The organism is Pseudoalteromonas sp. Isolate3 (assembly GCF_022398505.1).
Lineage (GTDB): Bacteria > Pseudomonadota > Gammaproteobacteria > Enterobacterales > Alteromonadaceae > Pseudoalteromonas > Pseudoalteromonas apostichopi.
Genome location: NZ_JAKEVN010000019.1, coordinates 1 through 47,827, shown reverse-complemented (window position 1 = coordinate 47,827; position 47,827 = coordinate 1). Strand labels below are relative to the sequence as shown.

The 47,827-nt window shown below is 42.2% G+C and carries 41 protein-coding genes; 23 read left to right on the top strand and 18 right to left on the bottom strand.

Going from position 1 to position 47,827, the window contains the following annotated elements:
• Positions 1-111: 111 nt before the first annotated feature.
• Together L1D46_RS06465 and L1D46_RS06460 are read left to right on the top strand one after the other, a co-directional pair.
• Complete coding sequence (locus tag L1D46_RS06465; protein WP_130049979.1) at positions 112-744, top strand: 2OG-Fe dioxygenase family protein; 633 nt, start codon at positions 112-114, stop codon at positions 742-744.
• A 9-nt stretch (positions 745-753) separates the two neighbouring features.
• The gene (locus tag L1D46_RS06460) at positions 754-1,992 is read left to right on the top strand and encodes a cysteine desulfurase-like protein (RefSeq protein WP_239977118.1); all 1,239 of its coding nucleotides are present in this window, start codon (positions 754-756) and stop codon (positions 1,990-1,992) included.
• A 114-nt stretch (positions 1,993-2,106) separates the two neighbouring features.
• Here the strand turns inward: L1D46_RS06460 and L1D46_RS06455 are convergent, their stop codons facing one another.
• On the bottom strand, positions 2,107-4,149 hold the full coding sequence (locus L1D46_RS06455) for a glycoside hydrolase family 97 protein (protein ID WP_167659061.1): 2,043 nt from the start codon (positions 4,147-4,149) through the stop codon (positions 2,107-2,109).
• Between the two features lie 161 nt (positions 4,150-4,310).
• Here L1D46_RS06455 and L1D46_RS06450 point away from each other — a divergent pair, with 161 nt between their 5' ends.
• From L1D46_RS06450 to L1D46_RS06440, 3 genes are all read left to right on the top strand, one after another.
• The gene (locus L1D46_RS06450; RefSeq protein ID WP_239977116.1) at positions 4,311-4,925 is read left to right on the top strand and encodes a methylamine utilization protein; all 615 of its coding nucleotides are present in this window, start codon (positions 4,311-4,313) and stop codon (positions 4,923-4,925) included.
• Positions 4,915-6,144 (top strand): hypothetical protein, encoded by a 1,230-nt coding sequence (locus L1D46_RS06445; RefSeq protein WP_178926499.1) that lies wholly within the window; start codon positions 4,915-4,917, stop codon positions 6,142-6,144. Before L1D46_RS06450 ends, L1D46_RS06445 begins: the two co-directional genes overlap by 11 nt.
• A 74-nt stretch (positions 6,145-6,218) precedes the next feature.
• Positions 6,219-7,820, top strand: a complete 1,602-nt coding sequence (locus tag L1D46_RS06440) for a methyl-accepting chemotaxis protein (RefSeq protein ID WP_130049973.1) — start codon at positions 6,219-6,221, stop codon at positions 7,818-7,820.
• A 55-nt stretch (positions 7,821-7,875) separates the two neighbouring features.
• On the opposite strand, the gene speE is transcribed toward L1D46_RS06440, so the two are convergent.
• A complete protein-coding gene (speE, locus tag L1D46_RS06435) occupies positions 7,876-8,739 on the bottom strand; it encodes a polyamine aminopropyltransferase (protein WP_178926500.1) in 864 nt (287 codons plus the stop codon).
• A 198-nt stretch (positions 8,740-8,937) separates the two neighbouring features.
• Between speE and speA the strand changes: the two genes are divergently transcribed.
• Genes speA through L1D46_RS06415 form a run of 4 tightly spaced genes read left to right on the top strand, consistent with a single transcriptional unit; the run spans position 8,938 to position 13,917 of the window.
• Positions 8,938-10,818 (top strand): biosynthetic arginine decarboxylase, encoded by a 1,881-nt coding sequence (speA, locus tag L1D46_RS06430; RefSeq protein WP_239977115.1) that lies wholly within the window; start codon positions 8,938-8,940, stop codon positions 10,816-10,818.
• A 21-nt stretch (positions 10,819-10,839) separates the two neighbouring features.
• A complete protein-coding gene (locus L1D46_RS06425) occupies positions 10,840-11,718 on the top strand; it encodes an acyltransferase (protein WP_130049970.1) in 879 nt (292 codons plus the stop codon).
• A gap of 28 nt (positions 11,719-11,746) precedes the next feature.
• Positions 11,747-12,670 carry an acetyltransferase gene (locus tag L1D46_RS06420; protein ID WP_130049969.1) on the top strand — a complete coding sequence of 308 codons (924 nt, stop codon included), beginning with the start codon at positions 11,747-11,749 and terminating at the stop codon, positions 12,668-12,670.
• The gene (locus L1D46_RS06415; RefSeq protein ID WP_130049968.1) at positions 12,667-13,917 is read left to right on the top strand and encodes a mechanosensitive ion channel domain-containing protein; all 1,251 of its coding nucleotides are present in this window, start codon (positions 12,667-12,669) and stop codon (positions 13,915-13,917) included. Before L1D46_RS06420 ends, L1D46_RS06415 begins: the two co-directional genes overlap by 4 nt.
• On the opposite strand, the gene chrA is transcribed toward L1D46_RS06415, so the two are convergent.
• Positions 13,914-15,050 carry a chromate efflux transporter gene (gene chrA / locus L1D46_RS06410; RefSeq protein ID WP_239977112.1) on the bottom strand — a complete coding sequence of 379 codons (1,137 nt, stop codon included), beginning with the start codon at positions 15,048-15,050 and terminating at the stop codon, positions 13,914-13,916. The genes L1D46_RS06415 and chrA overlap by 4 nt on opposite strands.
• 33 nt (positions 15,051-15,083) lie before the next feature.
• Here chrA and L1D46_RS06405 point away from each other — a divergent pair, with 33 nt between their 5' ends.
• Together L1D46_RS06405 and L1D46_RS06400 are read left to right on the top strand one after the other, a co-directional pair.
• Complete coding sequence (locus L1D46_RS06405; protein ID WP_130049966.1) at positions 15,084-15,953, top strand: transporter substrate-binding domain-containing protein; 870 nt, start codon at positions 15,084-15,086, stop codon at positions 15,951-15,953.
• Positions 15,954-16,033: 80 nt separating this feature from the next.
• The gene (locus L1D46_RS06400) at positions 16,034-16,666 is read left to right on the top strand and encodes an OmpA family protein (RefSeq protein WP_130049965.1); all 633 of its coding nucleotides are present in this window, start codon (positions 16,034-16,036) and stop codon (positions 16,664-16,666) included.
• A 225-nt stretch (positions 16,667-16,891) separates the two neighbouring features.
• Here L1D46_RS06400 and L1D46_RS06395 read toward each other — a convergent pair whose 3' ends face one another.
• Positions 16,892-18,664, bottom strand: a complete 1,773-nt coding sequence (locus L1D46_RS06395) for an ABC transporter transmembrane domain-containing protein (protein WP_239977110.1) — start codon at positions 18,662-18,664, stop codon at positions 16,892-16,894.
• Positions 18,665-18,741: 77 nt separating this feature from the next.
• On the opposite strand from L1D46_RS06395, the gene L1D46_RS06390 reads away from it, so the two are divergent.
• From L1D46_RS06390 to L1D46_RS06370, 5 genes are all read left to right on the top strand, one after another.
• Positions 18,742-19,146: a DUF3224 domain-containing protein gene (locus L1D46_RS06390; RefSeq protein ID WP_130049963.1), complete on the top strand. Its 405-nt coding sequence runs from the start codon at positions 18,742-18,744 to the stop codon at positions 19,144-19,146.
• Between the two features lie 39 nt (positions 19,147-19,185).
• The gene (locus L1D46_RS06385; RefSeq protein ID WP_130049962.1) at positions 19,186-19,803 is read left to right on the top strand and encodes a LysE family translocator; all 618 of its coding nucleotides are present in this window, start codon (positions 19,186-19,188) and stop codon (positions 19,801-19,803) included.
• A gap of 186 nt (positions 19,804-19,989) precedes the next feature.
• Complete coding sequence (locus L1D46_RS06380; protein ID WP_239977108.1) at positions 19,990-22,884, top strand: TonB-dependent receptor; 2,895 nt, start codon at positions 19,990-19,992, stop codon at positions 22,882-22,884.
• A 22-nt stretch (positions 22,885-22,906) separates the two neighbouring features.
• On the top strand, positions 22,907-27,223 hold the full coding sequence (locus L1D46_RS06375) for an alpha-1,6-glucosidase domain-containing protein (protein ID WP_239977106.1): 4,317 nt from the start codon (positions 22,907-22,909) through the stop codon (positions 27,221-27,223).
• Between the two features lie 97 nt (positions 27,224-27,320).
• On the top strand, positions 27,321-27,863 hold the full coding sequence (locus L1D46_RS06370) for a PH domain-containing protein (RefSeq protein WP_130052212.1): 543 nt from the start codon (positions 27,321-27,323) through the stop codon (positions 27,861-27,863).
• On the opposite strand, the gene L1D46_RS06365 is transcribed toward L1D46_RS06370, so the two are convergent.
• The 3 genes from L1D46_RS06365 to L1D46_RS06355 all read right to left on the bottom strand — a co-directional run bounded on the left by L1D46_RS06365 (position 27,860) and on the right by L1D46_RS06355 (position 30,247).
• Positions 27,860-29,650 carry an alkaline phosphatase D family protein gene (locus L1D46_RS06365; RefSeq protein WP_239977104.1) on the bottom strand — a complete coding sequence of 597 codons (1,791 nt, stop codon included), beginning with the start codon at positions 29,648-29,650 and terminating at the stop codon, positions 27,860-27,862. The genes L1D46_RS06370 and L1D46_RS06365 overlap by 4 nt on opposite strands.
• 62 nt (positions 29,651-29,712) lie before the next feature.
• The gene (locus L1D46_RS06360) at positions 29,713-30,057 is read right to left on the bottom strand and encodes a rhodanese-like domain-containing protein (protein ID WP_130049958.1); all 345 of its coding nucleotides are present in this window, start codon (positions 30,055-30,057) and stop codon (positions 29,713-29,715) included.
• A gap of 1 nt (position 30,058) precedes the next feature.
• Positions 30,059-30,247 carry a DUF2892 domain-containing protein gene (locus L1D46_RS06355; RefSeq protein WP_054562832.1) on the bottom strand — a complete coding sequence of 63 codons (189 nt, stop codon included), beginning with the start codon at positions 30,245-30,247 and terminating at the stop codon, positions 30,059-30,061.
• 132 nt (positions 30,248-30,379) lie between these two features.
• On the opposite strand from L1D46_RS06355, the gene L1D46_RS06350 reads away from it, so the two are divergent.
• From L1D46_RS06350 to L1D46_RS06340, 3 genes are read left to right on the top strand one after another with little or no spacing between them, the layout of a single operon-like run.
• Positions 30,380-30,685: a metalloregulator ArsR/SmtB family transcription factor gene (locus tag L1D46_RS06350; protein WP_130049957.1), complete on the top strand. Its 306-nt coding sequence runs from the start codon at positions 30,380-30,382 to the stop codon at positions 30,683-30,685.
• A gap of 3 nt (positions 30,686-30,688) precedes the next feature.
• Positions 30,689-33,976, top strand: a complete 3,288-nt coding sequence (locus L1D46_RS06345; RefSeq protein ID WP_239977102.1) for an efflux RND transporter permease subunit — start codon at positions 30,689-30,691, stop codon at positions 33,974-33,976.
• The gene (locus L1D46_RS06340) at positions 33,966-35,027 is read left to right on the top strand and encodes an efflux RND transporter periplasmic adaptor subunit (protein WP_239977100.1); all 1,062 of its coding nucleotides are present in this window, start codon (positions 33,966-33,968) and stop codon (positions 35,025-35,027) included. Before L1D46_RS06345 ends, L1D46_RS06340 begins: the two co-directional genes overlap by 11 nt.
• Here L1D46_RS06340 and L1D46_RS06335 read toward each other — a convergent pair.
• The 3 genes from L1D46_RS06335 to L1D46_RS06325 are packed head-to-tail and all read right to left on the bottom strand — an operon-like array spanning position 35,020 to position 36,951.
• Entirely contained in the window at positions 35,020-35,697 is a 678-nt protein-coding gene (locus L1D46_RS06335; RefSeq protein ID WP_130049954.1) for a nitroreductase family protein, read from the bottom strand. The genes L1D46_RS06340 and L1D46_RS06335 overlap by 8 nt on opposite strands.
• A 28-nt stretch (positions 35,698-35,725) precedes the next feature.
• Positions 35,726-36,088: a DUF5329 domain-containing protein gene (locus L1D46_RS06330; protein ID WP_130049953.1), complete on the bottom strand. Its 363-nt coding sequence runs from the start codon at positions 36,086-36,088 to the stop codon at positions 35,726-35,728.
• 8 nt (positions 36,089-36,096) lie between these two features.
• Positions 36,097-36,951 (bottom strand): endonuclease/exonuclease/phosphatase family protein, encoded by an 855-nt coding sequence (locus L1D46_RS06325; protein WP_167659172.1) that lies wholly within the window; start codon positions 36,949-36,951, stop codon positions 36,097-36,099.
• 174 nt (positions 36,952-37,125) lie between these two features.
• Between L1D46_RS06325 and L1D46_RS06320 the strand changes: the two genes are divergently transcribed.
• Both L1D46_RS06320 and L1D46_RS06315 read left to right on the top strand, forming a co-directional pair.
• Positions 37,126-37,440 carry a Bor family protein gene (locus L1D46_RS06320; protein WP_054554401.1) on the top strand — a complete coding sequence of 105 codons (315 nt, stop codon included), beginning with the start codon at positions 37,126-37,128 and terminating at the stop codon, positions 37,438-37,440.
• A complete protein-coding gene (locus L1D46_RS06315; protein ID WP_130049950.1) occupies positions 37,437-37,760 on the top strand; it encodes a hypothetical protein in 324 nt (107 codons plus the stop codon). Before L1D46_RS06320 ends, L1D46_RS06315 begins: the two co-directional genes overlap by 4 nt.
• Here L1D46_RS06315 and L1D46_RS06310 read toward each other — a convergent pair whose 3' ends face one another.
• The 4 genes from L1D46_RS06310 to L1D46_RS06295 are packed head-to-tail and all read right to left on the bottom strand — an operon-like array spanning position 37,761 to position 41,624.
• On the bottom strand, positions 37,761-38,999 hold the full coding sequence (locus L1D46_RS06310) for an ABC transporter permease (RefSeq protein WP_130049949.1): 1,239 nt from the start codon (positions 38,997-38,999) through the stop codon (positions 37,761-37,763).
• Complete coding sequence (locus L1D46_RS06305) at positions 38,992-39,699, bottom strand: ABC transporter ATP-binding protein (RefSeq protein WP_063702351.1); 708 nt, start codon at positions 39,697-39,699, stop codon at positions 38,992-38,994. The genes L1D46_RS06310 and L1D46_RS06305 overlap by 8 nt, the downstream gene beginning before the upstream one ends.
• Positions 39,699-40,865: an efflux RND transporter periplasmic adaptor subunit gene (locus L1D46_RS06300; RefSeq protein ID WP_239977099.1), complete on the bottom strand. Its 1,167-nt coding sequence runs from the start codon at positions 40,863-40,865 to the stop codon at positions 39,699-39,701. The genes L1D46_RS06305 and L1D46_RS06300 overlap by 1 nt, the downstream gene beginning before the upstream one ends.
• Before the next feature lie 48 nt (positions 40,866-40,913).
• A complete protein-coding gene (locus tag L1D46_RS06295; protein ID WP_058586182.1) occupies positions 40,914-41,624 on the bottom strand; it encodes a YIP1 family protein in 711 nt (236 codons plus the stop codon).
• A gap of 167 nt (positions 41,625-41,791) precedes the next feature.
• On the opposite strand from L1D46_RS06295, the gene L1D46_RS06290 reads away from it, so the two are divergent.
• Positions 41,792-42,688, top strand: a complete 897-nt coding sequence (locus tag L1D46_RS06290; RefSeq protein ID WP_239977098.1) for an aldo/keto reductase — start codon at positions 41,792-41,794, stop codon at positions 42,686-42,688.
• A gap of 63 nt (positions 42,689-42,751) precedes the next feature.
• On the opposite strand, the gene L1D46_RS06285 is transcribed toward L1D46_RS06290, so the two are convergent.
• The 4 genes from L1D46_RS06285 to L1D46_RS06270 all read right to left on the bottom strand — a co-directional run bounded on the left by L1D46_RS06285 (position 42,752) and on the right by L1D46_RS06270 (position 45,657).
• Positions 42,752-43,429 carry a TorF family putative porin gene (locus tag L1D46_RS06285; protein WP_239977097.1) on the bottom strand — a complete coding sequence of 226 codons (678 nt, stop codon included), beginning with the start codon at positions 43,427-43,429 and terminating at the stop codon, positions 42,752-42,754.
• A gap of 287 nt (positions 43,430-43,716) precedes the next feature.
• Positions 43,717-44,883 (bottom strand): hypothetical protein, encoded by a 1,167-nt coding sequence (locus L1D46_RS06280; RefSeq protein ID WP_130049945.1) that lies wholly within the window; start codon positions 44,881-44,883, stop codon positions 43,717-43,719.
• Between the two features lie 145 nt (positions 44,884-45,028).
• Positions 45,029-45,229 carry a helix-turn-helix transcriptional regulator gene (locus tag L1D46_RS06275; protein WP_130049944.1) on the bottom strand — a complete coding sequence of 67 codons (201 nt, stop codon included), beginning with the start codon at positions 45,227-45,229 and terminating at the stop codon, positions 45,029-45,031.
• Between the two features lie 8 nt (positions 45,230-45,237).
• Positions 45,238-45,657: a hypothetical protein gene (locus L1D46_RS06270; protein ID WP_130049943.1), complete on the bottom strand. Its 420-nt coding sequence runs from the start codon at positions 45,655-45,657 to the stop codon at positions 45,238-45,240.
• A gap of 225 nt (positions 45,658-45,882) precedes the next feature.
• Here L1D46_RS06270 and L1D46_RS06265 point away from each other — a divergent pair, with 225 nt between their 5' ends.
• Positions 45,883-47,826 (top strand): AsmA family protein, encoded by a 1,944-nt coding sequence (locus tag L1D46_RS06265; protein WP_239977096.1) that lies wholly within the window; start codon positions 45,883-45,885, stop codon positions 47,824-47,826.
• Position 47,827 lies beyond the last annotated feature (1 nt).

The window sequence follows — 47,827 nt, the reverse complement described above, 5'->3', positions numbered from 1 at the left end:
ATCTTAAAACTACATAAACAATCATTGCTGTTTACATAATAACGCAAAAATTTCCTATCAATTGCATTAAAATCCTCGCCAATATTCTCAACGTATTAAGGCGAGATCTAAATGACTACATTAAACAACCAGAACCTTCTACAACTTCGTTTTGTAAGCCAAGCGCATATTGACGCAGTAAAACCTTCTTTTGCTAACCTACCTGCGAATCCATACGCAGATGGTGAGTTTCGTAAGCGTCGTTATTCAGTAATTAAAGTTGTTGATGGAGAATTAAAATTACAACCAACAAAAGCATTCGTGCAAGATGACTCAATTAATACCTTTCAAGGTAATGTTGAGCGTACTTATGAAAACCTAGAAGATAGCTTATTAGCGACTGATGGCATGAAGCAAATCGTTAATCAGTTTCGTGATATGACAGGTATTAGCGATGACCGCAATATTGAAATTCACCAATTTAGAATGCTTGCTATCGACAGCGACACACCTGCTGCGCCTGAAGGTGTTCACCAAGATGGTTTTGATCACGTTTGTGTATGTGGTGTATCACATGAAAACCTAGAAGGTGGTGAGCTACTTGTTTATGAGCACCAACAAGCTGAGCCATGTTTCAAAATGGAAATTAAGGACGGCATGTTTGCGCTTATTAATGACCGTGAAGTATGGCATAACGCAACCCCAATGAATAAATTAGACGCAAGCAAAGAAGGTTACCTTGATTGCTTCGTACTAACTGCGTAAGGGTATATCATGAACTTAACGCAATTACGTCGCCAATTCCCTGCGCTTATGCAACAAGTTGCCGGTCAGTCACCGATTTTCCTTGATGGCCCGGGTGGCTCTCAAGTGCCACAGTCAGTTTTAAGTGCCATGACTGCTTATTTGGGTTACTACAACTCAAACTTAGGCGGTGCATTTTTCTCAAGTGACAAAACAGTAGAGTTAATGGCAAACGCTCGCCAAGCTGCAGCCGACTTATTAAATGCGCCATCTAAAGAGCAAATCGTGTTTGGTGCAAACATGACAAGCTTAACGTTTAGCTTTAGCCGTGCAATCTCGCGTGATTGGACTGCAGGTGATGAAATTATCGTCACCAATGCTGATCACTTCTCAAATGTATCATCTTGGCAGCAAGCTGCTGAAGATAAAGGTGCTACTGTAAAAACTACCCTTATCAACGAAGCTGATTGCAGCTTAGATATGGCACACTTGGAAAGCCTTTTATCTAACAAAACAAAGCTTGTTGCAGTGACATATGCATCGAACACTACTGGCTCAATTAATGATATTAAACGTATCGTTGAACTTGCACATGCTGTTGGTGCGCTAGTATATGTTGATGCCGTTCATTATGCACCTCATGAGCTGGTTGATGTACAAGCGCTTGATTGTGACTTCTTAGCCTGCTCTGCATACAAGTTCTTTGGCCCTCACCTTGGTATTGTATATGGTAAACGTGAGCACCTAGAAGGTTTCACGCCATATAAAGTTGAGCCTGCAAAAGATGTTGCGCCAGGTCGCTGGGAAACTGGAACACAAAGCTTTGAAGCATTGGCTGGCTTAATTGCTGCTGTGGACTACATTGCTGCAATTAGTGAGCTTGATGATAGTCACTCACGCCGAGATAAATTAGCTGCTGCATTTGCTATCACTAAACAACACGAAATGGCATTAAGTAAGCATTTCTTAACGCGTTTGGCTGATTATCCGCGTATCAAGTTGTTCGGTATTGATGCTTTAGATCGTTTATCTGAGCGTACACCGACTTTTGCACTAACTTTTGCAGGCATTGAGCCACGTATTGTTTCTGAGTTTTTAGGTAAGCAGCACATTTGTGTGTGGGATGGTAACTTCTATGCCCAAGGCTTATGTAAGCAGCTAGGGGTATTAGAAACCGGCGGCGTAGTTCGCATTGGTTGTATGCACTACAACACTATAGAAGAGCTCGATAAAGTTTTTGATTTATTTGATCAATTACTAGCAGAGTAAGTTGCTAGCTTTAAGCCCTAAATGATAAGTTTTAAGCAGCCTGACAGGGCTGCTTTTTTATGCCAATAAAAAAGCGCGACATCAAATGCCGCGCTTTTCATAATTTTTAGCAACTTACATCGCTTTAAATCGAATCGCTGTGCCGCCACTGGTAGCAAGCTTTAACGTCAACTTATCATCAGCAGTAACAATGCGTTTTTCTACTTTTAAGTCGTAAGGGTTATTAACCCACTGTGCTTTATCACCGTCACGGTAGATTTGCGCTTCAAACTTTTTGCCTTTATCTAAGAAGTCTAATTTCACTTCTAAAGTGCGGGCTTTTTCGTCTGTGACAGCGCCTAGATACCAGTCGTTACCTGAGTATTGCTCACGCTTGCGCTCTTTACGTGCAAATACAACGTAATCGCCAACTTCGCCTTGTAGTGCAATACTTTGTTGCCAATCAGTTGGTACGTCCTGAATAAACTGAAATGCATCTGGCTTGGCCAAGTAATTACGTGGTAAATCAGCGGCCATTTGAATTGGGCTGTACATTACAACATATAGCGCTAATTGCTTCGCTAGAGTTGTTTGTGGGCGATTGGTATCGGCACCTAGACCGTTAAAGCCCATATCAAAAATACCTGGTGTGAAGTCCATTGGGCCGGCAAGCATACGGGTGAAAGCAAGCATTGGAATGTGCTCAGGTGGGTTCGGCGGTGTACCCCATGCGTTAAACTCTTGGCCACGAGCACCTTCACGAGCAATCCAGTTCGGGTATGTACGACGTAGGCCAGTATCTTTTACTGGCTCATGCGTATTGATACTAATCTTATGCTTAGCAGCAAGTTTCACGTTGTATAGGTACTCGTTTACCATGAACTGACCATCGTGCCATTCTTTACGCACAATGCCGTTTTCATCGATACGCTTGATGTTACCACCGTCAGCTACATAACCTGTTTTAACTTGGCTTACATTTGATTTTTCATATAACGCAAATGCAGCTTCCATTTGGTTACGGTAGTTAGTCACGTTACCTGAAGTTTCGTGGTGACCAATTAATTGCACGCCTTTTTCTTTGCCGTAACGTGTTAGCTCTTCAATATCAAAGTCGTCATAAGGTTGAGTAAAGCTAAATACATCACCGTTATAAAACCAGTCGCCATCCCAGCCAATATTCCAGCCTTCGACTAGCACGCCATCAAAGCCATATTTAGCAGCGAAATCCATATAATATTTAGTGTTTGCAGTGGTTGCACCATGAATTTTACCGCTACCCCAAGTATTTTCATTGATGTGCATACCCCACCAAATACCTACGTATTTACCCGGTTTAACCCAAGATACATCACCGAGTTTATTCGGCTCGTTTAGGTTTAAGATGATATCAGAATTGATTAAATCAACGGCTTCATCACCAATTTGAATTGTACGCCAAGGTGTATTGAATGCGCCGTGCTTTTTAACTGCTACACCGTCTGACCAAGGTGTTAAATCTGCTTGGAAAGTACCATCACGACGTTGATTTAAAACCATGCCTGCATAATCAACAAGGGCAGCTTCGTGAATACTGATATGCACACCATCTTTATTTTTTAAAGTAAATGGTGTGTGCACAAGTGCGGCTTTATGAAGTGGGGTAGTGTTATAAACATACTCATAACGGTTCCAACCTCGGGCGGGGATCCACCAAGCTGTTGCATCTGATGAATCTGTAATAGCAAACTCTGTAAGCTCTTTAGTGATTTCTACATCATCATAGCCAGCTTGTTTTGGTAATTCGTATCGAAAACCTACACCATCATTAAAAGCGCGAAAACGTACTGTAAACGTGCCACCTTGTGGTTGTGGCTTTTTAAAGGTAACAGCGACTTCGTTATGGTTATCAACTACCGTTTGGCGTTCACCCCAAGGTTGCTCCCAGCTGCTTTTTACCGAATCAGTGGTTTGGCTGCTAATTTTGTAACCTTCGCTCATTGCTGGTTGTTGTTTAAAAACAAGGCCTAACGAAGAGTTAGCAATGACTTGTTTACCTGCAAAGCTGATTTCGTAGCTAGGTGTGTGTTGCTCATCTGAGATAGTTACTTTGATCTGCCCATCAGGTGAACTGACGGTTGTGGTTTGTGCTAGGCAAGTACCTGAAAAGGCTGCTAACATTAAGGCAGTTAATCGCATTGTTGTTCCTTGGCGGCTTATGGTTATGGATTGTTGTCACGTATTCACATACATCCTTAAAGCATAAAGTGACTTGCCGGTTAATACGAGAGATCTGCATACGTATTCAACAAAGTGAACGTTGCGATACCAAGTCCAGCACCTAAAAAGGTTTAGCAAAAATGACAAGAATAACCCTGTTGCTACTACTATTGTTTAGTCAATGTTTATTGGCACAGCAAATACAGATAGTTGATAAGCAGAATCAACCTCTCAAAAATGCCGTGGTTTGGCTTAAAGGTTCAAAACAAGTTACAGCTCTTGATAGTCATTACACTATGAGTCAAAAAAAACGTGCCTTTGTGCCTCATGTGCTGGCAGTGCCACAAGGGGCTAATGTTGAGTTTCCTAACCTTGATTCAATTATGCACCACGTTTATTCATTTTCTAAAACAAAGCAATTTGAGTTAAAGCTTTACCACGATAAACCAGAAAAACCGATTAACTTTGCACAAACAGGCGTTGTCGAGCTTGGCTGTAACATTCATGACTGGATGCTGGGTTATATTGTAGTCGTTGATGGCGGTATTTATGGGCAAACCGATGAGCAAGGTATGGTTGAACTAAGCTTACCTAAAGGTAAGTTTACTTTGGCTGTTTGGCATGACCGATTTAATGATATCAGCACACCAGAAACCATCGAGATCAAAAACACGGCTAAGCAATTAAGTTATCAGTTAAAACAAACTTTATTACCAAAATTAGAACTAAGCAGCGACGAATTTGATGATTATTAATAAATGGCACGCCTTGGCATTATTTAGTGTTGTGGGGTTACCTATACAGGCCTTTGCCGAGCATGATGGGCAGCTAACCGTAACGGCTGTGCGTGGCGACCAACTGTCGAGCTATCAGCGTAAGGGAATCGGCTTATACCGTTATGACCAAGAGCATGATGGTGTCGTAATATCACAAGCTATGCTAAGTAGTCGTTTTGAATTAAATAGCGATTGGTCTGCGCATACTGTGCTTAACGCTCATCCAGATCCTGAACTGACAGTAGGCTTTACTCAGGCTTATTTACAATATCAGCCTCTCACTGCAAGTCGCTACAAATGGGCTGTTAAAGCTGGTGGCTTTTATCCAAAAATGTCACTAGAGAATCCACAAAGTGGCTGGATGTCACCTTATAACTATACTAATTCTGCGATTAATACATGGATTGGTGAAGAGGTACGTGCTTTTGGTTTAGAGGCAAGCATTAAGCGCCCAGGTCGACAGTTTAGAAGTAACCACAGCTTTGAAGGGGTTGCCTCGGTGTTTAAAGGCAATGATCCCGCCGGTACTTTATTGTCATGGCGGGGCTTTGCTATGCATGATAGGCAAACTACCTTTAATGAACGTATTGATTTTGCAACCCCTAATTCATTTAATTGGTATCAGTTAAGTAAGCAAGCTGAGCATGTTGAGCCTTTCGAAGAAGTTGATGGCCGCTTTGGTTATTACGTTGGCGCGCATTGGGATTATCAGAAGCGATCGCAATTACGTGTTTATTATTATGATAACAATGGCGATCCAGGTGCTTTGAATACCGATACTGGTCAATACGCATGGGATACTCGCTTTTTAAGCGTTGCTTGGCTATATAAAGTTAATAAGCAAACACGCATTATTGCGCAATTGTTAGATGGTAAAACTTCAATGGGCCCTCACCGTGGGGTAGATAATGATTTTTATAGTCATTTTGTTTTATTAAGCCACAAGTTAGACCAGCATCGTCTCACAATTAGGTATGATTATTTCAAGGTTAGCGATCATGATGATTGGCAATTTGATCCTAACCAAAGTCGTGGAGAAGCTTTAACCGCAAGTTGGCGTTATCAACTGTCAACTCAGTGGCAAGTAGGTGCTGAATATTCAGTGCTGAGCAGTGACGCTCAAAATAGACCCGGTATGGGATTTAATGAGCATAACTCGCAGCAGCAATTGCAATTTTCAGCGAGTTGGTTTTTTTAATTTCATACACTTTTTTAGTTTTTCTACTAACATTCTAATGAACGTGCTGATTAGAATTTGAATTGGGATAATGTATGAAGTTACAAAGCATTCGCGTCAAAAGCTCTTTACCAATTGTGCTACTTGGCATTGCTGTCGTCATTTTAATTGCCGGCTATACCTATCTAATTAACCTTCAAAAAGAAGCGATTGATGCACAGTCAGAACGTTTCTTAAATGCGGTTTCTGTGGTTGTTAATGCTGACCGAGACCTGTACCAAGCTAAAGTGGCAGAGTTGCATCTTGTTACTCAAATGAAAGGTGATAAAGAGCAACTAACAGATCACCAAGAAAATGCCGAGCAAGTTAAAGAACGATTTAAGCAATATCTATCTTATATGTCGCCATACTCTGAGATTACGAGTCAATTCCGTAACTTTGATAGCGCATTTGATGCATGGTACACAGCATCAACAAGTTACATAAATAACCCTGCTGATGCTTCGCAAAGACAAGCTGCAGAGCAATCCTTTTCGGCACTACGTGATATTTTAGATAAAGCCGGTGAAGCGGCAGATAAAACCTCTCAAGCAGAAACAGAAAAGCTGATGGATAAAGTAATGGGCTTTAAAGTGATGCTTATGCTGATGATTGCAGTTGTTCTGGCAGTTGCTGGTTGGTTTAGTTATTTTGTGCCACGCCAGCTTACAAAACAAATTAACTTTGTCACAGAACGAATTAACGAAATTGCCTCTGGAGATGGAGATTTAACAGGTCGTATTAATGTTAAAACGCAAGATGAATTTGCTGAGTTGGCTACTGCATTCAACCGCTTTTTAGATAACTTACAACAGTTAATCAAAGATATTTTAGAACAAGCGAAAGAGCTACATAATCTTGGTAATGATTTAGACAACTTTGCTAATCAAAACCACCAAGTAAATCAAAAGCTCAGCCAAGCGTCTGAGTCGATAGTCAGTGCTGTACACGAAATGAGTGTAGCAAGTCGCGAAGTGGCCAATGTGGCGCAAAACTCATCTCATGAAGCCGATAATTCACAACAGCTAGCTAAACAAGGCTTAGCTGCGGTTGATAATTCAAGCCGTAAAATTATTGCGCTGTCAGACAACATGGAGCATGCCAGCCAGCGTTCAACAGAATTGCAGCAAAGCTCAGACAACATCGCCAAAGTGCTTGAAGTAATTCGGGCAATAGCTGAACAAACAAATTTGCTTGCTCTGAATGCTGCAATTGAAGCCGCGCGCGCCGGTGAGCAAGGTCGCGGTTTTGCGGTCGTTGCTGATGAGGTTCGTACCCTAGCAACTCGCACACAAGAAAGTACTAATGACATTCAAACTATGGTTGAACAGTTTGCTACAAGCGTTGAGCAGTCACTGCAAGCTATTAACAGTGGTAAGCGCTATGCCGATGAAGCGGTTGAGTCATTTACACAAACCAATGATGTGCTTAACTCAATGCAAGAGTCATCAGTTAAGGTAAATGATATGGCAATGCAGACAGCGCAAGCGACGGAAGAGCAAACTGCTGTGGCAGATGAAATTAGCCAAAATTTATCAGACTTAAACGATCAAACCCAACAAGGGGGCGGCTTAGCTAGTTCAACACAAGAAGTAGCTAATCGTATGAACCAACTCACTGATGAGCTCAATCATTTAGTAAATCGATTTAAAGTCTAATCATAAGCCAACAAAAAAGGGCTCAATGAGCCCTTTTTACATCTAACTAAAACGCTTACTTTTTCTCAAAAGCACGTTTCATATAATTTGGTGTTGCTAATGCGCCGTGGTGAATACCTGCATTATAGTATTCTGTGCTTTGCGCGAGTGTATTTGCATCATCTTCACGAAAACCTGCAAACGATTCAGATTTACGAGCAAGGGTCACTGACCATAAGCCACTTGGGTAAATTGGCTGTGGGAAAGGCAGAGTTTGTAGATCAACAAAGCCCACTTCTGTCATCGCATCGCGCATTTCTACTAATAGTGGCATATGCATAAGTGGTGATTCACTTTGCTGAATTAAGATACCGCCAGGGCGAAGTGCAGTTAAACAGCTCGTATAGAAAGCATGGTTGAATAAACCTTCGCCTGGACCAACAGGATCTGTACCATCGACAATCACTACATCGATTGATTCAGGGGCTGCTTCACGCATGTACTTGATGCCGTCGTCAAACATCACTGTAGCGCGAGGATCTTGATTTGATTCACACAGCTCAGGGAAGTATTTAAGTGACATTTGTGTCACGACTTCATCGATATCAATTTGTGTTACGCTTTCAACACCTGGGTGCTTTAATACTTCGCGCAATGTACCGCAGTCACCACCACCAATGATCACAACATTTTTTGGATTTGGGTGTGCAAGCAATGCCGGATGGCTGATCATCTCGTGATAAAAAAAGTTTTCACGGCTACTTACCATAGTACAACCGTCAATAATCATCAGATTACCGAAGTCAGTTGTTTCGTACATTTCTACTTTTTGAAATGGCGACTGTTGTTCATCAAGCTTTTTAGTAATGCGTAGTGAAAAGGCACTACCATCACGGTCACTAATTTCAGTGAACCAGTTGTTTTGATCTAAATTAGCCATCTTGCTCATACACTTTTGGTTAATGGTAAAAAAGGGGGGCAATTTTGCCAGTGCTTGACCAATTGCTCAATCAAATTTTAATCAGTATAGCGAATATTTTTTATCACTTTGGCATATAGCGCAATTTTTGTTAGCGTGGTCAGCCCTAGCGTATTAAAATGTGCGTTTATATTTAATGAAATTACAGAAGATATTGCCATGACTTGGGGTTTAGACAAAGCACGCGATACATACAATGTTGCTCACTGGAGTGACGGTTACTTTGACATTAACGCGCAAGGTGAGCTGGTGGCTTACCCTGATGGTGATCAAACTAAAGCTGCGGTGTCTTTATCTGAACTGACCGAGCAATTCAAAAAGCAAGGTCTTACTTTACCTGTACTAGTGCGCTTTACTGACATTCTACAAAATCGTGTTGATACTCTGACGAGTGCTTTTACCAAAGCGTGTAACGCCCGTGAATATCAAGGTAGTTATACTTGTGTTTATCCAATTAAGGTTAATCAACAGCGCTCTGTTGTGAGTAAACTACTCGCTCATCCAAGTGGTTTAGTGGGCCTTGAGGCCGGCTCAAAGCCTGAGCTTATGGCGATTTTAGGTGTAGCGAAAGAGCCAATTACCATTGTATGTAATGGCTACAAAGACAGTGAATTTTTGCGCTTGGCCTGTATTGGTCAAGGCATGGGGCACAAGGTTCACATTGTTGTTGAAAAACTCTCTGAACTGACTACCTTGTTAGCTGAAATTGATGACTTAGGAATTGAGCCATCAATCGGTATCCGTATTCGCTTAAACTCGGTAGGTAAAGGTAAATGGCAAAATACCGGTGGTGAAAAAGGCAAGTTTGGTTTAACTGCAGGCCAAGTACTTTCTGCGGTTGAGCTACTTAAGTCGCGTAATAAACTTCATTTAATGCAACTAGTGCATTTCCATATTGGCTCTCAGATTGCCAATATCCGTGATATTCATCGGGCACTGCGTGAATGTGCTCGCCATTTTGCTGAGTTAACTCAGTTAGGCGTGCCACTTAATACAGTTGATGTAGGTGGCGGTTTAGGTGTTGATTATGAAGGGTCTGGTTCACGTAGTTCGTGTTCAATGAACTACAGTGTTGATGAATATGCACGTAATGTAGTGAATGCGTTTGCTGAAGTGTGCCAACAACATGACCTTAAACACCCAGCCATTATTACCGAATCAGGTCGTGCGTTAACAGCGCATCATGCGGTATTAATTACTGATGTTATCGATGTTGAGCGTGCGCCAAATCATGAAAACCCAACAGCGCCTGAGGCCGGTAGCGTATTGGTACTAGATGAAATGTGGCAGTGTTTAAAGCGTTTAACACCGCGTATGGCGCTGGAAATTTATCATGATGCAATGCATCTATTTAGTGAAGCTCATGATCAGTATGTGCATGGCTTACTCACTATGCTTGAATGGGCGAAGCTTGAGCAGCTGTATTTCACCATTTTACACCGCGTTCGAGCATCCCTCAGCGAAAATGCCCGTGCCCACCGTGAAGTGTTAGACGATTTAAACGAAAAACTGGCCGACAAGCTATTCGTTAATTTCTCATTATTCCAATCACTGCCTGATGTTTGGGGTATTCAGCAATTATTCCCTGTGATGCCTGTTGAAAACCTACATCAGCCGTTAACGCAACGCGCTATTATTCAAGACATTACCTGTGACTCTGATGGACAAATTCGTAACTATGTTGAAGGTACCGGCATTGAGAGCAGCTTACCTATACCTGAGTACAAGCAAGGCCAGCAATATCACATTGCGATGTTCTTAGTGGGCGCGTATCAAGAAATTTTAGGTGATTTACATAACCTATTCGGCGACACAGATTCAGTGCATGTTGAGCTTACTGAAGCCGGTTATCAGCTGACTAACGCGATTAAAGGTGACAGCGTTAAGGACGTATTAAAGTTTGTTGATTATGATAGTGACATTCTTGCTGAAAACTTTGCAAAACGGGTTAAGTCACTGGCAATTGATGAGCAATCTAAGGCACAATATTTGTCAGAACTAAATGCTGGCCTTTCTGGCTACACGTATTTTGAAGATTAAGCATTAAAGGAATAAGTAGTAATGTCCATGATCCGTTGTGTGTTCAGTTTTTTATTCTACACCCTCAATACACTTTTTTGGTTCGTGCCCATCTTTATTTGTGGCGTGATTAAACTGATCCCAATTAAACCTCTGCAAAAATTAATGAGTTGGGTTGCTAAGCAATGCGCCACTATGTGGGTCAGTTGTAACAGTATTAACCAAAACTTATTTGCTTCTTATAAGCTAAACGTAACCGGACTTGAGCAGCTCAAAGCAAAAGATTGGTACTTGGTGATCGCTAATCATCAAAGCTGGGTAGATATTGTTGTAATGCAACGCGTGTTTAATCGCCGCATTCCTTTTTTAAACTTTTTCTTAAAAAAAGAACTAATTTACGTGCCTTTCTTAGGTCTTGCGTGGTGGGCATTAGATTTTCCCTTTATGACTCGCACTAGCAAATCACAATTAAAGAAAAACCCTAAATTACGTGGCAAGGACTTAGAAACAACGCGCAAAGCTTGCGAAAAGTTCAAAGAAATGCCGGTAAGTATCGTTAACTTTGTTGAAGGTACACGTTTTACTGCCGAAAAACATTCACGCCAAAACAGCCCTTTTGAACACTTGTTAAAGCCAAAAGCGGGCGGGGTTGCGTTTGTTATGCAAGCTATGGGTGAACAAATTTCAAAAGTGGTCAATGTAACCATTCATTATCCTGATGGTATTCCGAGCTTTGTTGATTTTGCCAGTGGTCGTGTTACGCAAGTTGATTTGCGAGTAGAAGTGATGGAAGTGAGCCCTAATTTAATCGGTGATTACACCGGTGATGCTGACTTTAGAGTTAACTTTCAAGCTGAGTTAAATCGCATTTGGGATGAAAAAAATCAGCAGCTAGCCGAGTTAGAAGCAAAAACGCAGTAGTATTGCTAACGTAGTCGAGAGCACATATATGTTAAAGAAATTTTTACCAAATTGGTTAACAGGCATCCTAGTCAGCATTGTTTTGTTTGCTAATGTGATTATTTGGGGCACGCTAGTGCTGCTGTTCGGTGTGCTTAAATTATTACTACCGTTTAAAGTGGTTAGCGATATTCTCCATGTAGCTTATCGTGGTTGGTGCAAAGGTAACCGTTTCGCTTTGTGGTTAGGTTGCCCAACGATTGATATCGATATTAAAGGCAATATCAGTAAAGATGGTTGGTACTTACTTATTTCTAATCATATGAGTTGGCTCGACATTGTTGTGTTAAGTGCGATTGATGTGTTACCTGCGCCAAAATTCTTCTTAAAAGACGAGCTGAAGTATGTGCCGTTCATTGGCACCGGCGCTTGGGCTATGGGTATGCCTTTTATGAAGCGCGTTAGCAAAGCGCAGCTGGCAAAAAATCCCAAGCTGAAAGGACTTGATGTAGAGCGTACCAAACGCAGTTGCCGCGATTTTCGTAATCACCCAACGACTATAATTAACTTTGTTGAAGGCACTCGCTTTACTTGTCAAAAACACAGTAAACAGAATAGCCCGTTTACTTATCTCTTAAAGCCAAAAGCGGGTGGTACTGCATTTGCCCTTGAGGTATTAGGTGAGCAGTTTGATGCATTATTAAATACCTCGATTATTTACCAGGGGGAAGGCGAGCATATTTGCCGAAATCTGATGCGTGGTCGTCTTAATGTCATAAAAGTTGAGATGCATGTGCAAGCAATTAGCGCAGATATGATTGGTGATTATCAGCATGACAGAGCTTTTAGAACAGCTTTTCAACAACATATTAATGAGTTATGGTTGCAAAAAGACGCTCAGCTACTAACTTATCATCAAGCCCAGCAAGCTGAGTACCTTGCCAACATCAATAAAGAGGTTGAAGCGCCATGAAGCAAACTCACCTGCAAGAATTGGTGATGCCTTGGTTTGAATCAATGCCAGACGCGACGCTGTTAAGCGCATTAACGGCGACAGCTATCGGCGTTGGCTCATTACTAATAATCTATACGTTTACCCGCCGCCTGCTACTGCCGGGCATCCAAAAGGTTGTTACTCGTCTTTCACCAGAGCGCATTGGCGCGCTGACACCTATGCTCAATAAGCTCAATCGTCGCTTTGCTGGAGCATTGTGTTGCGTTCTTTATTTGGCAACTTTTGATTACGTATATCCTGTCCATGATGTTGCCTCGTTGGTCCTTAAAACCGTGGGGCAAGTTGCCCTGATCATTTATGGTGGTTTCATTTTAAGTAGTGTGGTGAGTATTGCAGGTGGTATTTATAACCAACTTGACTTTGCTCGTGATATTCCGATTCAGGGTTTGATACAGGTAGTAAAACTTATCACTTTTATGGTTTGTGCCATCCTTATTGTGAGCATTTTACTAGAGAAGTCACCGACATATATTCTCTCAGGTTTTGGTGCGATAGCTGCGGTCACCTTACTGGTGTTCAAAGATACTATTTTGGGTTTTGTAGCCAGTATACAAATTGCAGCTAATCGTTTAGTGACCTATGGTGATTGGATCCAAGTGGATAGCTATGGCGCAGACGGTGAGGTTATCGACCTTGGCTTAAATACCGTAAAAGTACGAAACTGGGATAACACCATTACAACTATCCCAACTTATATGCTGGTTGCTGGATCATTTAAAAACTGGCGAGGTATGCAAGAGTCAGGTGGTCGTCGTATCAAGCGTGCTTTAAATATTGATATGAATAGTATACGTTTAGTCGATGATGCGTTTCGTGAACAAATTGATGCTGCTATCCCACTTAACGATTATATTCGTGTTTCAAGCTTGCCTGATCCGGTGACAAACCTTGGTTTATTCCGTCGTTATGCTGAAGGTTACTTAAAACAGCACGAAAAAATTAATCGTGATTTAACCTTAATGGTGCGTGAGTTACAACCGATGAATCATGGTTTACCCATTGAGTTTTACTGCTTTAGTGAAGATAAGCGCTGGATTTCGTATGAGCACTTGCAAGCAGAGATTATGGATCATCTACTTGCTGTGTTGCCTATATTTGGACTTAGACCTTATCAAAGTGTTACTGGGCAGTTAAGTACAAGCGAATCCCAAACAGGGCTAAAACCAAGTATCAAGGTTGCTAACACTGTGCGTGAAAAAGCTTAAAACTGACTAATCAGTACGCTGATAGCAATAAATCCTAACAATAGCCACCAAATTGGTGGCTTTGCTATTCTTAGCCAAGTAAATGCCGCAATAACTAAAGCTACTTGCCACAGATTTTGCACGGCCGATTGCCAAATAGGTGAATAAAGGGCGGCAGCTAAAAAGCCTACCACGGCGGCATTTAATGCTGAAATACTGCCTGCAAAGCGAGGCTTATCAGCCAGTTGTAGCCAGCTTTTCATAAAAGCTAACATCAATAAAAATCCCGGCAAGAAAATCATGATGGTCGCGACAATTGCACCTATAAGTGGCGTATTTGGAGACACTTGTGCGCCTAGGTATGTTGCTATGGTAAACATTGGTCCTGGAATGGCCTGAGCACTGGCATAAGCAGATAAAAACTGCTCGGTTTCAAGACTCGGCACACCAGCTTGTAAAATGGGTAATACAACATGGCCGCCGCCAAAGACCATAGCGCCTGTTTGGTAAAATGGGGCAAACAAAGAGAACCACTCGCCTAAAGGTAAAAAGCTCATCAGTAACAAGGCGGTAAACAAACCAAGCGGTAACCAAGCAATTTTCACAGGTTTATGTTCTTGGTTCTCTGGCAGTTTAAGCTGAGGATAAAACCAACCTATGGCTGCAGCCGCAATAAGTACTAAAATTTGACTTGATAACTGTGAAAATACAATCAGCGCAACAGTACTCAGTACTGCTATGAGTTTATGTAAGTGGCTTTTGCAAAAGCTCATTGCCATGCTGTAGGTTGCATCGGCAACGATCACTACAGCAAATAGTTTAAGTCCAGCAATGACTGCAAAGTAAATATCACCAAATTGGTGAGCACTGAGAGCCAGAAAAAACATGATTAAAAATGAGGGCAGGGTAAAGCCTACAAAAGCACAAAGACCTCCCAGTAGCCCACCTTTTTCAACCCCCATTGCAAAGCTAACTTGGCTCGACCCCGGGCCTGGTAACGCTTGGCTCAGGCTAATTAGTTGAGCATAACGTTCTGCTGAAAGCCATTTTAAATTATCAACAAAGTGGCGCTTAAAATAACCAAGGTGTGCTGCAGGACCACCAAAGCTCATACAGCCTAATAAAAAGAATTGTTTAAAGATGATAAATAACATTACTTTTGCCGTTCCAGGGTGAATGTTTCTATTATGACAAAATTGTATGACATTTTTGTGGTTTTTATGACACAAGGCCGTCTACAATATAGAGAACGAGTGAACGTAGTTATGAGTATCACTATGAAACGCTATATTACCTGTTTATTGTTATCGCTATGCAGCAGCTTTGCACTTGCAACTTCTTTTGAGAAGGTTGTGGTGGCTGTTGATCATGCGCCTCCTTATGGCATGGTCACTGAAGATGGTAAAGTGAGCGGCGCGATTGTTGATATTATGCGTGAGGTGCGGCGTACTTTACCAATCAAACTTGAGTATGTTGCTTGCCCGTTTTCTCGTTGTCTGAAAATGCTCGAACAAAATGAACTAGATGTGATGGGCGGACTCATTCGCACCAAAGCACGTGAACAAAAAATGCAGTTTCTCACCCCTCCATACATGATGTTGTCGTCTTCTTTTGTGTTTTATGCAAGAACTGATAGCGAGCTTGAAATAAATAGCTATCAAGATTTAGCCGGTAAACGTATTGCTGTAATGCGAGGTGCAGCACACTTTCCTCGTTTCGATAACGATAAAACACTTATAAAAGTTGAGGCTTTAAGTGAAAATAATGCATTTGAAATGCTATTAAAAAATCGTGTTGAGCTAGTGATTGCTGTTGAGAGCACAGCTGATCATGCCTCTGTATTTCTGCAGCGACCTTCACAAGAAATCGTAAAAATGCCGTATCGCCATAAAGATGTCATATATGGTCACATTGCGTTAAGTAAACAATTCGCACGCTCAGATTTGGCCGAAAAAATTCAAGAGCGCCTCAATACGTTAGTCCTCAATGGCCGCTTAACAGAATTGGTCAAAAGATATAACTTACCTCCGATTACTACTGTAACACTTGATAAGTAACCCACTCTTCATCGTTTGTTCATAGAAACTCATTCATAATTGTTAACAATTCAATTTGAATAATTGCCATGGAGAGACACATGACTTTTACAAAATCAGTTTTAACAGTGGGCGTTTTAGCCGTTCTTTTAACAGGTTGTGAGACAACTAATACAGGTAAAGGCGCTGCGATTGGCGCCGCAACAGGTGCAGTTCTAGGTAAAGCAACAGGTGATCACGACGATAAACGTATCTTCATTGGTGCAGCTATTGGTGCATTAGCTGGTGCAGCCGTTGGCGATTATATGGATAAGCAAGAAGAAGCATTTCGCGATGAGCTAGCGGGCTCTGGTGTTGAAGTGGTTCGTGAAGGCGATAATATCCGTCTGGTCATGCCATCAAACATTACTTTTGCGACAGATCAGTCATATATTTCATCAGGTTTCCACAGCACGCTAGACGCGATTGCTAACGTGATGAATAAGTACGAAAAAACGTATTTAAGTGTTGAAGGTCATACAGATAGCACAGGTAAAGATAGCTACAATATGACGTTGTCTCAGCAGCGTGCACAAAGCGTAAAAGATTACCTAGTTAATCATCAGATCATGTCTGCGCGCATTAGCACAAAAGGTTATGGTGAAACGCGTCCTGTAGCGAGCAATGACTCAGCAAATGGTCGTGCTTTAAACCGTCGCGTAGAAATTCAGATCGTACCAAATACACAAGGTTAGATTTTATACCAATCCGCAATAATACTTAGTCATTTTGAGGGATTAAACCTGTCGCTAACTGCGTTAAAAATTTCTGATTTAGAACAACTAAATAACGAAATTTTTGCCTTGTTATCAACGAGGTTTTATTGCCTCAAAATAGACTACTTAATTAAGCTAATTGGTATTACATCTAAAGTTGTGGTCAGGTTTGATATGCCCTTTCAAACCTGACATTCCTCTTTTTTAATCTCGATTAAACTGTAATTCGCACAATTGTTTATACAATGGGTTAGTCTCAAACAATTGCTGATGTGTACCAGTTGCAATTATTTCCCCTTTATCCATTACAACAATTACATCGGCATGTTTAACCGTTGCTAAACGATGGGCAATAATGAGTGTTGTTCTGTCTTTCATTAGATGCTTTAACGCAGCTTGTACATGAAACTCACTTTGTGCATCGAGTGCACTGGTTGCTTCATCAAGCAATAAGATAGCTGGGTCTTTTAATATTGCTCGCGCGAGGACTATGCGTTGTTTTTGCCCACCAGAAAGCCTGACACCTTGCTCCCCTAAAAAGCTGTGATAGCCATCAGGTAGTTGATTAATAAACTCATCGGCATGGGCATATTTAGCCGCAGCATATACTTGTTCGTCGGTGGCGCTTGGGTTGCCATAGCGTATGTTATGCATTACGTCCGAGCTAAATAAAATAGGGTTTTGTGCCACCATACCCATTTGCTGGCGTAAGCAATCAAGGGAAAGCGCTTTTATGTCAATGCCTGCCAGCGAAATACTTCCTGAACTTGGGTCGTAAAAACGTTGCAGTAATTCAAACAGTGTGGTTTTACCAGCGCCTGACGGGCCAACTATAGCGACAGTTTGCCCCCGCTTTACCTGTAAATTCAGTGTATTTAAAGCGGCTTTATCAGGCCTTGAAGGGTAATGGAAAGACACATCATTAAATTGGATAGCAGGGTGGGTGAGCTTGTTTGCTTCAAATTGTGCATCGTTATTCGTATCCGGATTTTGGATCATGCTTTCAACGGCTAGTAGCTCTAACAATCGTGCTGCTGCCCCTGCGGCTCTTTGTAGTTCCCCATATACTTCTGCAACTGTTGCTACAGACATGGCCACCATAATTGCGTAAAACACGAAAGCGCCTAGTTCACCACCTGTCATGGTGCCAGCTAATACGTCACTGCCGCCAACCCAAAGCATCACACTAATGGCACTAAAGGTTAGGAATATAACCGCAGCAATTAAAAACGAGCGCTGTTTGATGCGGCTCTTCGCTACTTGAAACGCTTTGTTTGTCTCTTCGCTAAATGCCGCTTTTTCACGCTCTTCATGGCTATAACTTTGCACGACTTTGATATTTTGAATGATCTCACCTGCATAGGTGCTGATATCGGCAATAGCATCTTGGCTGTAACTTGCGAGCTTTCGTACTTTGCGACCAAAAATCATCATCGGTAGTAATACCACAGGCACGCAGGCAACAACCACAAGGGTTAGCTTTAAGTTGGTGATAAGTAGCATAGCTAGACCACCAATGAGCATTAAGCTACTGCGTAGTGCCATTGAAAAAGATGAGCCGATGATAGATTGCAACAAGGTGGTATCGGTGGTGAGACGCGACATTAGCTCGCCGCTGCGGTTTTCTTCAAAGTAGCTGGGGTGCAACGTAACAATACGATCAAACACAGCTTTACGCATATCGTTACTGACTCGCTCGCCAATCCACGACATTAAATAAAAGCGACAGAAAGTACCTACCGCTAATAAGCTAATCAAACCAATCAGTGCCATTACTGCTTGTTGGAGCTGAGCTTGTGAGCCAGCAATAAAGCCATGATCAATAACAAATTTAACGCCTTGCCCAAGTGATAAGTTCACACCAGCGGTGAGCAACAAGGCGCCAAGCGCTGCAAACACCACCCATTTATAGGGTTTTATAAAAGCTAAAATTGGTAACAGGCTGCTAAATGCCGCCTTTTCTTTATTGTTAGGCATGCTAGATTCTTATTGGTGAATAGGGTATAGATATGGTTATCAACGCTCTAAAAATCAACAGTTATTAAGGGATTAGTATGGAATCTACAACGATCAGTGGTCAATTCAGCGTAAAATTAAACCCAATTGGCGGATATGCCACAGGCCAAGATGGCGTTAATTTAGGACGCATGTCGATTGATAAACAGTTCTCAGGCCCATTAGAGGCAACAAGCCAAGGCGAAATGCTCAGTGCCATGACTGCAACTCAAGGCAGTGCAGGCTATGTAGCAATTGAGCAAGTTGTTGGTAGCTTAGAAGGTAAGCAAGGTAGTTTTGTACTGCAACATTTTGGCACTATGGATAAAGGGACTGACCGATTAACTTTAGAAGTGGTGCCTGACTCCGGTGCTGGAGAGCTTGAAGGTATTTCAGGTAAAATGGCAATTCGAATTGAATCGGGTATTCATTATTATGACTTTGAATACCAACTGATGGACTAACATTACATCAGTTTTATTGTTAATAGAGAATAAAGAATAATGACACTAACTGAGTGGTTGAGTTTAGTTTTAATTTGCGTGATGGGTGCTATGTCTCCGGGGCCAAGTTTAGCTGTGGTTTTAAAGCACAGTCTACATGGAGGTGTGAAGAACGGCATGTTAGCGGCGTTAAGCCATGGTATTGGGGTTGGTTTTTATGCGTGTGCCTCGTTACTTGGCTTAGGCGCGCTGATGACTCAGTTACCAACGCTTTATCAAGTGCTGGTCTATGGCGGTGCAGCATATCTCGCCTATTTGGGGATTCGTATTCTGTTAGCTAAACCTAGCCCGCAAACACTGAATGTTGAGCAGACTAAGCCAAGTCCTCGCATCGCTTTGCAAGATGGTTTTGCCATTGCTTTTTTAAATCCAAAGCTTGCGGTATTCTTTCTAGCCCTATTTTCGCAGTTTATTGACCCAGAGAATCTGACTTTGCAAGTCGGGTTGATCATGTGTTTAACCGTGTTTGTACTCGATACAGGCTGGTATCTACTTGTTGCACTGTTAACCGAAATATCAAAAAAGCGTTTTGGTTTTACTAAGGCGAATCCATGGTTTGAAAAATTGCTAGGGGTAATTTTTATTACCTTAGCAGTTCGCGTCGTTATTACCCTATAAATCTCTCTTTGTTGCGATTACACCACTAATAAAAAGGGAGGTGATCGCAGCTCTCCCCAGTAAGCTCCTATTGCATACGTATTCATCACACAATATTCACCTTTTGGTTACACTTTATTGGTTGTTTTTTGACAACAACAATAACCACAAATACAACACCTCCAACGACAACAGGGTGGGAATCCAATGGGGAAATTCAAGCTAAGTGCGCTTATGCTGGCCTTGGTGGCAGCAAATAGTGCAATGGCGGCGACGGAAGAAGAACGCACATCGGCAAAGGAAGTAGATCCTGAGCTTGAAGTAATTGAAGTGCGCGGCTTCAGTCGCAGCTTAATTCAATCATTAAATCAAAAACGTTTTAGCGACACAGTCTCTGAGCAACTATCAGCTGATGACTTAGGAGCATTACCTGATGTGTCGATGGCTGATGCATTAACACGGCTACCGGGGATCTCAGCGGTACGTACCGGTGGCCAAGCTGCCGAAATAAACATCCGCGGTTTATCCGGTGGATTTGTTTTTTCGACATTAAATGGTCGTGAGCAAGTATCTACCAGTGGTAGCCGTAGTATTGAGTTTGACCAATATCCGTCTGAGTTAATCAGTTCGGCGGCGGTGTATAAGTCACCCAAAGCATCACTTATAGAAGGGGGCGTAGCGGGTACAGTAGAGTTACAAACAGCCAGCCCATTGGATAATGACCAGCAACACAAATTTACCGCTAATGTGCGGGGTATGTATAACGACCGTGCTTCAGAGGTATTCGATGCTACCGAATACGGCGATCGTATTAGCTTCTCTTACCAAGGTAAGTTTCTTGACGATACATTAGGTGTCGCATTGGGTTACGCACGTTTATTCCAGCCAAGTGTGGCGACTCAGTTTATCGGCTTTGCATATAACGGCAATAAAGATGTTGATGGGTTAGCAAATGATACCGATGGCCCTGCAGATAACCCTGCTAATGAATACATCAGCGAGGGTTTTGAGCTTCAGCATTTAGGCGGTGAAGAAACCCGTAATGGCTATTTAACCTCGATTGAATGGGCGCCAACCGATAGCTTTAAATTAAAAGGTGATGCGTTTTTATCTCGTTTTGATAGCGAGTCATTTGCCCGTGGTTTCCGGGTTAAGTTCGGTGGCCCATCTGCTGTATATGCTAACCCAGTACTTGATGGTAATGCGGTTATTGGTGGTGCGATTAACCGCACATCAAATAGCTTTACTCGCGTTGAAATCGTTAATGATGATAACCAAGACTTCGATGAAGTAGATAGCTACGGTATTAATGCAGATTGGCAAATTACCGAGCGTTTAAACATGAACGCTGACGTGTCGCTATCACGTGCTAAGAGTAACTTCCGAAATGGTTTACTTTGGGCATTGGTTGCAGAAGATGCTACCGTTGAAAACCCTGTGTTTGATACCAATGTATCACTTAACTATCAATTGAACGGCTTAAACTTACCTGATATTGGCTTTAATCAAGCCGACGCATTTAGCGATATCGACCGAGTTATGGTGAGTAAATACGGTATTTATCCGTATGAAAATGAAGATGAAGTAAAAGCATTTCGACTCGATTTTAAATATGAGTTAGAGAACAATTGGTTTAGCTCAATTGAATTTGGCGCTCGTTATTCAGACCGTGAGTACAGTAATAATCGCTCTGTATTTGAATACGGTAACGATGGCGCATTCTCTTCGACACAGCCGCCACTTCGTCTAACTGGCGATATGACTACAGTAGTTGATTGGCAAGGTGAATTTAGTTATTTCCCATCATACTTAGCGATAGATTTAGATAAAGCGCTCAATGCGTGGTTCCCTGATGGTATTCCACAGCCAGTACAAACTTGGGGTAATGCTGATGGTGTTGTTGATTTAGATGGTGATGGTGAGCCAAATGCACAAGGCTATACTACTAACTATTCATGGACCATGCTACAAAGCGGATCAGTTTACGAAGAAGTGGTATCAGCGTATCTTATGCTTAATATTGATACCGAAATTGGTACTCTACCAGTCACAGGTAACCTTGGTATTCGCAGAGTTGATACAGACCAGTCAGCGACAGTACTTGAAAATGTCGGTGGCGATCCGCAGCTTGGTGCGCAATATATTGTCGATGACAATGGCATTGTTAATGACCTTTATGCGCCTAGCGTGTTAGGTATTAAATACACTGATTACTTACCATCGTTAAACCTGAATTTTAAAGTAAGTGACGCGACACAAATTCGTTTTGCTGCGGCAAAAGTGATGGCGCGTGCTCCAATTAACCGTTTAGCAGGTGATGCTAGTGCATCGGTTAACAATGACGGCGAAATTAACGGTTCAAGTACCAATAATCCATTCTTAAAACCTTTCTATGCGGACCAGTACGATATCTCATACGAGCAATACTTTGAAGACACAGATGGTGCTCTGGTTGTTGCTGCGTTTTATAAGAATATTGACTCATTCATAGATACGGTAGCCATAGAGAACTTTGACTTCAAAGGTAATGGTTTTAACGTACCAGAATACATTGTGGACCCTGTCAGCGGTGAGCAAATCGAAACTACTAATGGTGTGTACACTACTGCGGTTAATAATGCCAAAGGTGGTTATATTCGTGGGATTGAGCTTGCCTATACGCAAGTTTTCTCTTTCTTACCATCACCGTTTGAAGGTCTAGGCATTAACGCTAGTTACTCATATACCGAGAGCGAAGTGCAATCTATTACTGATTTAGGTGGCGATTCTGTGTCGCAAGATTTGCCTGGCCTTTCAAACAATGTCTTTAACGGCACACTTTTTTACAGCTATGAAAACTTTGAAACACGTTTGAATGTGCGTTATCGCGATGACTTTGTTTCAGAGCAAGTTGCTGTCAATGAGCAAGTGGTGAATTTTGATGCGGAAACGGTTGTCGATTTCCAAACATCGTATCAGTTCACAGATTCATTCGGCATGTTATTACAAGTGAATAACCTGACTGATGAACCAACACAAAGCTACTTTGGAACAACCAGTAAAACAGGGACCACGCAATTCTTTGGTCGCCAGTTTTATCTAGGTTTTACCTATAACCATTGATCAGTAAGCTGGAGATAAAAACATGAAAATAATAGCTAATTTTAGCCGCTTACTGATTGCATGCAGCATGGTATTGCTAGCTGCATGTGGTGGTGGCGCAAGTAACGATATAGATTCAGGGCAAGTTTTATTGACCTGTAGTGTCCCGCAAGTCCCCAATGAAGCGGGTACTGAGTGTGTTGATCCACCGCCGATTAGTTGTCCGGCACCAACGGTACCTGATGAGAATAATGAGAGCTGTGTAGTTGGTGCTGATCCAACTCTTCCTGACCCTGTGGTTTTCCCCGCAGATGACGAAGCCATCTTATTTTATAACCGCACCAGTGATGATGCCTATGAAGGTTACCGTCTTCACTCATGGAATAATGATGACTGTGATGCGTACGCAGCGCCGTTTGATGCCACTGATTGGGCCAATGGGCATGAATACGATGGTATTGATCCTAACTATGGTGCGTACTGGATTGTAAAACTAAAAGAAGGTTATAACGAGTGTGCTAACTTCATCGTGCATATTGGTACCGAAGGATCTGGCAAAGCGTTTGGTGATGTCGATTTAAAAATGCCATTGATGCAGGACGATGAAAAGTTCCAACGAATGAACTTTACTATTCATGGTGAACCATCAGTATTTGAATACCCAATTGTTAGCTTAGGTGAGCGCCCGGTGAGTATTTCTGGTGCATCAGCGCATTGGATTGATTTATCTACTGTGATTTACCAGCCAAGTAATGAGCTGACAAGCATCATTAAATTACACTCATCAAACAATGCAGATTTAGCTGTCGATGAAGATACTGGTGAGTTAAATGGTCAAGTGGTTGAGCTTACATCGACATCTTTGAGCGATGAACAAATCGCTAAAGTGCCACACCTTGCTGGATGGAATGCATACCAAGGTAGCTGGGATGCAACTGCAGCAAAAGAGCTTATTAAACAACAGTTGGTTGTGGCAGGCTATGATGCTGATGGCAAGCTAATTGAAGCAACCTATGTGCAAACAGCTAAAGCCCTAGATGATTTATATACCAGTGGCGAAAGTGACGCTAATGAAGCACAACTAGGTGTGCATTACACCAATAATGGCATTGATGTGTCGGTATGGGCGCCGACTGCCAGCAATATGAAATTAGCGCTTTATGATGCTGATAAAACAGAGCTTGAACAACTTGCTATGACCTTTGATAGCGCAACGGGTATTTGGTCAAGCAATCTCGATATCAGTCACGATCGTCATTACTACCGCTTTATGTTTGATGTTTATCATCCTACGACTAAGAAAATTGAAAGCTTATGGAGCACAGATCCCTATTCATTGAACGTTTCAACCAATGGTTTATACAGCCAACTGGTTAACCTTGATGATGAGGATACTAAACCGACCGGTTGGGATGAGCGTATGGTGCCAACGGTTGATTACCCTGAGCAAGCGGTCATTTACGAAGGTCATGTGCTTGATTTTAGTGTGCGTGATGAAACGGTCAGCGAAGCAAACCGGGGCAAGTATCTAGCGTTTACTGAGCTTGATAGCGCACCAATGCAACATCTTAAAAAGCTAGCAGATAATGGTTTAACACATTTTCATTTACTGCCACTAACAGATATTGGCACCATTGATGAAGATGCCAGTCAGCGTGTTGATATTACCGCAACCTTAGGTGATTTATGTAGCCGCATTGACGACAATGCAGATGCATGTAAAACCGAAGACAAAAACGCATTAATTGTTGACCTTATGGCGTCATACCTACCTGGCTCTGATGATGCACAAGCGCTTGCCAATGCAATGCGTGGTGTTGATAGCTTTAACTGGGGTTATGATCCGCACCACTTTATTGCTCCAGAAGGTTCTTACGCTTCATCGCCAGAAGGTATAGCGCGAGTTAAAGAGACGCGTGCGATGATCCAGTCTTTACAAGAAATTGGTTTGCGTGTTGTGCTTGATGTTGTTTACAACCACACTACATCATCAGGTGTCTGGGACAAATCAGTCTTCGATAAACTGGTACCAGGTTATTACCATAGATATAACGAAACATCGGGTGATATTGAGCGCTCAACGTGTTGTGAAAATACTGCAACAGAACATGTCATGATGGATAAGTTTGTTGCTGACTCTATGGTGATTCTAGCTCGTGATTTTGGTTACGATAGCTTCCGCTTTGACGTGATGGGGCATATGCCAAAAGCGTCAATTATGACTGCGCTTAGTGCGGTGCAAGCGGTTGACCCTGATACCTATTTCTACGGTGAAGGGTGGAACTTTGGTGAAGTGGCAGATAACCGTTTATTTGTGCAAGCGAAACAAATGGATATGGCTGGCACTGAGGTAGGTACCTTTAATGACCGTATCCGTGAAGCAATTCGCGGTGGTGCGTTCTTTAGCAATAATGCCACAGATGGCAACTTATCTGAGCAAGATACGTTGCGTTTATCACTGGCAGGTAACTTACAAAACTACATTCTTAAAGACTTTAAAGGTAATTCAGCAAAAGGCAGCAGCTTTAGCTGGAGTGGTCAGCCAGCGGCTTACGCCCTTGACCCGGCTGACAGCATTAACTATGTCTCTAAGCATGATAACGAAACACTATGGGATCAGCTGCAATACAAGCACGGCACTAACTTAAGTATTGAAGAGCGTGTACGTGTTCACAATATGGCTCTAGCTATGCCACTGATGAGCCAAGGTATTCCATTTATGCAAATGGGTGCGGATATGTTGCGCTCTAAATCAATGGATCGTAACAGCTATGATTCTGGTGATTGGTTCAACTTTGTTGATTTTAGTATGGATACCAATAACTGGAATGTAGGCCTACCGCCTGCGCAAGATAACCAAGCGAAGTGGGGCGAAATTGCGCCTATTTCAGCAAATCCTAACGCACAAGCGATGGCAAGTGACATTGAGTACGCAAGTAATGTATTTACTGAATTCTTGGCAATTCGTAGTGCCAGCCCACTCTTTAGTTTAACCACAGAGCAAGACATTTTAGACCGTGTTGGCTTTCACAATATTGGTAAGCGTCAACAGCAAGGTTTAGTAGTGATGAGTATCGATGATGGCGTTGGGTTGACTGACCTAGATAGCCAATACGATGCCATTGTAGTGGTTATGAACGGTACTGAGCAAAGCTTATCGCATACGGTATCAACGGCTGCGGGTTTTGAGCTACATCCAGTTTTAAAAGCCAGTGTTGACTCAAGTATGTCAGCGGCAAGCTTTATAGCTGGTGAGGGTGAAGGTACCTTTAATGTTCCGCCATATACTGTTGCAGTGTTTGTGAAACCACAAGGTGATGCACAAGGCGAAGGCCTAAGTGCGGATGCTACTGTAGGTGCGCCAGATATCGTGCCATTTGGTAGCACAACGGTTTATGTTCGTGGCTCATTAAACGACTGGGGCACGGCAAATAGCTTTGAATATGTGGGTAATGGCGAGTACAAAATTGCGATTCCTCTAACAGCGGGTAGCTATGAGTTTAAAGTCGCTTCTGAAGATTGGTCTACCGTTGATTTTGGTGCGCTTTCTGCTGATGTCGCTGAAGTGATCGAAGGCGAAGATGAGCCGCTAACACGCAGTGGCGCCAATATGATCTTTAAGGCGGCAATGGATGCTGTTTATGTGTTCTCATTCGATGCCACAGACACCGAAAACCCAGTACTTAAGATTTATAATGAAGAGCCATTTGTTGGTACGCCAATTTATGTACGCGGTAGCTTAAACGATTGGGGTACCAGTGACGAGTTGATGTATCAAGGTAAAGGTATTTACACCTTCACTAAACAATTATCTGCAGGTAGCTATGAATTCAAAGTGGCCTCTGAGGATTGGAGCACGGTGGATTATGGCTCAGGTGAGAGTAGTGCGGCTGTGACTTTAGGCACAGAAAAACAGCTTGCAGTAAAAGGTGCAAACATGACAATTGATATTACAACCGATGGTCAATATCAGTTTGTATTTGACGCCAGTAATCTCGAAGAGCCTCTTATGGCCGTGTTCAACGCAGAAATGTTTGGGGAAACTCAAGTATACTTACGCGGCAGCGTCAATGGCTGGGGAACGGATAACCCTCTAATTTATGCAGGTGATGCGATGTACAGTACAACCATGACATTAGAAGCTGGTGACTATGAGTTCAAAGTTGCTTCTGAAGATTGGAGTACAGTCGATTATGGCGGCAGTGGTGATGCACCTGTCGCTGTGATTGGTGAAGCGGCCTTACTAGAAGCCGTTGGTGCTAATATCGCCTTGAATATCCCGACAGCGGGAGATTACCGTTTTACCGTGCAAGGACCCGATCTGAGTAAACTAACAGTGACGGTTGAAGCAGTGGAATAGCTTTCCCTGCAGTACCTTTAAGCCGGGCTTAGCTCGGCTTTTTTTGTATTTAATGAAAAGTTTGTATATTGTCATAACTCTTATCAAGGAGTCTATGATGACAGAAACCAGTTTATTGAGTGCCAGTTTTGATCCCAAAGTAAAACGGTATTGGTTATTACTGGGTATTTTTACCTGTATGATTAGTATGGTAGGTATCCCTTTCATTCCCATTGTTGCGTTAATAATCTGGCTGGTGGCAGGGCGTATTTTAGCGGCGATGTCAGCTACTTTGTTAACTCGTAAATTAGTGGTGAAGCGTGGTGTCTTTTTTAAAGAAGAAAAGTCGATCCCACTTGAAAAAATAACCGATGTAGCACTAAGTCAAGGTCCCTTAATGCGTCAATTTGGTCTCTATCGACTGAGCTTTGAAACGGCAGGTCAGTCGGGGCAAGGTGCATTGGTATCATTACTCGGAGTGATTGATGCTGAGAAGTTTCGCGAAGCAATCTTGAAACAAAAAGATGAGATGACTCAAACTAGCAGCGCTAAACCAGAGCATCAACCTGAAGACAGTCAGTTAGAACTGCTACGTTCACTTACTTATAGCGTAAAAAACATTGAGCAAATGTTAGTTACGCTATTAGATGAAAAGCGTTAGGCCATTTGTAAAGTAGGGCTACCAGCTTGTACGCTGAGCGCTTTTTGACGCTCGTTAAGCATAGTGTAATCGGCTGTTTTGACACTACTTACATAATGCCACTGGGCAACTGCTTGTTGCTGAGTAAAGGTGACAGTTAAGTAGCCGCGTTCAACTAAGTTGTTATAAGCTAAGTCGTTAACCAGCAATGCAATGACTTGCTCAATTTGTGCGACAGCTTCGCTCGATTGTGTATTTAACGCTAAGTAGTTCTCAAGTCCTGGTGAAGAAACCGAAGATGTCGCAAACTCAACACCGGCAGCGGCTTGAGCAGAAACAGGATTGCTGGCATCAGTGACTAATTGTCCTGCCCAGCTGTTATGTGTATCACCCGCTAAAACGACAAGGTTCTTTTGCGCTGCAATTGCTGTCCCAAGTATTACCTCACGTTCATAAGCATAGCCATCCCATGCATCAAGATTATAGGGCGCTGTCGTTTCTACGCGTGCTCGCTCTTGTGCTGTAACACTTTGATCTCCAGCTAAAATGCGTCCTTTAATTTGCGCAAGCTCACTAAATAACGTGTTTGCTTGAGCAAGTAATGCCGATGGATCAGCACCGCTAGCTTGAATTACTTGAATATTCATTAGTAATTGCAGAATCTCAAATGGCAAATGCATTTTAGTCATCAGCACTTGTTGTCCAAGTACTTGCCATTGTGTTGTTGCTGTCGTTAAACCATCGGTAAGCCAAGTGAGTTGCTCGTTACCTAATAAAGCACGAGTAGGTGAGCTGATTGCTGCAACAAAGTCAGTTTGCCCTTGGCTAGTGGCCAAATCGAAATCAGCATAGTTAATTTGTTCATCGCGAGCTAAAACACGGGTATCGAGCATGTGTAATGACACTAAATTGCCAAACTCAAAGCGTCGATAAATACGTTCTTTATCGGCGACATTGCGTATTGGCATCCATTCGAAATAAGCTTGTAGCGCATGCATTTTTCGCTCGCTAAATTCACCTTCGCCGTCGTTGTGATTTTCTGCGCCACTGTGCCATGTATCATTTGCTATTTCGTGGTCGTCCCAAACAGTAATAAATGCACAATGACTATGGGCAGCTTGTAGGTTCTCGTCTTTACGATAATGGCCGTAACGTTTGCGGTAATCAGCTAAAGAAATGATTTCATCGCTATTGTCATCAGGTAATAAACGGCCTAGCTCGGCGGCATCTTCAGTGGCATAACCTGTATTACCATATTCATAGATGTAGTCACCTAAGTGCAGTACTGCATCTAAATCGGTTTGTTTTGCAATTTCACCATACACATGGAAGTAGCCTGCAGGGTAGTTAGCGCAAGAGATAACGGCAAATTTTACTTGTTCTATATTGTCAACTGGCAGCGTTTTACCTGCTCCTGTGGGTGAGGTTTTACCATTACTTATGAAGCGGTAGTAATAAGTGGTGTTTGCATCGAGACCTTGCAGATCAACTTTCAAGGTATAGTCGGTTGCATCACTTACTTGAGTTTCGCCATCATGGCTTATAGTTGTGAAGTTAGCATCCGTTGAGGCTTGCCAAACTACGTTAACACTTTTGACGTTTTCAAGTGGGGTTATGCGAGTCCAAATGATGAGGCTATCAGCTAGCGGGTCGCCACTAGCAACACCGTGATCAAAGCTGACAGGGGTCTGCTTTGTGGTTTCCTCATCATCGTCATTAAGACTACAGCCAGTTAAACCGAAAGATAAAACGGCGGCTCCAAAACCAGCCGCCGATGCTTTTAAAAAGCGTCTGCGTGTAAAAGTCATTGCTCTGTACCTACAAATAGAAAAGTACGAGCTTATCCGACCAGTGTTACTATTCTATGAAGCTAAAACACTTGGCAAATTTGTTCTGCATTACAGGTGATTACAGTGACATTTTCGTAGCCAACACGAGTAAGTGCTTCGGCACTAAGTGTGGCACGGGCACTACTTGCACAGTGTAAGTAAATTGGCCTTGCAGGATCTTTTTCAATTTCCATTAATTTCATTTCAAGTACACCGCGCGGGATATTAATAGCACCTGTCGCTGCTTTTGTGGCGTGTTCAGCCGGCTCACGTACGTCTATTAATAAACCGTGATTTTCGCTTAATTCTTGTTTTGCTTGGTCAGCGTTAATGCGGCGCTGGTTTGGGGCAATAATTTTCATTAAGTCAGGAATTGGTGTCAGCATACTAATCCTCCATGCCAAGTTTGCGTAAAATAGTGATCATTGGGCACCACTTAGTGAATGCCGATTGAATTAAGTTTAGAGCAATAAATACCGTAAACCAAATCCACAACGGACTGTGAAACTGTTGTAGCAACAATGAAATACAGATCATTACACCAGCAATTAGGCGAAGCGCGTCATTTAGTTTCATAATAAGACCTCAATAACAGAGTGATGCATTTAATATATTAGAAAAACCTACATTAGTAAATTCTAATATTAGACTTTTCTAATATATCAATCTATACTTTAGCGGTATTTAAGAATATAGAGTAGTGTGATTATGAACATCGATTTTGCGGCTATGGCCGACAATGTGGAACAAGCAGAGCAAATGCTAAAGATATTGGCGAATAAAAATCGCTTGATGATCTTATGTTCGCTGCAAGATGGTGAAATGAGCGTGAGCGAATTAAACGAAGCTGTGCCGTTGGCACAGTCAGCATTATCGCAACACTTAGCGGCGCTGAGAAAAGCGCAGATAGTCTCGACTCGACGTGAAAGCCAAACTATCTATTATCGCGTGGTTGATAAAAACGTGGTATCGATCTTAGCGACCCTACATGGCTTATTTTGCAAAGGTAATTAAGCAATGAATGCTATCGATAATGCAGTAAAAAACAGCTTGAGCGGTCGCCTCCCCGTCATTATTTTTATTATGTCGGTGCTGCTTGGCTTAATGGCATTAAAGCAAACCCCTCGTGAAGAAGAGCCGCAAATTGTGGTTCCTATGCTTGATATATATGTGGCAGCGCCAAACGTTGAAGCGCCAGAAGTAGCCAGGCTGGTAACTGAACCATTGGAGAAGTTATTGGCGCAGTTAACGGGCGTTGAGCATATTTACTCGACTACACAAAGTAATGCTGCTGTTGTTACTCTTCGCTTTGAAGTTGGTCACGACCGTGAGCAAGCCATCCTCGACACTTACGCTAAACTCTATAGCTATCAACACACGATGGCGTCAGTGATCAGTTCATGGCAAATACGCCCGGTTGAAGTGAACGATGTACCCATTGTGATGCTGGGCTTATTTAGTAAAGATCCAAAACTTTACGATGATTACCAACTAACCCGCTTTGCCAACGAAATCGCTAACAGTTTACAGCGCATCGAAAACACCAGCGAAGTGAAAGTGATTGCTGGTAGAACTCGTCAATTAACGATTAACCTTGATGCAAGCGCGCTTGCTGCACATCAAACAACCCTAACCGATGTGTATTATGCGCTTAGCGTATCTAACCAATTAGTTAATGTGGGCAGTGTTGTTGAAGGTAAGCAGCAAATTGCCTTACAAGTGGGTGATGTTTTACGTTCTCAATCTGCGATAGAACGCCTTGTTGTCAACGTGGTTAACGGTAAGAGTGTTTACCTAAGTGATGTGGCCGAGGTGAGTGATGGTCCAAGCGAAGCACAAAGCTATCAATGGTTGGCTCAATCAGATAACCAGCAACAACTTCCTTTAGTTACCATTAGTGTCGCTAAGCAAGCTGGCACTAATGCGGTAGCTGTAGCCAATGAAGTACACAGCATGATGGACAGCTTATCGGCTAATTTGCTGCCAGATGAAGTGGGCTACACCGTACTGCGAGACTATGGCCAAACAGCGAACGAAAAAGTAAATAATCTTACCTCGAGTTTAGTATTTGCGGTGTTTACCGTGGTTATTTTTGTTGGCGTATTTTTAGGCTGGCGACCAGCAATTGTGGTTGGTTTAGCTGTGCCTATTTGTTACGGCATAACCCTGACACTTGATTTTGCCTTTGGTTATACGATTAACCGAGTCACGCTGTTTGCATTAATACTTTCTCTAGGTTTATTGGTTGATGATCCCATCACAGGCATAGATAACATAAGTCGTTTTTTAACGCAAAAAGGTGATAAAAAACAACGCATAGTTGATGCTATGAGCGAAATACGCGTGGCGTTGTTTATGTCAACATTGACTATTATGGTGGCATTTATCCCGCTTGCGTTTATTACTGGCATGATGGGCCCTTATATGGCACCTATGGCATTTAATGTGCCAGTCAGTGTGATGGTTTCTACCATTGTGGCATTTTTTGTAACGCCTTGGTTGGCCATGAAACTGCTGAAAGCGCCCGTTGATGACAGTATGCAACTAGAAGCCAATCCGCATAGTTTGTATGAGCGCATCTTATCGCCATTACTTGAGTCTAAAGGCCGTGCAAAACTCGTTCTATGGACCACATTAGGCCTGTTTGTCGCCAGTGCCATGCTACCCGTCATGCGTGTTGTGCCTTTAAAGTTGCTACCGTTCGATAATAAAAACGAGTTGCAAGTTTTAATCGATATGCCAGAGGGCACGAGCCTTGAGCAAACCGCAGCTTTCACGCGAAAAGTACAAACTGTCACTTGGAAATTAAATGAGGTAAGCGAGGTGGCAGCCTACGTTGGCCAGCCATCGAGTATGGACTTTAATGGTATGGTACGTGGTTATTATCGACGCGAAGCCGCCAATCTTGCTGAGCTAAGAGTATTACTGCTAGATAAAACTGAGCGTGATCATCAATCTCATGCTGTGGTCATGCGCTTGCGTGCAGCATTAGCACCACTGGCAACCGATGGCATTGTTATTAAAGTGGTTGAAGTACCACCAGGCCCGCCTGTTTTAAGTACCTTAGTGGCTGAAGTTTACAGTGAGCCATTTGTTGATACAGACACTCACTATCAAGCAGCTCTTGCAGTTGCGGCAAGGTTAAAGCAAGAGCCGCATGTGGTTGAGGTTGATACCAGTATTGCTGCCAATGCACCCTTACAACGTTTTGTTACCGATAAAAGTAAAGCGTCATTGTCGGCGGTGTCTACGCAAGATATTGCCCAGACCTTAGCCATTGCCTCGCATGGGCAAAATGTTGGGGTGTTATATGTTAGCGGCGAAACAGACCCTGTTGATATTAAACTGCAACTGCCGTATCAAGACCGAAATCAATTTGCTCAATTGCTCGCATTGCAGGTTCGCGGTGACAGAGAACTCGCAAAAACCAGTGATGAATTTGGGCTGCAAAGTGCACCGCGTCCGCTGGTGGCATTATCTGAATTAGGCGAGTTTCAGTATCAAGATGTTGCTAAACCAATTATGCGTAAAGATCAGCGTAATGTTGTGTATGTAATGGCTGAGCTAAACGGTCGTACACCCGCTGAGATTATTGCTGACGTAAATGCCGACTTAGGTATCAGCGCTGACGAATTTAGCCAAACTGATTGGCAAAGTAGGCACTTTTTCAATAATGGTGGTAGTCAAGCTTGGCAATTACCTGCTGGCACTGATGTAACCTTTAGTGGAGAAGGTGAATGGCGAATTACCATTGATGTATTTAGAGATATGGGCATTGCCTTTGCGTTTGCGCTAACTGCAATTTTCATCATCTTACGAATTCAAACAAATTCTGCCAGTTTGTCACTGATCATCATGTCGGCTATTCCATTAACCGTGATAGGTATCATGCCGGGCTTTTGGTTATTAAATCAATTTGGAGAGCGCACCATTGCTGGTGCTCCAGAGCCGGTGTTATTCACTGCAACAGCCATGATAGGCATGATCGCACTTGCCGGTATTGTGGTCCGTAACTCACTTATTTTGGTTGAATTTATAAATCAAGCTCGTAGCCAAGGTATGGCAATTAAACAAGCTTTAATTGCCGCAGGTACAGTGCGTATGCGTCCAGTGTTACTGACTGCAGGAACTACCTTATTAGGTAACTTAGTGATCACCCTAGACCCGGTATTTAGCGGTCTAGCGATTGCAATTATTTTTGGTATTGTGGCATCAACATTGTTCTCATTATTTGTTGTGCCCCTGGTTTATTATTTAGTGTTTGCAAAGGATGCAGCCATAGAGGAACAAGCTCATGCAGGGTAAATCAAAACTTATTGGTTCAATTATCGCGTTATTTGTGATCATTGTGGCGGTACTTTACATGGCGGGCAGTTTTTCTGATAAGCAAGCTGCAGGTATGAAAAACCCATCGGCAAACGATTACAATGGTCAGTTAGTGACAGTGACACTGGCAGATATCGCTCGTGATGAAGTTGTGCCAGGAACCGTGATTGCAAAACAAAATACGCAAATCTCATCGCGAGTTATGGCACAAGTTGAGCGTTTGAATGTCCGCGCTGGCGATACTGTAAAACAAGGTGATGTATTGATCACCTTGCAGCAAGATGACTTTAAAGCTGGGCTTGCACAAAGCGAAGCACAAATAAACGCAATTAATGCATCGCTGACTCAAGCAGAGAAACAGCTTAAACGTATCAACGATTTGTACAAACAAGGCTTGGTATCTGTTAGTGAATACGACGATGCTAAAGCAAGGTTCGATAATTTAACTGCGAACCTAGCGATTGCTAAACAACAGCAAACACAAGCACAAGTCGCGTTGAGTTTTACGCAAATTAAAGCGCCGATTTCAGGTGTTGTGGTTGAGCGTTTTGCAGAACCTGGCGATACCGCAACCCCTGGTACGCCATTACTCGCACTGTATAACCCACAGCAATTGCAATTAGCGTTTAATGTCAGAGAACAACAAGCAATTAAATTGAATGTTGGCCAAGCTCTGACAGTCAAATTACCCGCTTTATCAACGTCAATGCCTGCCACTGTGACAGAAATAGTGCCCGTTGCTGATAGTGCTGCGCGCAGTATGGAAATCCGTTTAGAAACAGATGTGCAAACTGGGCTAATGCCTGGGCTTTATGCGCAGTTACAATTACCGCTCGCCACTGAAAAAGGGGTGTTGATTGACTCAAGTTGGGTGCATCAATATGGCCAATTGAGTATGGTCTATTTACTTGAAAATAATCTGATAGTGCGTCGATATGTACGCCTTGGCGAAATGGTTGATGGGCAGCAGCACATCGTTTCAGGTTTAAACCCAGGTGATGTGCTAGCTGTTGATTTTAAAACTAAATAAAGGTCGCTATTTCGTCCAGCGACTTTTTCACTAAGGCATGCTCAGGGATAGTTGCATCTGTGCCTGGGTAGCCTGCAATGAGCAGCATGTAAGGGCGCTCATTATCTTTATCGCGGCCACAAATTTCGGTTAAAAAGCTCATTGGCTTTGGTGTATGCGTGAGGGTAGCAAGGCCTGCTCTGTGTAGTGCTTGAATTAAAAAGCCGGTTGCTAGGCCAACAGATTCATGAACATAGTAATTGGTATTTTTGTCATCGGCAGAAATACCGCCTTTCTTTTGACTAAACACGGCAATTAGCCAAGGTGCATGCTCAAGGTAGGGTTTACTGGCATCTGTGCCAAGTGGTTTTAAAGCATCTAACCATTCTTCACCAGCTCGGCCTTCATAAAATGAGCGCTCTAGCTTTTCGGCTGCTTCACGAATTTGTTTCTTAACATCGCTACTGTGTATTGCCACAAAGTGCCAAGGTTGATGATTGGCACCACTTGGTGCAGTGCCTGCCGCTTTAATACAAGTTTCGATTATTTCTTTTGGCACAGGGCGGTCGCTAAAGCTGCGAATACTATGGCGACGCTGACTAACGGCTAAAAACTCTTCGGCGCGTTTAAGCATTTCGTCATGAGGGTATTCAATAAAGTCGTTGAGTGGTTGATTATTGTGTTCTTGCATGGCTTTTCGCTTCTTGTGTGTTGATGATTTAATTATGAATATGTTGGTTTCGACGGTACTCTTCTAATTCATTGCTCAACCAATCTTTTGCATTGAGTAACGATCCATTGCTGAGTCTTACTTTATAGGGCTTACCGCTCCAAGAGCTTTTGCTCGCTAGGTTTTCGATAAACTTGTCGGCGGTATTTGCATAGCGGGTCGCTTTTCGATATTTCATAGCGAGGTGCTCGGCAGCATCTTGGCTTGAGTGTTCTGTGTCATTGCGTATAAATACGGCATCGCTTTTAGCGACAAAATCAATTAAGTGATTAATTTCTTGCTCTGGAGTGGCTGCAATACAGAATTGACTAATACTCAAGAACATTAATGCGATAAACCAATATCTTTTCATTGTTATTTTCACTGTTCTTTTTGCTCTATGGTTAAGGTTGCAATTATTGGATTATGATCTGAGCTTGCAAGCTCAGGCACTATAGTTGTTTCTATTTTGACACCTCGCACCCATATTTGGTCAAGTGCTAATCCAAATGTTTTGGTGCGTTTATCATCTAAATAGATAGCCTCGTGTAGGCCTAGTTGGGTCAACGTTTGCTGCAATAAGGCTTGGCGCTCATCACTCCAGGTATTGAGATCACCGGCAAATACGATAGGTCCTTTATGCGTTCGCATAATGGCGGCGGCATCGTCTAGCTGTTGTTTAAAGTCACTTACACCAACCGTAAAGTTAATGGCATGCAGGTTAATACTCAGTAATAACTGTTGTTCAGGCAGCGCATACTCCACAATATTGGTGGCTTTTGGGCTACGTAGCCAAGGCTCTTTGTGAGTGAGTGTGCAATGCACAGTGGCGGGCCAACGGCTGAGTGTCATAACTCCAGATTGCACACTGCCACTCTTATAGCCTTTAGCAAAACGCCAATATGGTTTGAGCTTTGTAAGAGCTGGTTCTTCGATAGCTTCTTGAAGTAACACAATATCAGCATCGTCATTTAGGTTTTGTAAATCTGTGAGTAAGCCATCTATTTGTGCTTTGTAGATATTCCAACTCAATAACTTGAACTGATAGGGCAAAATGTAATGCGCTGCGTAAGTTTGCATGCGACTTTGTGCTAACTGCTGTTGGCAATTAACAAGGTTCACGGCAGTTTTGGTTATACCTTGCTGCTCATCAGAGCTAGGATCGCTTGAAAAGCTATACCAAGACAGCGCGCTCAAACACACAAGTAATAAAAATATACGCAGATATGCCGTCATAATGACCTTTAGTTACTTTCCTTGAGAGTTAGTCGTTGTTAGCCCAGTTTAGTTCAAAGGCTAAATGTTAGAAACTGTAGTATTTCCTACAATTTCTATACGCTTTCTTACCCAAAATGAGTACTCATATTCTTATACTTACTGAGCTTAACAACTCAGACAAAGGAACTACTCATGAAACAAATGGCCTGTATGCTGCTTGCCTTATCGGTGACAGCGTGTTCATCAGTCACCATAGTGCCAGAAAAAACAACCAATAAATTAGCCACTAAAGCCGATTACCAAGATAGCCGTCCATTCTTTTTGTGGGGCCTCGTTGGTGAAGAGCGCGTTGATGTAAAGGCTATTTGCCAAGATAAAAAAGTTGCCCAAATGCAATCGCAACAAACATTCGCTGATGGCGCATTAGGACTAGTTACACTCGGAATTTATGCTCCTCACACAGTAAAAGTATGGTGTGAGCAACAAGCACAGGAGCAACAACTATGAAAAGCTTACTAATAACAGCGGTGTTAGTTGCAACCTTAAGTGGTTGCACAAATATCTACTTCGATAATGGCAGTGCAGCGCAAGGCAATAAAGCGCCTGCAACAGAGCAGTGGCATCATAACTTTGCCGCGGCGCTTTACGAAGGTTCAAAGCCTGTCGACTTATCTGAACAATGCCCTGACTCTGAGTGGCAAACCGTTCACACTTATAAGTCGTTCACCAATGGTCTTGCTGAAATTGCAGTAAACCAAGTTGGGCCTATTTGGTACCCGAAAACAGTTGAAATAAGCTGTGCTCAAGTACCTTATAAGCCAGACTAGTTATTCATAACGCAGTGCATCAATTGGGTTTAAGCGTGCCGCTTTAATAGCGGGCGCTAAGCCAAACACAATACCAATCAATGACGTAAAGCCAAATGACAGCATAATCGCCCAACCCGGTATGTAGGCATCTGGCATGCTCGGCACTGATAACGAAATCAGTGCCGCGGCACCATACCCTATCGCTAAACCAATTAAGCCACCAAAAAGCGATAGCACCACCGCTTCAACTAAAAATTGCAGCATAATAAAGCCAGGTGTTGCCCCTAATGCTTTTAAAGTGCCGATCACACGAGTGCGTTCTGTTACCGAAACCAGCATGATATTCATCACACCGATACCCCCAACCACCAGACTGATACCGACTATCCCCGCGGTAATTGCGGTTGCACTTCCGGTAAATTTATCGATATTAGCACGGGCTTTTTCGGCGGTTTCAAACTCAAAGTCGTCATCTTCGCCGTCTTTTAGTTTATGTAATTGACGTAAGATACGGCGAATTTTACCCAGTACTTGCGTTTCGTTAGCATCGTCTTTTAAACGAAACATCATTTGCACATTAGTATCAACACTGCCGCCTTCTAGCGCACTCATGGTACTTATTGGAATATTAATGTAATCGTCTTGGTCAAAACCTAATAAGCTACCTTGTTTTTCAGCAACACCAATAATGCGAAACCACTCACCACCGAGTTTGATATATTCACCTACAGGGTTTTCAGGCAAGTTGAGCTTTTCGATAATTGAAGGGCCGATAAACGCCACTCGACGGCGTTTTTCATCATCTTCTGCGCGAATAAATCGGCCGAGTTCTGGGTAGGTGCGGTAAGCTTTTTGGTAGTCTTGCTCGGTACCCATCACGCGTGAAGCATGACTTTTATTGCCGTACTCTGCTGCACCAGAAAAGCGCCAAGTAAACATCAGCGCAGTAAAGGTTTCGGCTTCTTTAACGCGTGCTTTTAGGGTTAAAAAGTCGCTGTAGGTTAGCTTTGCTTGTTGGCCTACCATTTCTTTTTCTACGCTAGTGTAAGGTTTTATATTGGTCACATCAGGAGACATATCAGCCAGCTGATCATTAATTTGCTTGGTAAATCCTTGCATTACTGCCACTACGGTCACAACCGCTGCAACACCAATGATAATACCTAAGCAGGTAAGGGCACTACGCATCGCGTTTGCTTTAATTGCCATGAGTGCGGCTTTAGTGCCTTCCATAACAGCGATAGCAGATTTAAACATGTTGCCTTGCTCCTTCGCCTTTACGGGTATCACTGACAACCTTGCCATCAACTAAACGAATAACACGCTGGCAGTGATCAGCAATATCTTGTTCGTGAGTAACCAAAATAATGGTGTGCCCTTCGTTATGAAGCTCATCAAACAGTGCCATGATCTCAGTGGTGGTTTTACTATCTAAGTTACCTGTAGGCTCATCACCAAGTAAAATATGTGGTTTAGTAACAAGTGCACGAGCAATCGCGACACGTTGACGTTGCCCACCAGAAAGCTGGCTCGAAAGGTGATTTACCTTATCGCCAAGACCAACCCGCTGTAATGATTCGAGCGCTTGCTGCTTTCGCTCTTTGGCAGAGATAAATCGATACACAAGTGGCTGCATAACATTTTCAAGAGCTGATGCTCGCGGTAACAAATTGAAACTTTGAAAAATAAAGCCAACACTTTCATTACGCTGATGAGCAAGCTCAGTTTCGGTCATTCGCTTTACCAGCTTATCTTTTAAATAGTAGTCACCACTTGTAGGGGTATCTAAACAGCCAAGCAAGTTCATTAGTGTTGATTTACCTGAACCCGAAGGGCCAATAATGGCAACATACTCATTTTGAGCAATTTCAATATTGATATCATCAAGGGCTTTGAAAACTTGTTCGCCCATTTTATATTGCTTATTGATATTACTAAGTTTTATCACCGCCGACATTAGCTAGCACCTTTTTCAGGGCTGTTTTTAACGGCTACCGTATCACCCTCTTTTAGTGAGCTGAGAGGTCTAGCTGGGCCGATAACAATACGATCTCCCTTTGCAACACCGCTGGTTAGTGCTTGTTCGATATCTGAAGAAATGCCTACCGTTACAGTTGTTTTAGTTACTGTATTATCTGCGTTAAGCTTCCAAACAAAGTAGCTATCATCCTCTTTTTGAATTGCTTCAATGGGGAGTTTTAAGCCATTTTCGGCAATACTTGTCGCAATTTCAGCACGGCAACTCATACCGGCATATAGTTGGCGGTCAGTGGCATCAAGTAGTACTTTGACTTTAAATGATAACCCTTGTGAACCGGCTTGGTTTTTTGCTGAAGTACCAATGTTTATTACTTTGCCAGTAAAAGGTTGGTTTGGGTAAGCGGCGGCATATATATCTGCATGTTGGTCTAGTTTTATACCAGCAATATCGGTTTCGTCCACGCGAAGTTCGGCTAAAATAGCGCTTGGATCTGCTACTAGCATCAGATCTGAGCCAATAATGTTGGTTGTTCCGGCAATTACGGTTTCACCTTCTTTAATATTTACCGATGCAAGTAGCCCACTCATTGGTGCGCGAAATACACTTTTATTTAAACGGTCTTCAGCAATGAGTAATGACGCTTGGGCTTGGTTGTAAGCTTCACGTTTTGCTTCAATATCTATTTTCGCTAAATCGCGGGCATTTTGTAGGTTTTCATACACTTCTTGGCCAGCGAGGCCAACTTCATAAAGCTCTTTTTGGCGGCTTAGCTGGCGTTCGATATTTTTCAGTCGGGTTTCGCTGTGCTTAATATCAATTTCAGTAGCGCGAAGCACGGCTTTGTTGCGTGCAACTTCAGATTCAAACGCTGTAGTATCTAGACGCATAAGAATATCGCCCTCAGTGACACTTTCTCCTTCTTCGACAAACACTTTCGCTACGCGGCCAGTCACTTCAGAGCGCAGCTGCACTTGGGTGTTAAAGACTAGGTTGCCAGAGGCTAAAATTGAATCGGCAATATTGCCTTGTGCAACTTCTGCAATATGCATTTCTGGTGCATCTTTATTGCCTGTGACTTGTTTTGATACTAGTAAAGCGACAAATGCTGTAACAGCGAGGCCAATAATAATGGCTTTTTTCATGTTACTTCCTTGGTAGTTAAGAGCGGCATATCGCCGCTCAAAGCAGAATTAAACGAGAGCGATTACAGTCCAAATACCGTAAATAACAATACTTGGCAGGGCTGCAAAAAGTAGCGCCTTATTGAAAGTGAAATTAGTCCAGCTCTTCAAACCTATAGCTGCGATGAAAATGCCCCAAATAGAAAAGATATTTAGGCTCTCCAATAAGGTGTAGAATGGATGGCCAATTTCTAAGCCAATTAAAAGTTGGTTAATCGAAGCATAGTTAAATAACGTCTGTGAAATTTGGTCGGTACTTGCAGTTAATACTAAAATGAGCAAACCGAGGCTTGATATAATCATTGGCATCATGGTCCACACACCAAAGCCATACCACGCACCATAACCATAGTTAGCTTCTGGGTCTTGCTTAGATACAAATAAGTAGTAGCCTGCCATCAGAGCATTAATAACAGCCAAACCAATGATGCCACCAAAGATGGCAAACCAAACCTGCATATCTATGGTTTGCTCCATGCTTTGGCGAATCATTTTTTGCTCAGCAATAGTGGCATCAACACTGGCGGCTGCCACTTGTTGATCGATTAAAAATTGCGGGTCAGCTTTATTATAAAAAGCAAACATGCTGGCGGCGAGAATGCCGGCAAGTAAAATAAAGGCAACAAAAGACCAACCTTTTGCTTCTTTTAAACCATTAAAGGCTTTACTCGGGCTGATAAAAATATCAACCAATGCGGTCATTACATTTGATGATTTCATTTTTTATTCCTTGTTTTATAACATTTGTTTTTAGGTACTAAAATATCCTGTTTAGTAACAAATTAGCAATTTGTTTTGTAACTGTATGTTAACAGCTGTGATTAGTAAATCTGTGATATGGTTAAAGGATTAATTTGAATCGAACTTATTAGGAAAAGTAGGTCGTTATGGTGAATAGCAATGGTCGTTGTATTGATGAGTTGGTATTAGGATTCTGGCGCTTGTTAGATTGGCAGGTAACGCCCCAGCAATGCTTAAGTTTTTTAGAAAATGCAATCGATATGGGAGTTTCACATACCGATCATGCTGACATCTACGGTGAATACGGTTGTGAAGCTGAATTTGGTAAAGCACTTAAACTAAAACCAAGTATTCGTGATGAAATCAAAATCATCACTAAATGTGGTATTAAGCCTGCGTTTGCAAGCCTAGGATTACAAGGCAAAGCAAACCACTATGATTCAAGTGCCGCGCATATTATTGCCTCAGCACAGCAGTCACTAAAAAACTTCAACACTGATCGTTTAGATGTATTACTTATTCATCGCCCTGATTACTTGATGAATGCCGATGAAATGGCACAAGCATTTAATACCCTAAAAGCAAATGGTGATGTGATTGACTTTGGTGTATCTAACTTTACGCCATCACAACTTAGCTTGTTACAGTCGCGTTTAGACTTTGAGCTTGTAACTAATCAAATTGAGTTTTCACCTTACGAAATGAAAGCCCTTGATGATGGCAGCTTAGATCAATGCCAATTGCTCGATATCAAACCTATGCTTTGGTCACCATTGGCAGGGGGGCGTTTATTCTCAAGTGATGATGAAAAAGCGGTACGTTTACGTGCCGTGTTAGAGCAGGTTGGTGCTGAAATTGGCGCCACAGCAATTGATCAAGTTGTTTATGCTTGGTTGTTAATGCACCCGAGTGCACCGTCTGTGGTACTTGGTACGGGTAACATTGAACGTGTTAAATCAGCGGTTGAAGCTAAGCAGCTCTCTATGAGCCGTGAACAATGGTATCGCATTTGGCAAGGCTCAACTGGTCATAGTGTGCCTTAACGAATAGCCCTAAACGAGAAAAGGGCCTTACGGCCCTTCGTGTTGCAGCAAGTAACACATTCTTTATAAAGTGAAGTCAACCGCGTAAGCGACGTACACTTTTACATCTGAACCATCGATGTCATTGTCTGAAAGACCGAAAGTAAAGCCGTCTTTCGACACTGAAACGCCGTAGTCGATGATGTCATCATCACCAATGAAATCCCCTGAGTAATGACCTAAATGAAGGGCCATTTCTGCACCGCTACTGCCAACTGGGAAGCCGTAGTCAGCATTTAAATAAAGTGAATCACCAAAGTCTGTACCGTCACCGCTAGCTGCTGATGTTGCTAGTACTGCTGCACCAAAGGTGAAGCTACCCATGCTAATGCTACCGTAGATTTCTGAGAAATCTGCATCTGTGTAAGATGCTGCATCTGGGTATGCATAATAAATGTAGCCAACATCGTAGCTAAAGGTTTCATTGATTTCACCGCCAAAACCAGCATAAAGGTCTAGCTCGTACGTCATGTCGTCAGCCCAGCTAGCATTCGATACCCAAGTACCCGCATAAAAGCCAGATTCACTTGCGTAGTCGATACCACCTTGGATTGCAGCATCACCGCCAGTTTGCTCTTGACCACGCCATAAGTAATTTGACGTTGCCGCAGCGTTTGCTGTGACTTCTGCATAACTATATGTCGAGCTCAAAGTTAATAGCGCAAGAGCGCTTGCTGCGACCGTTTTTTTTAGTTTTAGCATGTTTCTGTATCCTGTTGTTATGTTGATTTTGTCCCATTTCAGATTGCAGTCTGGTTATTATTCGAGGACATTTATTATGTGTTGTCTGGATACGATGTTGCACTGGTTGTGCCAAGTTCATTTTGAATGGGCTATTTTATGCTTAAATGCTTTAAAAACAGACTTCTAAGATGGCTTAATTGAAAAAATAGTGGATATTTGAATTGTTCATGCGCACTTGTGTGGTGCAAAAAATAACCCGGTTGCACAATTGCGAAGCACCCGGGTTTCTCTTATTTGAGAGTGACTTAGCCGAAAATCGCTCGCATCAGACTAATAGTCTCTTCAACACTTCGGCCTTTTTCAACTTCACTGATGATTGAATCGCGCTTTGCTTTGATATGTTCAGGGATATCATCACTTGCTAATGCACGGTCTACCAGTATCTCAGCTGATTCTTTGCCACGGCGTACGGTCTTTTTACCTGCTGAGCTCGTGGTACTCTTAGGTTTGTTTAACAACTTAATATAGTTTGAGTTATCGGCGGTACTTTTATCTGCATAATAAAAGAAGCTAGGTAATAGGGCTTTAATTTCAACTAAAGATTGCTCAAGTTCATTTGCGGCGCTAGCCATTTTGAACCAAGGCATATTATGGATTGCTTCTACAATATCTTGCCAGTAGCGCTCAAAATCACGGTTATTTAATTTGGTAATACCTAGTGCCCCACAAAGGGCATCAAGTTTACTATTTACGATTGGTGTAAACACATCAGGTCGGCGCATCGCAAGTAAGCGAGTTGCAGGAGCAAGCGTTGGCTTTTCATCGCTACCATTAAATGCCATCAAGTATGCAACCATAAAGTGTTGATAATGCTCTTGGGTTATTTCGCCTTCAAGTGGAATGTGCGCTAAGGCTTCATCGAATGCACCAGGCAAATCACTCAACATTTGGTGAAAGCCTTTTGCGTTCTTCGTAGAAGCAAACCATTCAACATCGAAGTTATAGCTGCTTGGATCAAGCGACGCACTGTGTTTACCTGAAAACGCTAAACGGTCTTCAGGGATCATCTCTTTTAATGATTGTGATTTAATCGCTGCAATGTAATTAGCTAAACGTAGTTGCTCATCAAGTGCCACAAGCTCTTTATGCTGTTCGATGAAGCCTGCGATAACTGGCCATGGTGCAACTCTTAAGGTTTTTAATTGCAAAAAGCTGATGGCAGAAATTAATAAGTCATGAAGTTTCTTAAGTGTCGGTAATTGCTTATCTTCTAATAGATCGTAGTTAATGCGATCGCGGCTTGCACTTAATAGCTCATAGCACCAGCCTAAAAAGTCTTCAGGGTGGTTTTCTACTTTAACTGCCATTAGGTTTAAGCTGATATCAGAGGCCTGCTTGAGGATGTTTTGATAAATTTGACTTTCTTGCTCGCCAAGCGCCATTTTTGACGGTGAAATAAGCAGTTTCTTCATGCTTAATCGATACTCCAGTTTTGACCAAATTAGGTTGTTTGATTTTAGTACACAGGGTGCAAAAACAACAGGGTCGTGCATCATACCGAAGTAATGAAATGATGCAATCTTACTGATAGAGCAAGATTGCGATTGACTTGATTAATTAATCATTATCATCAAGTGTAAATAATTGCTCAACGGTAAGTTCAAAGTGGGTTGCAATTTTTAACGCGATAATAACCGAAGGTATAAAGCGGCCTGTTTCAACTGTGCTAATGGTTTTACGTGATACTGCAATGGCATCAGCGAGTTCTTGCTGCGATAAACCCTTCTCTTTACGGAATTTAGCGATATTATTTTCCACTATTATACCTAGTCTCTACTCTGCCAAAGAATTGATACGCCGTATACTAAACACATTTGAGCGAGGTAAAATGTGGCCATCATGCTATGAGATACATTTAAAGCAAGGTCATCAGACAATAAAAAAATAACCCCCATGCTAAAAAGTAATCCAAGAACCACATGTTTATAAGCGATGGTATCAATTGTCTTTAAAAATTCATCGGTATACATAAGGCGATACCCAAGTTTCCATGTAAACCCACCTCTAATCACAAACATAAAAAATGAACCTAAAAAAGCGGCAGCGCCGATAAACAGTAAAGGTGCTGATGTCTGCTTAAGCATTGGGTAAACACTAATGATTAATAACGTAATTCCCATGAATATTGAAAACCATGCGTTATGGCTCATAAACTTTTCTTCCGTTTGTATATCTTGCTTAGACATAATCTTTTCCTTTTTGATTTAAATGTAACCTCTAGGTATCAATGTAACCCTAGGGTATCATTCGGTCAAGATTTATTTGTAACCTAAAGGTATCAAAATATTTCAGCGCTGATTCATGTTCTTAAACCTAAGCTTGTTTACAAACCTTTTTGTGGGTTGGGCAATGCATTTGCGCCTAACTCCCGCTATGATATGAACATTGTTTGCCCATTTTTAAGGATGATTATGAAAACCTTACTGAAAGTTGTTGGTGTCATTTTCTTATTACTAATTGCATTAGTAGTCGCAGCACCATTCCTCATTCCTACAGACGCGATATTTAATAAAGTATCGGAGCAAGTAGAACAAACCACAGGTCGTAGTCTGACTATTAATGGCGATAAAAAGCTGTCGGTATTTCCATCATTAAAGCTAGAACTGAATGATGTAAACTTTGCCAATATGCAAACTGGTTCGCAAAAAAATATGGCAAGTATGCAGCAACTTGCTATCCGTATTCCTTGGATGTCGTTATTTGGCGGTGAGTTTAAGCTAGATAAATTTGTTATTAACGAACCAACGATTTTGTTAGAAACCGATAAAAATGGTAAAGCAAACTGGCAGCTATTTGATGCGGTTGCAGAGCAACCACAGACTGAGCAGCAAAAGAGTTCTGGTGCCGTTAACTTACCTGATAACTTTGATATTGAGCTTGGCGAAGTGGCAATTTATGGTGGTACCTTTACTTATCTAGACGGTAAAACTGGGGCAAAACAACAGATAAGTGATTTAGAGTTAGCCATTTTATTACCTTCTCTTCGTAAAACCCTTGAGTTAAAAGGCGGTATTACCTATATGGGTGAGCGTTTTGATTTGGATGTAACGCTAGATACACCCGTAAAAGCGATTGAGGGCGAAACCTTTAATGTCAGCACTGAGGTTGATTCACGCTTGATCGATTTGAATTTCAAAGGGGCAATTGCAGAAATGGGTAATGATGTGCAAGGGCTTCTATCTGTTAGTGGTGACTCAGTTAAAAACATTGCGAATTGGCAGGGTGTTGAGCTTAATGCTAAAGAGAATGCTTTCAATGCGTTTAATGTAAAAGGTTCAATGCATTTAAAAGGTGAGCAGTTTAAACTGGCTGAGCTACTTGCCACCCTAGATGAGCTACAAATTAAAGGTAAAAGCGATATTAAGCTTGGCGACCGTTTAGTTGTAAATGCCGATATTGATTTAGGCATGCTTGATCTAAACCCTTACTTACCTGAGGGGGTAGCTAAAGAAGAGCAAGCAGAACCGGCCTCAGATGCGCCAGCGCAGCCAATTGTTTGGGATGATACAACAATTGATATGAGTGGCCTAAATGCACTTGATGCAAATGTTGTTGTGCGTTCAAGTGGTTTAAAAGCAAATGATATTACACTTGGCGAAAACCAGTTAACAGTGAACCTTAAAAATGCAGTAGCTAACATCAGCTTAGATAAGTTTGTTGCATACGAAGGTAATGGCAAAGGTGTAATCACCGTTAACGCTAAGCAAACACCTTATAAAATTAGCACTAACTTTTCTTTAGATAAAATCGATGCACAGCCATTACTTACTGATGCGGCCGGTTTCGATAAGTTAATGGGTAAAGGCTCTTTAAACTGGGATCTAACGACCACAGGTCAAAGTCAAAAAAGCTTTATTAATGCCCTTAACGGCAAGGTGGGCTTTGAGTTTGCAGATGGTGCAGTGAAAGGAGCCAACATTGCAGAGATGGTTCGTAAAGCTAAAGAGCTTATAAAAGGTAACTTAAGTGCGGTATCAGAAGGCCTGAATACTGGCTTTGATAACTCACAACAGACAGACTTCTCAGCACTTAAAGGTAGTTTTGTATTCACAAATGGTATTGGTGAAAATACAGACTTATCTCTATTAAGTCCGCTTATTCGTATTACCGGCTCAGGTAAGATTGATTTACCAATGACCACTGTAGACTACCGTTTAGTGACGGGGATTGTTGATTCAATCGAAGGGCAGGGTACGACAGATGACAGCACTGGGTTTAAAATTCCTCTGCGTATAAAAGGCCCATTCCATGATGTAGGTTATAGCTTAGATGTGAGTGAGGCTGCTAAAGAAGAAGTGAAAGAAAAAGCAAAAGATAAAATAAAAGACAAATTAAAAGGTCTATTTGGAAATTAAT

Bases quoted from the DNA above. Each gene is read 5' to 3' on its own strand.
- L1D46_RS06465 (WP_130049979.1), top strand. From the start codon at position 112: ATGACTACATTAAACAACCAGAACCTTCTACAACTTCGTTTTGTAAGC.
- L1D46_RS06460 (WP_239977118.1), top strand. From the start codon at position 754: ATGAACTTAACGCAATTACGTCGCCAATTCCCTGCGCTTATGCAACAA.
- L1D46_RS06455 (WP_167659061.1), bottom strand. From the start codon at position 4,149: ATGCGATTAACTGCCTTAATGTTAGCAGCCTTTTCAGGTACTTGCCTA.
- L1D46_RS06450 (WP_239977116.1), top strand. From the start codon at position 4,311: ATGACAAGAATAACCCTGTTGCTACTACTATTGTTTAGTCAATGTTTA.
- L1D46_RS06445 (WP_178926499.1), top strand. From the start codon at position 4,915: ATGATTATTAATAAATGGCACGCCTTGGCATTATTTAGTGTTGTGGGG.
- L1D46_RS06440 (WP_130049973.1), top strand. From the start codon at position 6,219: ATGAAGTTACAAAGCATTCGCGTCAAAAGCTCTTTACCAATTGTGCTA.
- speE (WP_178926500.1), bottom strand. From the start codon at position 8,739: ATGGCTAATTTAGATCAAAACAACTGGTTCACTGAAATTAGTGACCGT.
- speA (WP_239977115.1), top strand. From the start codon at position 8,938: ATGACTTGGGGTTTAGACAAAGCACGCGATACATACAATGTTGCTCAC.
- L1D46_RS06425 (WP_130049970.1), top strand. From the start codon at position 10,840: ATGTCCATGATCCGTTGTGTGTTCAGTTTTTTATTCTACACCCTCAAT.
- L1D46_RS06420 (WP_130049969.1), top strand. From the start codon at position 11,747: ATGTTAAAGAAATTTTTACCAAATTGGTTAACAGGCATCCTAGTCAGC.
- L1D46_RS06415 (WP_130049968.1), top strand. From the start codon at position 12,667: ATGAAGCAAACTCACCTGCAAGAATTGGTGATGCCTTGGTTTGAATCA.
- chrA (WP_239977112.1), bottom strand. From the start codon at position 15,050: ATGTTATTTATCATCTTTAAACAATTCTTTTTATTAGGCTGTATGAGC.
- L1D46_RS06405 (WP_130049966.1), top strand. From the start codon at position 15,084: ATGACAAAATTGTATGACATTTTTGTGGTTTTTATGACACAAGGCCGT.
- L1D46_RS06400 (WP_130049965.1), top strand. From the start codon at position 16,034: ATGACTTTTACAAAATCAGTTTTAACAGTGGGCGTTTTAGCCGTTCTT.
- L1D46_RS06395 (WP_239977110.1), bottom strand. From the start codon at position 18,664: ATGCCTAACAATAAAGAAAAGGCGGCATTTAGCAGCCTGTTACCAATT.
- L1D46_RS06390 (WP_130049963.1), top strand. From the start codon at position 18,742: ATGGAATCTACAACGATCAGTGGTCAATTCAGCGTAAAATTAAACCCA.
- L1D46_RS06385 (WP_130049962.1), top strand. From the start codon at position 19,186: ATGACACTAACTGAGTGGTTGAGTTTAGTTTTAATTTGCGTGATGGGT.
- L1D46_RS06380 (WP_239977108.1), top strand. From the start codon at position 19,990: ATGGGGAAATTCAAGCTAAGTGCGCTTATGCTGGCCTTGGTGGCAGCA.
- L1D46_RS06375 (WP_239977106.1), top strand. From the start codon at position 22,907: ATGAAAATAATAGCTAATTTTAGCCGCTTACTGATTGCATGCAGCATG.
- L1D46_RS06370 (WP_130052212.1), top strand. From the start codon at position 27,321: ATGACAGAAACCAGTTTATTGAGTGCCAGTTTTGATCCCAAAGTAAAA.
- L1D46_RS06365 (WP_239977104.1), bottom strand. From the start codon at position 29,650: ATGACTTTTACACGCAGACGCTTTTTAAAAGCATCGGCGGCTGGTTTT.
- L1D46_RS06360 (WP_130049958.1), bottom strand. From the start codon at position 30,057: ATGCTGACACCAATTCCTGACTTAATGAAAATTATTGCCCCAAACCAG.
- L1D46_RS06355 (WP_054562832.1), bottom strand. From the start codon at position 30,247: ATGAAACTAAATGACGCGCTTCGCCTAATTGCTGGTGTAATGATCTGT.
- L1D46_RS06350 (WP_130049957.1), top strand. From the start codon at position 30,380: ATGAACATCGATTTTGCGGCTATGGCCGACAATGTGGAACAAGCAGAG.
- L1D46_RS06345 (WP_239977102.1), top strand. From the start codon at position 30,689: ATGAATGCTATCGATAATGCAGTAAAAAACAGCTTGAGCGGTCGCCTC.
- L1D46_RS06340 (WP_239977100.1), top strand. From the start codon at position 33,966: ATGCAGGGTAAATCAAAACTTATTGGTTCAATTATCGCGTTATTTGTG.
- L1D46_RS06335 (WP_130049954.1), bottom strand. From the start codon at position 35,697: ATGCAAGAACACAATAATCAACCACTCAACGACTTTATTGAATACCCT.
- L1D46_RS06330 (WP_130049953.1), bottom strand. From the start codon at position 36,088: ATGAAAAGATATTGGTTTATCGCATTAATGTTCTTGAGTATTAGTCAA.
- L1D46_RS06325 (WP_167659172.1), bottom strand. From the start codon at position 36,951: ATGACGGCATATCTGCGTATATTTTTATTACTTGTGTGTTTGAGCGCG.
- L1D46_RS06320 (WP_054554401.1), top strand. From the start codon at position 37,126: ATGAAACAAATGGCCTGTATGCTGCTTGCCTTATCGGTGACAGCGTGT.
- L1D46_RS06315 (WP_130049950.1), top strand. From the start codon at position 37,437: ATGAAAAGCTTACTAATAACAGCGGTGTTAGTTGCAACCTTAAGTGGT.
- L1D46_RS06310 (WP_130049949.1), bottom strand. From the start codon at position 38,999: ATGTTTAAATCTGCTATCGCTGTTATGGAAGGCACTAAAGCCGCACTC.
- L1D46_RS06305 (WP_063702351.1), bottom strand. From the start codon at position 39,699: ATGTCGGCGGTGATAAAACTTAGTAATATCAATAAGCAATATAAAATG.
- L1D46_RS06300 (WP_239977099.1), bottom strand. From the start codon at position 40,865: ATGAAAAAAGCCATTATTATTGGCCTCGCTGTTACAGCATTTGTCGCT.
- L1D46_RS06295 (WP_058586182.1), bottom strand. From the start codon at position 41,624: ATGAAATCATCAAATGTAATGACCGCATTGGTTGATATTTTTATCAGC.
- L1D46_RS06290 (WP_239977098.1), top strand. From the start codon at position 41,792: ATGGTGAATAGCAATGGTCGTTGTATTGATGAGTTGGTATTAGGATTC.
- L1D46_RS06285 (WP_239977097.1), bottom strand. From the start codon at position 43,429: ATGCTAAAACTAAAAAAAACGGTCGCAGCAAGCGCTCTTGCGCTATTA.
- L1D46_RS06280 (WP_130049945.1), bottom strand. From the start codon at position 44,883: ATGAAGAAACTGCTTATTTCACCGTCAAAAATGGCGCTTGGCGAGCAA.
- L1D46_RS06270 (WP_130049943.1), bottom strand. From the start codon at position 45,657: ATGTCTAAGCAAGATATACAAACGGAAGAAAAGTTTATGAGCCATAAC.
- L1D46_RS06265 (WP_239977096.1), top strand. From the start codon at position 45,883: ATGAAAACCTTACTGAAAGTTGTTGGTGTCATTTTCTTATTACTAATT.